Annotated in this window: 45 protein-coding genes (1 of these 45 cut by a window edge); 29 read left to right on the plus strand and 16 right to left on the minus strand. The window is 72.1% G+C overall.

Translation table 11 applies throughout. The features are described from left to right. From aroA to AMK27_RS26625, 7 genes are all read left to right on the plus strand, one after another. Positions 1–514: the 3' portion of a 3-phosphoshikimate 1-carboxyvinyltransferase gene (gene aroA, locus AMK27_RS26595; protein WP_073913043.1), read on the plus strand. Its footprint begins 737 nt before the window's first position; 514 of the gene's 1,251 nt are visible here — the last part of the coding sequence; its start codon lies off the left edge, out of view; its stop codon occupies positions 512–514. 34 nt (positions 515–548) lie between these two features. Next, complete coding sequence (gene dxr / locus AMK27_RS26600) at positions 549–1,799, plus strand: 1-deoxy-D-xylulose-5-phosphate reductoisomerase (RefSeq protein WP_073913046.1); 1,251 nt, start codon at positions 549–551, stop codon at positions 1,797–1,799. Further along, positions 1,796–3,103, plus strand: a complete 1,308-nt coding sequence (locus tag AMK27_RS26605; RefSeq protein ID WP_073913049.1) for a M50 family metallopeptidase — start codon at positions 1,796–1,798, stop codon at positions 3,101–3,103. The genes dxr and AMK27_RS26605 overlap by 4 nt, the downstream gene beginning before the upstream one ends. Positions 3,104–3,206: 103 nt before the next feature. Further along, positions 3,207–4,364, plus strand: coding sequence for a flavodoxin-dependent (E)-4-hydroxy-3-methylbut-2-enyl-diphosphate synthase (gene ispG, locus AMK27_RS26610; RefSeq protein ID WP_030322406.1), 1,158 nt, complete (start codon positions 3,207–3,209; stop codon positions 4,362–4,364). Between the two features lie 154 nt (positions 4,365–4,518). Then, on the plus strand, positions 4,519–5,364 hold the full coding sequence (locus AMK27_RS26615) for a GNAT family N-acetyltransferase (RefSeq protein ID WP_073913052.1): 846 nt from the start codon (positions 4,519–4,521) through the stop codon (positions 5,362–5,364). Between the two features lie 28 nt (positions 5,365–5,392). Beyond that, complete coding sequence (locus AMK27_RS26620; protein ID WP_073913055.1) at positions 5,393–5,938, plus strand: GNAT family N-acetyltransferase; 546 nt, start codon at positions 5,393–5,395, stop codon at positions 5,936–5,938. A gap of 69 nt (positions 5,939–6,007) precedes the next feature. Further along, positions 6,008–7,708: a proline--tRNA ligase gene (locus tag AMK27_RS26625; RefSeq protein ID WP_073913058.1), complete on the plus strand. Its 1,701-nt coding sequence runs from the start codon at positions 6,008–6,010 to the stop codon at positions 7,706–7,708. A gap of 88 nt (positions 7,709–7,796) precedes the next feature. Here AMK27_RS26625 and AMK27_RS26630 read toward each other — a convergent pair whose 3' ends face one another. From AMK27_RS26630 to AMK27_RS26645, 4 genes are read right to left on the minus strand one after another with little or no spacing between them, the layout of a single operon-like run. Beyond that, on the minus strand, positions 7,797–8,807 hold the full coding sequence (locus tag AMK27_RS26630; protein ID WP_073913060.1) for a slipin family protein: 1,011 nt from the start codon (positions 8,805–8,807) through the stop codon (positions 7,797–7,799). 45 nt (positions 8,808–8,852) lie between these two features. Next, on the minus strand, positions 8,853–9,752 hold the full coding sequence (locus tag AMK27_RS26635; protein ID WP_073913063.1) for an aminoglycoside phosphotransferase family protein: 900 nt from the start codon (positions 9,750–9,752) through the stop codon (positions 8,853–8,855). Positions 9,753–9,783: 31 nt separating this feature from the next. Further along, on the minus strand, positions 9,784–10,200 hold the full coding sequence (locus tag AMK27_RS26640; RefSeq protein WP_073913065.1) for a ferritin-like domain-containing protein: 417 nt from the start codon (positions 10,198–10,200) through the stop codon (positions 9,784–9,786). Further along, the gene (locus AMK27_RS26645) at positions 10,197–10,790 is read right to left on the minus strand and encodes a hypothetical protein (protein WP_073913067.1); all 594 of its coding nucleotides are present in this window, start codon (positions 10,788–10,790) and stop codon (positions 10,197–10,199) included. The genes AMK27_RS26640 and AMK27_RS26645 overlap by 4 nt, the downstream gene beginning before the upstream one ends. A 179-nt stretch (positions 10,791–10,969) precedes the next feature. On the opposite strand from AMK27_RS26645, the gene rimP reads away from it, so the two are divergent. The 9 genes from rimP to AMK27_RS26690 all read left to right on the plus strand — a co-directional run bounded on the left by rimP (position 10,970) and on the right by AMK27_RS26690 (position 22,763). Continuing rightward, entirely contained in the window at positions 10,970–11,476 is a 507-nt protein-coding gene (gene rimP / locus AMK27_RS26650) for a ribosome maturation factor RimP (protein WP_073913070.1), read from the plus strand. A gap of 2 nt (positions 11,477–11,478) precedes the next feature. Beyond that, positions 11,479–12,474, plus strand: a complete 996-nt coding sequence (gene nusA / locus AMK27_RS26655) for a transcription termination factor NusA (RefSeq protein ID WP_073913073.1) — start codon at positions 11,479–11,481, stop codon at positions 12,472–12,474. Positions 12,475–12,547: 73 nt separating this feature from the next. Continuing rightward, entirely contained in the window at positions 12,548–12,829 is a 282-nt protein-coding gene (locus AMK27_RS26660; protein WP_073913076.1) for a YlxR family protein, read from the plus strand. A gap of 146 nt (positions 12,830–12,975) precedes the next feature. Then, positions 12,976–16,089: a translation initiation factor IF-2 gene (gene infB, locus AMK27_RS26665; RefSeq protein ID WP_073913078.1), complete on the plus strand. Its 3,114-nt coding sequence runs from the start codon at positions 12,976–12,978 to the stop codon at positions 16,087–16,089. A gap of 148 nt (positions 16,090–16,237) precedes the next feature. Continuing rightward, positions 16,238–16,531 (plus strand): DUF503 domain-containing protein, encoded by a 294-nt coding sequence (locus AMK27_RS26670; RefSeq protein ID WP_073913081.1) that lies wholly within the window; start codon positions 16,238–16,240, stop codon positions 16,529–16,531. Between the two features lie 31 nt (positions 16,532–16,562). Beyond that, positions 16,563–17,003, plus strand: coding sequence for a 30S ribosome-binding factor RbfA (gene rbfA / locus AMK27_RS26675; protein WP_030322427.1), 441 nt, complete (start codon positions 16,563–16,565; stop codon positions 17,001–17,003). Beyond that, positions 17,000–17,899, plus strand: a complete 900-nt coding sequence (gene truB, locus AMK27_RS26680; protein WP_073913083.1) for a tRNA pseudouridine(55) synthase TruB — start codon at positions 17,000–17,002, stop codon at positions 17,897–17,899. The genes rbfA and truB overlap by 4 nt, the downstream gene beginning before the upstream one ends. A 225-nt stretch (positions 17,900–18,124) precedes the next feature. After that, complete coding sequence (locus tag AMK27_RS26685; RefSeq protein ID WP_073913086.1) at positions 18,125–21,763, plus strand: S1 family peptidase; 3,639 nt, start codon at positions 18,125–18,127, stop codon at positions 21,761–21,763. Between the two features lie 31 nt (positions 21,764–21,794). Then, positions 21,795–22,763 carry a bifunctional riboflavin kinase/FAD synthetase gene (locus AMK27_RS26690; protein ID WP_073913089.1) on the plus strand — a complete coding sequence of 323 codons (969 nt, stop codon included), beginning with the start codon at positions 21,795–21,797 and terminating at the stop codon, positions 22,761–22,763. Positions 22,764–22,918: 155 nt separating this feature from the next. Here the strand turns inward: AMK27_RS26690 and AMK27_RS26695 are convergent, their stop codons facing one another. The 8 genes from AMK27_RS26695 to eccE all read right to left on the minus strand — a co-directional run bounded on the left by AMK27_RS26695 (position 22,919) and on the right by eccE (position 34,734). Continuing rightward, complete coding sequence (locus AMK27_RS26695) at positions 22,919–23,929, minus strand: ABC transporter ATP-binding protein (RefSeq protein WP_073913092.1); 1,011 nt, start codon at positions 23,927–23,929, stop codon at positions 22,919–22,921. Continuing rightward, on the minus strand, positions 23,926–24,900 hold the full coding sequence (locus tag AMK27_RS26700; RefSeq protein WP_073913094.1) for an ABC transporter ATP-binding protein: 975 nt from the start codon (positions 24,898–24,900) through the stop codon (positions 23,926–23,928). Before AMK27_RS26700 ends, AMK27_RS26695 begins: the two co-directional genes overlap by 4 nt. Then, positions 24,897–25,811: an ABC transporter permease gene (locus tag AMK27_RS26705; protein WP_073913096.1), complete on the minus strand. Its 915-nt coding sequence runs from the start codon at positions 25,809–25,811 to the stop codon at positions 24,897–24,899. The genes AMK27_RS26700 and AMK27_RS26705 overlap by 4 nt, the downstream gene beginning before the upstream one ends. Beyond that, positions 25,808–26,869: an ABC transporter permease gene (locus AMK27_RS26710; RefSeq protein WP_073913098.1), complete on the minus strand. Its 1,062-nt coding sequence runs from the start codon at positions 26,867–26,869 to the stop codon at positions 25,808–25,810. Before AMK27_RS26710 ends, AMK27_RS26705 begins: the two co-directional genes overlap by 4 nt. A 3-nt stretch (positions 26,870–26,872) precedes the next feature. Next, entirely contained in the window at positions 26,873–28,708 is a 1,836-nt protein-coding gene (locus AMK27_RS26715) for an ABC transporter substrate-binding protein (RefSeq protein WP_073913270.1), read from the minus strand. A 192-nt stretch (positions 28,709–28,900) separates the two neighbouring features. Further along, on the minus strand, positions 28,901–32,368 hold the full coding sequence (locus tag AMK27_RS26720) for an SCO5717 family growth-regulating ATPase (RefSeq protein WP_073913101.1): 3,468 nt from the start codon (positions 32,366–32,368) through the stop codon (positions 28,901–28,903). A gap of 237 nt (positions 32,369–32,605) precedes the next feature. Next, positions 32,606–33,433: a hypothetical protein gene (locus AMK27_RS26725; RefSeq protein ID WP_073913103.1), complete on the minus strand. Its 828-nt coding sequence runs from the start codon at positions 33,431–33,433 to the stop codon at positions 32,606–32,608. Next, the gene (gene eccE / locus AMK27_RS26730; RefSeq protein WP_073913105.1) at positions 33,433–34,734 is read right to left on the minus strand and encodes a type VII secretion protein EccE; all 1,302 of its coding nucleotides are present in this window, start codon (positions 34,732–34,734) and stop codon (positions 33,433–33,435) included. The genes AMK27_RS26725 and eccE overlap by 1 nt, the downstream gene beginning before the upstream one ends. Positions 34,735–34,924: 190 nt before the next feature. Here eccE and eccB point away from each other — a divergent pair, with 190 nt between their 5' ends. From eccB to AMK27_RS26750, 4 genes are all read left to right on the plus strand, one after another. Beyond that, a complete protein-coding gene (gene eccB, locus AMK27_RS26735; protein WP_073913108.1) occupies positions 34,925–36,481 on the plus strand; it encodes a type VII secretion protein EccB in 1,557 nt (518 codons plus the stop codon). 12 nt (positions 36,482–36,493) lie between these two features. After that, the gene (mycP, locus tag AMK27_RS26740) at positions 36,494–37,774 is read left to right on the plus strand and encodes a type VII secretion-associated serine protease mycosin (RefSeq protein ID WP_073913110.1); all 1,281 of its coding nucleotides are present in this window, start codon (positions 36,494–36,496) and stop codon (positions 37,772–37,774) included. A gap of 190 nt (positions 37,775–37,964) precedes the next feature. Further along, positions 37,965–38,315 carry a WXG100 family type VII secretion target gene (locus AMK27_RS26745; protein ID WP_073913112.1) on the plus strand — a complete coding sequence of 117 codons (351 nt, stop codon included), beginning with the start codon at positions 37,965–37,967 and terminating at the stop codon, positions 38,313–38,315. A 48-nt stretch (positions 38,316–38,363) separates the two neighbouring features. Then, positions 38,364–38,651, plus strand: a complete 288-nt coding sequence (locus tag AMK27_RS26750) for a WXG100 family type VII secretion target (protein ID WP_073913115.1) — start codon at positions 38,364–38,366, stop codon at positions 38,649–38,651. Positions 38,652–38,717: 66 nt separating this feature from the next. Here AMK27_RS26750 and AMK27_RS26755 read toward each other — a convergent pair whose 3' ends face one another. Further along, positions 38,718–39,011 carry a DUF397 domain-containing protein gene (locus AMK27_RS26755; RefSeq protein WP_079188599.1) on the minus strand — a complete coding sequence of 98 codons (294 nt, stop codon included), beginning with the start codon at positions 39,009–39,011 and terminating at the stop codon, positions 38,718–38,720. A gap of 99 nt (positions 39,012–39,110) precedes the next feature. Next, positions 39,111–43,079, minus strand: coding sequence for a type VII secretion protein EccCa (gene eccCa, locus AMK27_RS26760; protein WP_073913117.1), 3,969 nt, complete (start codon positions 43,077–43,079; stop codon positions 39,111–39,113). A gap of 183 nt (positions 43,080–43,262) precedes the next feature. Between eccCa and eccD the strand changes: the two genes are divergently transcribed. The 6 genes from eccD (at position 43,263) to AMK27_RS26790 (ending at position 50,340) form a co-directional block, all read left to right on the plus strand. After that, positions 43,263–44,741: a type VII secretion integral membrane protein EccD gene (eccD, locus tag AMK27_RS26765; RefSeq protein ID WP_073913119.1), complete on the plus strand. Its 1,479-nt coding sequence runs from the start codon at positions 43,263–43,265 to the stop codon at positions 44,739–44,741. Positions 44,742–44,924: 183 nt separating this feature from the next. Continuing rightward, complete coding sequence (gene rpsO, locus AMK27_RS26770; protein ID WP_030206644.1) at positions 44,925–45,215, plus strand: 30S ribosomal protein S15; 291 nt, start codon at positions 44,925–44,927, stop codon at positions 45,213–45,215. 284 nt (positions 45,216–45,499) lie between these two features. After that, the gene (locus tag AMK27_RS26775; protein ID WP_073913121.1) at positions 45,500–47,728 is read left to right on the plus strand and encodes a polyribonucleotide nucleotidyltransferase; all 2,229 of its coding nucleotides are present in this window, start codon (positions 45,500–45,502) and stop codon (positions 47,726–47,728) included. Next, entirely contained in the window at positions 47,725–49,104 is a 1,380-nt protein-coding gene (locus tag AMK27_RS26780; protein WP_073913123.1) for a M16 family metallopeptidase, read from the plus strand. Before AMK27_RS26775 ends, AMK27_RS26780 begins: the two co-directional genes overlap by 4 nt. A gap of 25 nt (positions 49,105–49,129) precedes the next feature. Continuing rightward, positions 49,130–49,882 (plus strand): 4-hydroxy-tetrahydrodipicolinate reductase, encoded by a 753-nt coding sequence (gene dapB / locus AMK27_RS26785; RefSeq protein ID WP_073913125.1) that lies wholly within the window; start codon positions 49,130–49,132, stop codon positions 49,880–49,882. A gap of 5 nt (positions 49,883–49,887) precedes the next feature. After that, the gene (locus tag AMK27_RS26790) at positions 49,888–50,340 is read left to right on the plus strand and encodes a tetratricopeptide repeat protein (protein WP_073913141.1); all 453 of its coding nucleotides are present in this window, start codon (positions 49,888–49,890) and stop codon (positions 50,338–50,340) included. Here the strand turns inward: AMK27_RS26790 and AMK27_RS26795 are convergent. Together AMK27_RS26795 and AMK27_RS26800 are read right to left on the minus strand one after the other, a co-directional pair. Then, positions 50,330–50,890, minus strand: coding sequence for a hypothetical protein (locus AMK27_RS26795; protein ID WP_073913144.1), 561 nt, complete (start codon positions 50,888–50,890; stop codon positions 50,330–50,332). The genes AMK27_RS26790 and AMK27_RS26795 overlap by 11 nt on opposite strands. A gap of 54 nt (positions 50,891–50,944) precedes the next feature. Then, positions 50,945–51,184, minus strand: a complete 240-nt coding sequence (locus tag AMK27_RS26800) for a hypothetical protein (RefSeq protein ID WP_073913147.1) — start codon at positions 51,182–51,184, stop codon at positions 50,945–50,947. Between the two features lie 153 nt (positions 51,185–51,337). Between AMK27_RS26800 and thyX the strand changes: the two genes are divergently transcribed. The 3 genes from thyX to AMK27_RS26815 all read left to right on the plus strand — a co-directional run bounded on the left by thyX (position 51,338) and on the right by AMK27_RS26815 (position 54,941). Then, entirely contained in the window at positions 51,338–52,078 is a 741-nt protein-coding gene (gene thyX, locus AMK27_RS26805) for an FAD-dependent thymidylate synthase (RefSeq protein WP_073913148.1), read from the plus strand. Between the two features lie 178 nt (positions 52,079–52,256). Continuing rightward, positions 52,257–53,156 carry a 4-hydroxy-tetrahydrodipicolinate synthase gene (gene dapA / locus AMK27_RS26810; RefSeq protein WP_073913151.1) on the plus strand — a complete coding sequence of 300 codons (900 nt, stop codon included), beginning with the start codon at positions 52,257–52,259 and terminating at the stop codon, positions 53,154–53,156. Between the two features lie 99 nt (positions 53,157–53,255). Then, entirely contained in the window at positions 53,256–54,941 is a 1,686-nt protein-coding gene (locus AMK27_RS26815) for a ribonuclease J (RefSeq protein ID WP_073913153.1), read from the plus strand. The last annotated feature ends 350 nt before the right edge of the window (positions 54,942–55,291 follow it).

Consider the following 55,291-nt stretch of genomic DNA (forward strand, 5'->3'; position numbering starts at 1 on the left):
CTCCGTCACCGTTCCGGGTCTCGGCACCGGCGCCCTCCAGGGAGACCTCGGTTTCGTCGAGGTGCTGGGCCGCATGGGCGCCGACGTCGAGATCACCGCCACGGGCACGACCGTCCGCTCCACCGGCGTCCTGCGCGGGCTCACCGTCAACATGCGGGACATCTCCGACACCATGCCGACCCTCGCCGCCCTCGCGCCGTTCGCCGAAGGACCGGTCCGCATCGAGGACGTGGCCAACACCCGGGTCAAGGAGTGCGACCGCCTCGACGCCTGCGCCGAGAACCTGCGCCGCCTCGGCATCACGGTCCGCACCGGCCCCGACTGGATCGAGATCCAGCCCGGCACGCCCTCCGGCCCCGTCGAGATCGCCACCCACGGCGACCACCGGATCGTCATGTCGTTCGCGGTCACCGCCCTGCGCACACCCGGCATCACCTTCGACGACCCGGGCTGTGTGAAGAAGACGTTCCCCGACTTCCACCGGGTCTTCGACACGTTCGTCCGCACCCCGTGAAGACCGCACGGCGTTTGCGGCAAGAATGGGGGGCATGAGCGACCGCCCCTCTCCTCTCGCCGACCCCCATATCGCCTTCGACGTCTCCGAAGGACGCCGGGACATCGTCGTCCTCGGCTCGACCGGGTCCATCGGCACGCAGGCCATCGACCTGGTGCTGCGCAACCCCGACCGCTTCCGGGTCACCGCCCTGGCCGCCTCGGGCGGCCGGGTCGCGCTGCTCGCCGAGCAGGCGCACCGGCTGAAGGTCGCCGCGGTCGCCGTGGCCCGCGAGGACGTGGTCGAGGAGCTCCGTACGGCCCTGAAGGCGCTGTACGGCTCCGAGCCGCTGCCCGAGGTCCTCGCCGGCCCCGACGCGGCCACCCAGCTCGCCGCCTCGCCGTGCCACACCGTCCTCAACGGCATCACCGGCTCCATCGGCCTCGCGCCGACCCTCGCCGCCCTCGAAGCCGGCCGTACCCTCGCCCTCGCCAACAAGGAGTCGCTGATCGTCGGCGGCCCCCTGGTGAAGGCACTCGCGAAGCCCGGCCAGATCATCCCGGTCGACTCCGAGCACGCGGCCCTCTTCCAGGCGCTCGCCGCGGGCACCCGCGCCGATGTCCGCAAGCTGGTCGTCACCGCCTCGGGCGGCCCGTTCCGCGGCCGTACGCGGGCCCAGCTCGCCGGCGTCACCCGCGAGGACGCGCTCGCCCACCCGACCTGGGCGATGGGCCCGGTGATCACGGTGAACAGCGCCACCCTGGTCAACAAGGGCCTGGAGGTCATCGAGGCGCACCTCCTCTACGACATCCCCTTCGACCGCATCGAGGTCGTCGTCCACCCGCAGTCGTACGTGCACTCGATGGTCGAGTTCACCGACGGTTCCACGCTCGCCCAGGCCACCCCGCCCGACATGGGCGGCCCGATCGCCATCGGCATCGGCTGGCCCGAGCGGGTCCCGGACGCGGCCCCGGCCTTCGACTGGAGCAAGGCCTCCACCTGGGAGTTCTTCCCGCTCGACACGGAGGCGTTCCCGTCGGTCGGTCTGGCCCGGCACGTCGGCGAGCTGGGCGGCACGGCCCCCGCCGTCTTCAACGCGGCCAACGAGGAGTGCGTCGAGGCGTTTCTCGCCGGACGGCTGCCGTTCAACGGAATCATGGATACGGTCACAGCGGTCGTCGCGGAGCACGGCGTTCCCGTCGCGGGAACCTCCCTCACCGTGCCGGACGTCCTCGAAGCGGAGACCTGGGCGCGCGCCCGGGCCCGAGAGCTCGCAGCGAAGGCAACAGCGGAGGCCCGCGCATGACCGAAATGCTCCTGTACGTCCTGGGCCTCGTGCTGTTCGCCTTCGGCCTTCTCGTCTCCATCGCCTGGCACGAGCTGGGCCACCTCTCCACGGCCAAGCTCTTCGGCATCCGCGTGCCGCAGTACATGGTCGGCTTCGGCCCCACGATCTGGTCGAAGAAGCGCGGCGAGACCGAGTACGGCATCAAGGCCATCCCCGCCGGCGGCTACATCCGCATGATCGGCATGTTCCCGCCGGGCGAGGACGGCAAGATCGAGGCCCGCTCCACCTCGCCCTGGCGCTCGATGATCGAGGACGCCCGGGAGGCCTCGTACGAGGAGCTCAAGCCCGGCGACGAGACCCGGCTCTTCTACACGCGCAAGCCGTGGAAGCGCGTGATCGTGATGTTCGCAGGACCGTTCATGAACCTGGTCCTCGCGGTGGCGCTGTTCTTCGGCTCGATGATGACGCTGGGCATCGAGGGTCAGACGACGCAGGTCGCGGGCGTCCAGAAGTGCGTGATCGAGCAGGACGAGAAGCGCGACAAGTGCGCCGCCGGCGACCCCGTCTCCCCGGCCTTCAAGGCCGGCCTGAAGGACGGCGACAAGATCGTCGCGTTCAACGGGGCCCCCGTGGGCGACTGGGACACCCTCTCCGACCGCATCCGCGACACCATCGGTCCCGCGACGATCACCGTCGAGCGGGCCGGGCAGCGGCTCGAACTGCACCCCGACCTCGTCGCCAACAAGGTGCTGGCGAAGGACGAGGACGGCAAGGTCGTCCAGCCGGTCCGGTACGTCGACGCCGGCTACCTCGGCTTCGCCTCCAAGACCGAGGTCGCGCCGCTCAGCTTCGGCGAGACCACCGACCGCATGGGCGACCTCCTGGAGAACGGCGTCCACTCGGTCATCGCCCTCCCCGGCAAGATCCCCGGCCTGTGGGACGCCACCTTCGGCGACGGGGAGCGCGCCGACGACTCGCCGGTCGGCGTGGTCGGCGCGGCCCGCATCACCGGTGAGCTGATGACCGTCGAGGCCCCGCCGACGACGATCCTCGTGATGTTCATGAACCTGCTCGTCGGGTTCAACGTGTCGCTGTTCCTGTTCAACATGCTCCCGCTGCTGCCGCTCGACGGCGGTCACATCGCGGGCGCCCTGTGGGAGTCCGTACGCCGCCACACGGCCCGGATCTTCAAGCGCCCCGACCCGGGCCCCTTCGACGTGGCGAAGCTGATGCCCGCCGCGTACGTGGTGGCCGGCGTCTTCGTCTGTTTCACGCTGCTCGTCCTCGCCGCCGACCTCGTCAACCCGGTGAAGATCACGTAGCCCGCAGGGGGGCCGGACCCGGTGGTGTCCGGCCCCCCGCCCCCGGGGCGGTAACCTCGGAGACCTGAGCCCGCCGACGCACAACCTTGAGGTTGCACAAAAGATGACCGCGATTTCTCTCGGTATCCCGACCGTCCCGACCCGGCTCGCCGAGCGGCGCAAGAGCCGCCAGATCCAGGTCGGCAGCGTGGCCGTCGGCGGTGACGCTCCCGTCTCCGTGCAGTCGATGACCACGACCCGCACGTCCGACATCGGCGCCACGCTGCAGCAGATCGCCGAGCTGACGGCCTCCGGCTGCCAGATCGTGCGCGTGGCCTGCCCCACCCAGGACGACGCCGACGCCCTCGCGGTCATCGCGCGGAAGTCGCAGATCCCGGTGATCGCCGACATCCACTTCCAGCCGAAGTACGTCTTCGCGGCGATCGACGCCGGCTGCGCGGCCGTCCGCGTCAACCCCGGCAACATCAAGCAGTTCGACGACAAGGTCAAGGAGATCGCCAAGGCGGCCTCCGACGCCCGCACCCCGATCCGCATCGGCGTCAACGCCGGCTCGCTCGACGCGCGCCTGCTCAAGAAGTACGGCCGTGCCACCCCCGAGGCGCTCGTCGAGTCCGCCCTGTGGGAGGCGTCCCTCTTCGAGGAGCACGGCTTCCGCGACATCAAGATCTCGGTCAAGCACAACGACCCGGTGATCATGGTCGAGGCCTACCGCCAGCTCGCCGCCCAGTGCGACTACCCGCTGCACCTCGGCGTCACCGAGGCGGGCCCCGCCTTCCAGGGCACCATCAAGTCGGCCGTCGCCTTCGGCGCGCTGCTCTCGCAGGGCATCGGCGACACCATCCGCGTCTCCCTCTCCGCCCCGCCGGCCGAGGAGATCAAGGTCGGCATGCAGATCCTGGAGTCGCTGAACCTGCGCCAGCGCCGCCTGGAGATCGTCTCCTGCCCGTCCTGCGGCCGCGCCCAGGTCGACGTCTACAAGCTCGCGGAGGAGGTCACCGCCGGCCTCGACGGCATGACCGTCCCGCTGCGCGTCGCCGTCATGGGCTGCGTCGTGAACGGCCCGGGCGAGGCCCGCGAGGCCGACCTCGGCGTCGCCTCCGGCAACGGCAAGGGCCAGATCTTCGTGAAGGGCGAGGTCATCAAGACCGTCCCCGAGTCGAAGATCGTCGAGACCCTCATCGAAGAGGCGCTGAAGATCGCCGAGCAGATGGAGAAGGACGGCGTCGCCAGCGGCGAGCCGTCGGTCGCCGTCGCGGGCTGAGCCTTCCGGCTCCTCACGGGACCGGCTCCCGTCTCCCGTCGAAGCCCCCTCCTCCCTCCGGGGAGGAGGGGGCTTCGTGTGCGGGAAGGGCCCCGCCACAGGCGAGGGGGGTAAAGTGCGGAGACCACGTAGAACCGTACGGTGAGGCCCCCTCGTGCTGACACACCCCGCCACCCGGGTCCTCGAACCCGCCGACCTCGGCGCCGCACTCGCCGTTCTGGAGAGCGCCCCCGTCGAGAACGCCTTCGTGACCGCCCGCGTCCAGGTCGCCGGACTCGATCCCTGGCGGCTCGGCGGCGAGATGTGGGGCTGGTACAGCGAGGGGCGGCTGCGGTCGCTCTGCTACTCCGGTGCCAACCTCGTCCCGCTCTGCGCGACGCCCGAGGCGGTGCGCGCCTTCGCCGACCGTGCGCGCAGGACCGGCCGCCGCTGTTCCTCGATCGTCGGCCCCGCCGAACCCACCACCGAGCTGTGGCGGCTCCTGGAGCCCAGCTGGGGCCCCGCGCGGGACGTCCGCGCCCGGCAGCCGCTGATGGTCGCGGAGGAGCCCTCCACGGCCGTCGCGCCCGACCCGCTCGTGCGCCGCGTCCGCAAGGACGAGATGGAAGTGATCATGCCCGCGTGCGTGGCCATGTTCACCGAGGAGGTCGGCATCTCCCCGCTCGCCAACGACGGCGGACTGCTCTACCAGGCCCGGGTCGCCGAGCTCGTCGGCTCCGGCCGCTCCTTCGCCCGCATCGAGGACGGCAAGGTGGTCTTCAAGGCGGAGATCGGCGCCGCCACCCGCCAGGCCTGCCAGATCCAGGGCGTCTGGGTCGCCCCCGAGCACCGCGGCAAGGGCCTCTCCGAGTCGGGCATGGCAGCCGTCCTCCAGTACGCCCTGGCGGACGTCGCACCCGTCGTCAGCCTGTACGTGAACGACTACAACACCCCGGCGAGGGCCTCGTACCGCCGTGTCGGCTTCCAGGAGACCGGTGCCTTCATGAGCGTGCTGTTCTGAGGCCCCGGCCGCTTGTAGGGTGCGCCGCATGGATGACGCAGAGGTCATGATCGGACCGGTCAATCTCGCCGCCCGGGTGGACGAGGCACTCGCCGTGCAGGCGCTCGCCTTCGGCCTGGACGCGGACGAGGTCGCCGTACGCCGCCACATCGTGCTGCGCCACCTGCTCAGCCCCGGCGCCCGCGCCTACGGGGCCACCACCCCCGAGGGGAGACTCGTCGGATTCGTGTACGGGATGCCCAACGACCGGGGCCACTGGTGGTCCACCGTCGTCGAGGCGTACCTGCGCGCCACCGGCACCGTCGACTGGCTCGACGACTCCTTCGTGATCACCGAACTCCACGTCCACCCCGGCTACCAGGGGCGCGGCGTCGGCCGCGAGCTGATCACCACCATCACCGACGAGTCCGCCCAGCCGCGCTCGATCCTCTCCGCCATCGACACCGACAGCCCGGCCCGCGGCCTCTACCGCTCCCTCGGCTACCAGGACCTCGCCCGCCAGGTGCACTTCCCGAGCGCGGTCCGCCCGTACGCCGTCATGGGCGCGTCGCTGCCGCTCAAGCGCCGGAACTGATTTCTCCGACCCGGGGAGGCCCGGCTAATCTCGGGGCCATCATCCTTACCCGGCAGGAGTACGAGAACCATGGCCAACGCACCGGTCCAGCGCATGTCCCAGTTGATGGCGAAGACGCTGCGCGACGACCCGGCCGACGCCGAGGTCCTCAGCCACAAGCTCCTCGTCCGCGCCGGCTACGTGCGCCGCACCGCCGCCGGCATCTGGAGCTGGCTGCCCCTGGGCAAGAAGGTCCTCACCAACATCGAGCGCATCGTCCGCGAGGAGATGGACGCGATCGGCGCGCAGGAGGTCACCCTCCCCGCGCTGCTGCCGCGTGAGCCGTACGAGGCGACGGGCCGCTGGGACGAGTACGGCGCCGAGCTCTTCCGCCTCCAGGACCGCAAGGGCGGCGACTACCTCCTCGGCCCGACGCACGAGGAGATCTTCACGCTCCTGGTCAAGGACCAGTGCTCCTCGTACAAGGACCTGCCGGTCATCCTGTACCAGATCCAGAACAAGTTCCGTGACGAGGCCCGCCCCCGCGCCGGCATCCTGCGCGGCCGCGAGTTCCTGATGAAGGACTCGTACTCCTTCGACACCGAGGACGAGGGCCTCGCCCGGTCCTACGCCCTGCACCGCCAGGCCTACCAGCGGGTCTTCGAGCGCCTCGGCCTCGACTACCGCATCGTCGCGGCCACCGCCGGCGCCATGGGCGGCTCGAAGTCCGAGGAGTTCCTGGCCCCGGCCGAGGCCGGCGAGGACACCTTCGCCGACTGCCCCAACTGCGACTTCGCGGCGAACACCGAGGCCGTCTCGTACGTGCTCGCGCCGGTCGACGGCTCGGCCGTCGCGGCCGCCGAGGAGATCCCCACCCCGGACACCCCCACGATCGAGACCCTGGCCGCCTCCCTCGGCGTCCCGGCCTCCGCCACGCTGAAGAACCTCCTCGTGAAGGTCGACGGCGAGATCGTCGCCGTGGGCGTCCCGGGCGACCGCGAGGTCGACATGGGCAAGGTCGAGGACCACTTCGCGCCGGCCGTCGTCGAGATGGTCACCGAGACGGACTTCGCCGAGCGCGCCGACCTCGTACGGGGCTACGTCGGCCCGCAGGGCCTGGAGAAGGTCACGTACATCGCCGACCCGCGCGTGGCGCCGGGCACCGCGTGGATCACCGGCGCCAACAAGGACGGCATGCACACGAAGAACGTCGTCGCGGGCCGTGACTTCGAGGTCGAGGAGTACGTCGACGTCGTCGTGGTCGAGGAGGGCGACCCGTGCCCCAAGTGCGGCACCGGCCTCACGCTGGACCGCGCCATCGAGATCGGCCACATCTTCCAGCTGGGCCGCAAGTACGCCGACGCCCTCAAGCTCGACGTCCTCGGCCAGAACGGCAAGCCCGTCCGCGTGACCATGGGCTCGTACGGCATCGGCGTCTCGCGCGCCGTCGCCGCGCTGGCGGAGCAGACCGCCGACGAGAAGGGCCTGTGCTGGCCGGCCGAGGTCGCCCCGGCCGACGTCCACGTCGTCGCCGCGGGCAAGGCCCTCCAGACCGAGCTGGCCCTGGAGGTCTCCGACAAGCTGTCCGCCGCGGGCCTCCGGGTCCTGGTCGACGACCGCGCGGGCGTCTCGCCCGGCGTCAAGTTCACCGACGCGGAGCTCATGGGCGTCCCGAAGATCCTGGTCGCCGGCCGCCGCGCGGCCGAGGGCGTCGTGGAGCTGAAGGACCGCCGGACGGGCGACCGCGAGGAACTGACGGTCGACGAGGCGCTCGCCCGCCTGACCGCCTGAGAGCGGGAGACATGAGGGAGGGGCGGGGGCCGGAAGGCTCCCGCCCCTCCTGTCGTGCCGACGGGCTGTCGTGCCGGCGTGGGGACGCTCAGGCGCCGTCCTCCGGCGGTGCCGGGTCGACCGACGCCCCCGTCAGGTCGCCCACCGGCTCCACACCCTCCGCCGCGTGGGCCGCGCCCTTCAGGTACGCGTCACTGACCGGCGGCTTCGGCGTGGCCGGCGACGTGCCCGGCGGCATGGCAGGCGCCGCGGGCGCCTCGCTCACGGCGGTCGGGGGCGCCTCGACCGCGGCCGCCGGGGCGGGCTCCGCGGGCGCCTCGCTCCCGGCCGCCTGGGGCCCCGCCGTCGACCGTTCCAGGAACCGCAGCAGTTCCACCGGGAAGGGCAGCACCAGCGTCGAGTTCTTCTCCGCCGCGACGGCCACCACCGTCTGCAGCAGCCGCAGCTGCAGCGCCGCCGGCTGGTCGGACATCACCGCCGCCGCCTCCGCCAGCTTCTTCGAGGCCTGCAGCTCCGCGTCCGCGTTGATCACCCGCGCCCGGCGCTCCCGGTCCGCCTCCGCCTGCCGGGCCATCGACCGCTTCATCGTCTCCGGCAGGGAGACGTCCTTGATCTCGACGCGGTCGATCTGCACGCCCCAGCCGATCGCGGGGGAGTCCAGCATCAGCTCCAGGCCCTGGTTGAGCTTCTCCCGGTTCGACAGCAGGTCGTCGAGATCGCTCTTGCCGATGATCGACCGCAGGGACGTCTGCGCCATCTGCGAGACCGCGAACTTGTAGTCCTCGACCCGGATCAGCGCCTCCGCCGCGTCGACGACCTTGAAGTAGACGACGGCGTCGACCCGCACGGTCACGTTGTCCCGGGTGATGCCCTCCTGCGCGGGCACGGGCATCGTGACGATCTGCATGTTCACCTTGTGCAGGCGGTCCACAACCGGAACGATCATCGTGAAACCGGGTGCCCGCACGTCGTCGCGCAGCCGCCCGAAGCGGAAGACGACCCCTCGCTCGTACTGCTTCACGACCCGCGCGGCCGCACCCGCGTACACGGCCGTCGCCGCCGCCGCGCCGGCCACGGCCACCAGCAGCTCTTCGATCATCACGGCCCCCTGGATTGAGCCGAACGGTACAGAAAGGGTATTCCCCTACAGCCAGCTCGCGAACTCCAGAAGCAGCTCGGCATCCTGCCGCCGCCCCGCCGTCAGCGCCCGCGTGCCCGACTCGACCGCGCGGAACAGCGTCCAGCCGCGCAGCCGCTCCCGGTCGAGGTCCAGGGAGTCGGCCAGCTTGTTGACCCGCCGCCGGGCCGCAGAGGCGCCCGAGGACGCGGCCACCAGGTCCTCGACCCGGTCCCGTACGAGCCGGGCGAGGTCGTACGCCCGCTCACCGACCAGCGGCTCGGGTCCCACGGCCAGCCAGGGAGCCCGGTCGCCGCCGAGGACCTTGCCCTGCCGGAAGTTCCCGTGCAGCAGCACCGTCTCCGAGGAGCCGGCCAGCAGCTCCTCGCGCGCCGCGAGCGCCGCCGTCGTCAGCTCGGCGGTCGCCGCCCCGGTCAGGTGGGGGGCCATCGCCGCCGCCTGCCGGGCGGTCCGCTCGGCGACCGTCTCGAAGCCGTGCTCCGCCGCCGGCTCGACCCACAGCTTGCGTACGGTCCCGGCCGCCTCCAGGAGCGCCTTCGCCTCCGGGAGCGAGCGCAGCGAGACCTCGGGGTGCAGCCGTTCGAGGACGAGCGCGCCCTCCGCGGCCTCGTCGAGGAGCTGGACCGCGCCCCAGCCGTTCCAGTGCGCGAGCGCGTCCCGCTCCAGGTCCGGCCGGGCGAACGCGGGCGCGATCTTGAGCGCGGCGGGGGAGCCGTCGGGCCGCCGGACGAGCACGACCAGGCTGCTGCGTCCGCCGGGCGCCATCACCCGTTCGCTGTCCAGGGAGGCGCGGTCGAGCACCTGACCGGCGAGCTCGGGCAGTGTCCCGAGCCACTCGGCCGCCGCGGCGTCCCCGTACGTCTCACCGAGCGTCCTGATCAGTCGCTGCGGCGGTTCGAAACCCATGCGTACGTTGTTCCTTCGGTCGGGGCGGGGCTCACACCCGCTCGGCGAGCCCAGGAAAGGTTACGTCGCTGCCGCGCCAGCGGACCGCGCGTACCGCCGCCTCCCGCAGCGCGGCGGCCGCCTCGCGGCGCCGGGCGCCCTCGGTGGCCCGGACGAGGTCGGAGTAGACCCCGGCCACCCGGTCCTCCAGGACGGCCGCGAGCCGTACGGCGCCGGCCGGGTCCGCGACCCGGAAGGGCAGCTCGTACGCGGCGGCCGCCACCACCGGAGTGCCGCCGAGGTCGCGCACGCTGCGGCGCAGCGTGTCCCTGCGGGCCCGGTGCGCCTCGTACGCGGCGGTGGCCTCGGCCCGCCGTTCCGTACCGATCCGGCCGCCGACGACCCCGTAGCCGTACACCGCGGCGTGTTCGGCGGCCAGTGCGGCCTGGGCCGCGTCGAGGGCGCTCATGCCCGGGCTCCTTCGGTCAGCAGGTAGGAGTGGGCGGCGCCCGCGGCTGCCACGGAGGCCAGGAGCCTGGCGTACTCGGGCGGGGCGGTGACCAGGGCGGCGGTGTGGGTGTCGGAGGTGGTGCGTTCGGCCGCCGCGAGCTCGTTCAGCGCGGTCCGGGGGTCGGCAGCCACGGGCGCGGGGGACGGCGCGGGCCGCGCGGAGGCGGAAGCGGAAGCGGAGGCGGAGGCGGAAGCGGTGGTGGTGGTGGCCGTGGGCGACGGGGCGGCCGTCGCCGGGCGCACCGTCGTACCGCCCTCGCCGAGCGCCTTCACGTGCGCCGCCACGGAGCGTCGCAGCGGGGTCAGCCGGGGGGCGAGGGCCGGATGGGCGGCGAGTGCGGCGTCGTAACGTTCCAGCAGGCTCCTGGAGGCGGTCACGGAGCGCAGCCGCAGGGCGGCCTCGGCGCGCGCCACCCGTTCGGCCTCGACCTCGGCCGCGCCGGGCTTCCGGGGGCCGGGTTCCTCGGCGGCGGTGCAGCCCGGGAGCGCCGTCGCGGCGGCGGCCGCGATGCCCGCCGTCAGGAGTGCGCGCCTGCCCGTCGTCGTCACGCTCTCTCCCTCAGCCGTGGTACGTCGTCGAAGATCGTCGGGATCACCGCAGGCGAGCGTACCCGCGGGCCCCGGGGCGGTGGACGGCAACACCCTCCCGGACCGGATACCCTTTGGTCTGACACGCGAGGAAGACGCGACGAACCCACAACAGCACACGCGGCCGAGGAGTCACCCGGATGAGCACCACCCAGAGCGACAGGCTGCGCGGACTCGTGGAGCCGCTCGTCCAGGCGAAGGACCTGGACCTCGAGGAGATCGAGGTGTCCCGGGCCGGCCGCCGCGGACTGCTGAGGATCGTCGTCGACTCGGACGAGGGCGTGGAACTGGACGCCTGCGCCGAGCTGAGCCGCGCGATCTCCGAGAAGCTCGACGAGACCGACGCGATGGGCGAGGGCGAGTACGTCCTCGAAGTCAGCTCCCCCGGCGCCGACCGCCCGCTGAGCGAGCACCGCCACTACGTGCGGGCCACCGGCCGCCTCGCCAAGCTCCAGCTGAGCACCGACGGCGCCGCCGAGGAACTGGTCGCGCGGATCCTGGCCGTGGACGAGGACGGCCTCGACCTCGAAGTGCCGGGCGTGAAGGGGCGCAAGCCCACCGCCCGCCGGGTCGCGTTCGCCGACATCGTCAAGGCGCGTGTCGAGATCGAGTTCAACCGCAAGGACAAGAAGGAAGAGGAGGCGTAGCCGTGGACATCGACGTGAAGCTGCTCAAGGGCTTGGCGCATGAGAAGGAGATCTCCTTCGACCTGCTGGTCGAGGCGATCGAGTCGGCCCTCCTCATCGCCTACCACCGCACCCCCGACGCCCGCCGCCACGCGCGTGTGGAGCTGGACCGGCTCACCGGTCACGTGACGGTGTGGGCGAAGGAAGACCCCTCCGATCTGGAGGAGGGCCAGGAGCCCAAGGACTTCGACGACACCCCGTCGGACTTCGGCCGGATCGCGGCGAGCACCGCCCGCCAGGTGATCCAGCAGCGTCTGCGGGACGCCGAGAACGACGTGACGTTCGGCGAGTACGCGCGCCGCGAGGGCGACGTCGTCGCCGGTGTGGTGCAGCAGGGCAAGGACCCGAAGAACGTCCTGGTCCGGCTGGACGACAAGCTGGAGGCCATCCTCCCGGTGCAGGAGCAGGTGCCGGGCGAGGACTACACGCACGGTCTGCGGCTGCGGACGTACGTCGTCCGGGTGGCGAAGGGTGTCCGCGGTCCGTCCGTCACCCTGTCGCGCACCCACCCCAATCTGGTGAAGAAGCTCTTCGCCCTCGAGGTGCCCGAGATCGCCGACGGCTCGGTCGAGATCGCGGCCATCGCCCGTGAGGCCGGTCACCGCACCAAGATCGCCGTCCGTTCCACCCGTTCGGGCCTGAACCCGAAGGGCGCCTGCATCGGCCCGATGGGCAGCCGCGTCCGCAACGTGATGGCGGAGCTGCTCGGCGAGAAGATCGACATCGTCGACTGGTCGGACGACCCGGCGGAGATGGTGGCGAACGCGCTCTCCCCGGCGCGGGTGTCCCGGGTCGAGGTCGTCGACATGGCGGCCCGTTCCGCCCGGGTGACGGTGCCGGACTACCAGCTGTCGCTGGCGATCGGCAAGGAGGGCCAGAACGCCCGCCTCGCCGCCCGTCTCACCGGCTGGCGGATCGACATCCGTCCCGACACGGAGCCGAGCGGTCCGGAGGACTGAGACCGTTTTTGGCCAACAACTGTTCGATTCTTGCCCCAAACAGGTGAGGTCGGTACGGGGAGGTAGACTTATCGTGTCTGGCCGGACGCATGCCCGTGCGTGCCCTGAGCGAACCTGTGTGGGATGCCGGGTGCGAGCGGCCAAGAGCGATCTGCTGCGGATCGTGGTGAGCAAGGACGAATGCGTTCCTGATCATCGCGGTACGCTGCCCGGCCGGGGTGCGTACGTGCACCCCGCCGTGGCTTGTCTCGACCTGGCGGTCCGCCGCCGAGCGTTTCCCAGGGCCTTCAGGGTCCAGGGCCCGCTCGACACGGCGGAACTACGTCACCACGTCGAACGGCCGGCACCGCAGTGAAGAAGTACGGCACGGAACACCGTGCGGTCAGGTACCTCGCGAGTTGGAAGTAGGTCGAGATTGCGATGAGCACTCGATGAGTACGCGATGAGTACGCCCATGAAGTAGCGACGGTCCGGCGGTAACCCGGACCTCAAAGGAGCGAAGTGGCTAAGGTCCGGGTATACGAACTCGCCAAGGAGTTCGGCGTGGAGAGCAAGGTCGTCATGGCCAAGCTCCAAGAACTCGGTGAATTCGTCCGTTCGGCGTCCTCGACGATCGAGGCGCCGGTCGTGCGCAAGTTGACTGACGCTTTGCAGGGTCCCGGCGGCAACGCCGGCAAGACCGCTGCCAAGCCCGGGGCGCCTCGCAAGGCCGCCCCCTCCAAGCCCGCGGCGCCTTCTCCGGCCGCCGCGGCACGTCCCGCTGCCCCCAAGCCCGGCGCACCGGCCCCCAAGCCGGCCCCCGCCGCGCCCGCGGCGCCGGCTCCGGTCACTCCGGCCGCGCCCGCGAGCAGCACCCCCTCTCCGGCTCCGGCCGCCTCGGGCCCCCGCCCGGGCCCGAAGCCCGCGCCCAAGCCGGTCACCCCGGCTCCGGCCGCGCCCGAGTTCACCGCGCCGCCGGCGGCTCCCGCCGCCGGTCAGCGCCCCGGTGGCGCCGCCCAGGGACCCCGTCCCACCGGCGACCGCCCCGAGCGTCCGGCCCGTCCGGGTCAGGGCGCACCGCGTCCGCAGGGCCAGGGTGCCCCGCGTCCGCAGGGCCAGGGCGCTCCCCGTCCGGGCGGTGCCCGTCCGGCCGGCCCGCGTCCGGGCAACAACCCCTTCACCTCGGGTGGCTCCACCGGCATGGCGCGTCCGCAGACGCCCCGTCCCGGTGGCGGCGCTCCCCGTCCCGGCGGCCCCGGTGCCCCGCAGGGCGGCGCCCCGCGTCCGCAGGGCGGCCCCGGCGGCGCCCCGCGCCCGCAGGGTCAGGGCGGCGCCCGTCCCACCCCCGGTGGGATGCCCCGTCCGCAGGCTCCCCGTCCGGGCGGCGCGCCCGGCGGTAACCGTCCGAACCCGGGCATGATGCCGCAGCGTCCCGCTGCCGGCCCGCGTCCCGGTCCCGGCGGCGGTGGCCGTGGTCCCGGCGGCCCCGGCGGCCGTCCGGGTGGTCCCGGCGGTGGCGGCGGCGGTCGACCCGGCTTCGCCGGTCGTCCGGCCGGTCCCGGCGGTGGCGGCGGCGGCTTCGCCGGCCGTCCCGGTGGTCCCGGTGGCGGCGGCGGTCGTCCGGGTGGTCCCGGCGGCGGTGGCGGCGGCTTCGGCGGTCGTCCCGGTGGCTTCGGCGGCCGTCCCGGCGGTCCGGGTGGCCGTGGTGGCACGCAGGGCGCCTTCGGTCGTCCCGGCGGTCCCGCGCGTCGCGGTCGCAAGTCGAAGCGTCAGAGGCGCCAGGAGTACGAGGCCATGCAGGCCCCGTCCGTGGGCGGCGTGATGCTCCCGCGCGGTGCCGGCGAGGTCATCCGCCTGTCGCGCGGTGCCTCCCTCACCGACTTCGCCGAGAAGATCGGCGCCAACCCGGCGTCGCTCGTCGCGGTGATGATGAACCTCGGTGAGATGGTCACGGCCACGCAGTCCGTCTCCGACGACACGCTGACGATGCTCGGCGAGGAGATGAACTACACCGTTCAGATCGTCTCGCCGGAGGAGGAGGACCGCGAGCTCCTCGAGTCCTTCGACATCGAGTTCGGCGAGGACGAGGGCGGCGAAGAGGCTCTGGTCTCCCGTCCGCCGGTCGTCACCGTCATGGGTCACGTCGACCACGGTAAGACCCGACTGCTCGACGCGATCCGCAAGACGAACGTCGTCGCGGGCGAGGCCGGTGGCATCACGCAGGGCATCGGTGCCTACCAGGTGGGCACCGAGGTCAACGGCGAGGACCGCAAGATCACCTTCATCGACACCCCGGGTCACGAGGCGTTCACCGCCATGCGTGCCCGTGGTGCGAAGTCGACCGACATCGCGATCCTCGTGGTCGCGGCCAACGACGGCGTCATGCCGCAGACGATCGAGGCGCTCAACCACGCCAAGGCCGCCGGCGTCCCGATCGTCGTCGCGGTCAACAAGATCGACGTCGAGGGTGCGGACCCGACCAAGGTCCGTGGTCAGCTGACCGAGTTCGGTCTGGTGGCCGAGGAGTACGGCGGCGACACGATGTTCGTCGACATCTCCGCCAAGCAGGGTCTGCACATCGACTCCCTGCTGGAGGCCGTCGTCCTCACCGCCGACGCCTCGCTCGACCTGCGGGCCAACCCGAACCAGGACGCGCAGGGTATTGCGATCGAGTCGCACCTCGACCGTGGTCGCGGTGCCGTCTCGACCGTCCTGGTCCAGCGCGGAACGCTGCGCATCGGCGACACCGTGGTGGTCGGCGACGCGTACGGCCGTGTCCGGGCGATGCTCGACGACAAGGGCAACAACGTCGAGGAGGCGACCCCGTCGACTCCCGTCCTGGTCCTGGGTCTCACCAACGTCCCGGGTGCCGGCGACAACCTCCTGGTTGTCGACGAGGACCGTACGGCCCGTCAGATCGCCGAGAAGCGCGCTGCGCGTGAGCGCAACGCCGCCTTCGCCAAGCGCGTCCGCCGGGTGTCCCTCGAGGACCTCGACAAGGTGCTCAAGGCCGGTCTCGTCCAGGAACTCAACCTCATCATCAAGGGCGACGCGTCCGGTGCGGTCGAGGCCCTGGAGGCTTCGCTGCTCCAGCTCGACGTCGGCGAAGAGGTCGACATCCGTGTCCTGCACCGCGGTGTGGGTGCGGTCACCGAGTCGGACATCGACCTGGCCATGGGCTCCGACGCCATCGTCATCGGCTACAACGTCCGTGCGGCCGGCCGTGCCGCGCAGATGGCGGAGCGCGAGGGCGTCGACGTCCGGTACTACTCGGTCATCTACCAGGCGATCGAGGAGATCGAGGCGGCGCTCAAGGGCCTCCTCAAGCCGGAGTACGAAGAGGTCGAGCTCGGTACGGCGGAGATCCGCGAGGTCTTCCGCTCGTCCAAGCTGGGCAACATCGCCGGTGTCCTCATCCGCTCCGGCGAGGTCAAGCGCAACACCAAGGCGCGCCTCGTCCGCGACGGCAAGGTCATCGCCGAGGACCTCACGATCCACGGTCTGCGCCGCTTCAAGGACGACGTCACCGAGATCCGCGAAGGCTTCGAGGGCGGTATCAACCTCGGAAACTTCAACGACATCAAGATCGACGACGTCATCGCGACGTACGAGATGCGCGAGAAGCCGCGCGCCTGATCGCGTCCGATCGCAGCAGTGAGCCGGGGCCGGTCGGCGGAAACTATTCCGTCGATCGGCCCCGGCCGTTGCGTGTACGGTTTCGGATGTCCCCGCCGAGTGGTCGGCGGGCACACCGAACCCGAACCGGCGGGACATCCGGACATACATGTACGTGGGGACACTGTCCTTCGATCTGCTCCTCGGCGACGTTCGTTCGTTGAAGGAGAAACGCTCCGTCGTCAAGCCGATCGTCGCCGAGCTCCAGCGGAAGTTCGCGGTGAGCGTGGCGGAGGTCAGCGGCCAGGACCTCCATCGACGGGCCGAGATCGGCGTCGCGATGGTGTCGGGGGACCCGGGACACCTCAGCGACGTACTGGACCGGTGCGAGCGGCTCGTCGCCGCCCGCCCCGAGGTGGAGCTGCTGTCGGTGCGCCGCAGGCTCCACACTGATGAAGACTGATGTTGAGCAAGGCAAAGAAGGAGAAGGACCAGTGGCCGACAACGCGCGGGCGAAGAAGCTGGCAGACCTCATCCGGGAGGTGGTCGCCGAGAAGCTGCAGCGCGGCATCAAGGACCCCCGCCTGGGCACGCACGTGACCATCACGGACACCCGTGTCACCGGCGACCTGCGGGAGGCCACGGTCTTCTACACGGTCTACGGCGACGACGAGGAGCGGGCGAGCGCAGCCGCCGGGCTGGAGAGCGCCAAGGGCATCCTCCGTTCGGCCGTGGGCCGCGCGGCCGGGACCAAGTTCACCCCGACCCTGGCCTTCGTGGCCGACGCCCTCCCGGAGAACGCCAAGACCATCGAGGACCTCCTCGACAAGGCGCGGGCCTCGGACGCCCAGGTGAGGGAGGCGTCCTCGGGCGCCCACTTCGCCGGCGACGCCGACCCCTACAAGAAGCCGGGCGAGGACGAAGCCGCCGAATGAGCAACGCAGCAAAGACTCCCGACGGACTTGTCATCGTCGACAAGCCGTCGGGATTCACCTCGCACGACGTCGTGGCCAAGATGCGCGGGATCGCCAGGACCCGCCGGGTCGGCCACGCCGGCACGCTCGACCCCATGGCCACCGGCGTCCTCGTCCTCGGCGTGGAGCGGGCGACCAAGCTCCTCGGTCACCTCGCGCTGACCGAGAAGGAGTACCTGGGCACCATCCGCCTGGGCCAGACGACGATCACCGACGACGCCGAGGGCGAGATCACGGCCTCCGTCGACGCCTCCAAGGTGACCCGCGAGGGCATCGACGCGGGCGTCGCCGAGCTGACCGGCGCCATCATGCAGGTGCCGTCGAAGGTCTCCGCGATCAAGATCGACGGCAAGCGGTCGTACGCCCGCGTGCGCGGCGGCGAGGAGTTCGAGATCCCGGCCCGCCCGGTCACCGTCTCGTCCTTCCGGGTGTACGACGTCCGTGAGGCGACCGCCGAGGACGGCACCCCCGTCGTCGACCTGGTCGTCTCCGTCGTCTGCTCCTCCGGTACGTACATCCGGGCGCTCGCCCGGGACCTCGGCGCCGGCCTCGGCGTGGGCGGCCATCTCACCGCACTGCGCCGCACCCGGGTCGGCCCGTACAAGCTGGACTCGGCGAAGACGCTCGACCAGCTCCAGGAGGAGCTGACGGTCATGCCGGTCGCCGACGCGGCCGCGGCGGCGTTCCCCCGGTGGGACGTCGACGAGAAGCGGGCCAAGCTGCTGCTCAACGGCGTCCGCCTGGAGATGCCGGAGTACCCGGCGGGACCCGTCGCGGTCTACGGGCCCGGGGGGACGCTCCTCGCGCTCGTGGAGGACCAGCGGGGCAAGGCCAAGAGCCTCGCCGTCTTCGGCTGATCCGAGCCGGTTCCGAGCCCGTCGTCGGCTCACCGTGAGGGCGGGCACGCACGCGTGCCCGCCCTCACGTGTTTCCCCCTTGCTTCCCCCTGCGAGAGCTTGTCCTACGGAATGCCGAAGAACCACCCGATCAGGGAGGCGCTCGGAGTGAAGGGGGGAGCGCCAGGGGGCGCGTTCCCCTCTCGTGGTCCTTCGTGTGATCACCGGCGACCTACCGTCGACACCATGGGACGCGGGGACCTGGCGACGCTGGTGCGGATCTGCGATCTGGCGGGCCGGCCACGCGGCACCGGATTCCTCGCCGACCACCACGGAACGGTCGTCACCAGTCACGAAGCCGTCGACGGGCTCAGCCGTGTCGTCCTGCACGCCCCCGGCGACCGGACCTGGCTCGCCGAGGCCGAGGCCGTCACCCCGGTGCCGGAGAGCGGCCTCGCCCTCGTACGGACCGAAGGCCTCGGCGTCCGGCCGCTGCCGCTCGCGACCCGCACCGGCATCGAACCCGGCACCTACGTACGGATCGCCGCCCACGGCTGGCGCGAGGCGCGCGTGCTCGGCCCCGCCGCCGTCACGTACACCGCCACGGACCGCCTCCACGCACTCGCCGACGCCCTCGAACTCGCCATCGGCACCGAGGGCGCCGAGGCCCTCCGCCTCGGCGGACAGGCCGCCGGCGGCCCCGTCCTCGACACCGCCACCGGTACCGTCCTCGCCGTCCTCGGCACCGCCCTGCGCGGCGACCGCCCGGCCGCCGGATACGCGGTACGGCTCCGCCCCGGAGGCCCCCTCACCGCGCTCCTCCGGCGCAACGCGGCCACCGTCCCCGCCTACGGCCCCGATCTCAACCTCGCCGGAATCCTGGAACTCACCGCCACCTCCACCGGCCCCGTCCGGGACCCCGGCCCCTGGCCCGAACCCGTCGAACGCCCGGAGTGCGTCCGCGAGTTCACCCGCTTCACCGCGGGCGACCCGCCGGTCCTCGCCCTCGTCGGCGCCCCCGGCAGCGGCCGCACCACCGCCCTCGCCGCCCTCTGCGCCCGCCGCGCCCGGGGCGTCGCACCCGCCCCCACCGTCCGGCTGCGCGGGGCCGACCTGCGCGCCGGGGACCGCTCGCTCGCCGAGGCCGTCGGCCGGGCACTCCGGCAGGCCGGCCGGATCGTCGCCGCCTCAGGGGCGCTCGGCGACACCACCACGGCCACCCCCGAACGGGCCGCCGCCCTCTCCCACGAGGCGGGCCGCCCGCTCCTCGTCGTCCTCGACGGCCCCGAGGAGATGCCCCCGCACCTCGCCCACCGGCTCGCCGACTGGACGGCCGCCACCGAGGACTGGCTCCGCGCCCACCACGTCCGCCTGGTCACCGCCTGCCGCCCCGAGCACTGGGAACGCGCGGGCGCCCTCTACCGGCCGGACGCGCTGCACCGGCCGACGACGGGGCCCCGGGACGGAGCGCCCGGCGGACTGCCGGCCGCCCTCGTCCTCGGGCCGTACTCCGCGGCCGAGGCGCAGGCCGTACGCGAGGGGTACGGGCTCGTGGAGACGGACCTGGCCGAGGCCGACGCCCGCCACCCGCTGGCCCTGCGGCTGCTCGCCGAGGTGCGGGCCGCGCTGCCGGCGGACGTCCCCGGGCGGCCGGGGCGCGAGGAGATCTTCACCGCGTACCTCGACCTGATGTGCCTGCGGATCGCCGTCCGGGTCGCCGCGGGCTCCCGGCCCCTGCCCTCGGGAAGCGCCGTACGCCGCCTCGCCGCCCGCGTCACCGGCCAGGTCCACGAGGCGGCCCGCCGCTGCCTCGGCCCCGGGCACGGCGTCCTGGACCGGGCCTCCTTCGAGGAGCTCTTCCCCTGGCGGGAGGGCTGGGCCTCGGCGGTCCTGACCGAAGGGCTGCTCGTCCCGGCGGGCTCCGGCTACCGCTTCGCCCACGAGGAGCTGGCGGACTGGGTGCAGGCGGCCCACCTGGACCTGGACGGCGCCCTGGGGGCGCTGCTCTCCCCGGGGCCCGGCTCCCTCGCAGGCCCCGGGGCCGCGGCCGGTCCCGCCGCCCTCGCCGACCCCCTCGAGCCGCCCGCCGTCCCCCGGCAGCGGACTCCCGGCGAGGCGCCCCCGCCGGTCCCGCGCCACCGCATCGGCCCCGTCCTCCAGGCGCTCCTGCTGCTCCACCGGGAGCGGGGCCCTAGTGGTCTGGCCCCCCGGCTCGCCGTGCTCGCCGAGGCCCTCGGGCGGTACGCCGACGAGGCGGACGGAGCCTCCGGGGACGGCCCCTGGTGGGCCGCCCGGCTGTTCGGCGAGAGCGTGCGGAGGCTGCCGGACCCCCGTCCGTACCTCCCCGTCCTGCGGCTGCTCGCCGACCGGATCGGGGCGGGCACCGGCCGGATCGGGGCCCCCGGCGGGCGGCACGCGGTGTTCGCCGCGTTCGGGCCCGGCTTCTGGCTGGGGCTGCCGCTCGGGGAGGACGAGCGGATCGACCTGCTGAGGCGGCTCGTCCCCGCCGACCCGCCGCCGGCCGACCCGCCCTCAGCCGACCCGCCGCCCGCCGGCCCGCCCTCCGGCGAGGACCGCGGCCACGACCCGGGCGAGGACCTGGGGGAGTACCCGGGCGACGGTCCCGGCGGCGGGCGGGCCCTCGCGGCCGTCGCCGCCCTGCTCGCCGCGGACCCCCGCGGCGTGCAGCCGCTGCTCTGCCGCTGGTTCGGCGACGACCGCGCACTCCCCGCCGCCGGCGGCGCGACCGTCGCCACCGCCGCCCAGGCCCTGCTGCACACCCATCGGGCGCTCGCCGTCGACGACCTGTGCGAGGCGCTCGTCGCCACCGCCCACCCGCTCGCCGACGGCCTGCTCGCCGCCCTCGCCGCGGACGAGCCCTCCGCCGTCTGCCGGGCCGTCGACCGCTGGGCCCACGACGACGGGCGGCCGGAGCGGCGCGTCGCGGCCGCCACGTACGGGCAGCTGGTCGCCGGTCACGCCACCCGCCCCGCCGACCGCGAGCTCCTCCGCTTCGCCGCTCTGGCCCTGCTCGCGCGGCCCGGCGACCAGCCCCTCCACGGCGCAGCCCTCGGCCTGCTCATCCGTGACCCGCACACCCGGGACCGCCATCTGCCCCGCGCCCTCGCCGAGCCCCGGGTGCCCGCGAGCGCCCTCGTCGCAGCCCTCGCCGCCGACCCGGGGCCGGTCCTCGCCGCCTTCGGGGCCCGGCTCGACGGCGCGGGCGAGGCCCCCGCCGCCGCCCTGCGGGCCCTCGCCGACGTCGACACGCCCGCGCTCGCCCGCCGGGTGGCCGGCCTCGTGCGCGGCTACGCCGCCCGCCACCCCGAGGGCGCCGGGCACGTGGCCGACTTCGTCGACCGGCGCTTCGAGTACGGCCCGGCCGCCCGAGCCGTCCTCCACCCCCTGGTCTCCTGTCTGATCAGGGGCCGTCCCGCGCGGGTGCGCAGCGCCCTCGCCCCCGTCCTCGCCGCGCCCGGCACCGGCGCCTCCCGGCATCTGCGGGCCGAACTCCTCGACGTACTCCTGGAGCACGAGCGGTACGAGGCGGAGACGGGGGAGTTCACCGTCCTGGCCGCCCTCCTGGAGGCCGCCGCGGCGGGCTCGGAGCGGCGCAGCGAGCCGCGTACCCGTGCGCTCACCCTCCGGGTCGGCGCCCTGTGGGTGCGTACCCCCGAGGGCGCGAGACTGCTCGACCCGGCCCTCGCGGGACACCTCGGCGCGTGGCCCGCGTTCGCCACGCTGCTCGCCCACTGGGTGGTCGGCGACCCCGCCGCATGGGCGCCGCTGCTCGGTCCCGAGACCCTCCGGGCGCTGCGGAGCCACGGCACTTCCATGCCGATGCGGACCGAGGGCCGCGGGCATGGCAGTCTTAGACCTGCGTAATCGGCGAACAGGCGGACGAGGAGCGGTCACAGTGCAGCGCTGGCGTGGCTTGGAGGACATCCCCCAGGACTGGGGGCGCAGCGTCGTCACCATCGGCTCCTACGACGGTGTGCACCGCGGGCACCAGCTGATCATCGGGCGGGCCGTCGAGCGCGCCCGGGAACTCGGCGTCCCCTCCGTGGTCGTCACCTTCGACCCGCACCCCTCCGAGGTCGTGCGGCCCGGCAGCCACCCGCCGCTGCTCGCCCCGCACCACCGGCGCGCCGAGCTGATGGCCGGCCTCGGTGTGGACGCGGTGCTCGTCCTGCCGTTCACCGCCGAGTTCTCCCAGCTGTCCCCGGCCGACTTCATCGTCAAGGTGCTCGTCGACAAGCTGCACGCGCGGGCCGTCATCGAGGGCCCCAACTTCCGCTTCGGACACCGGGCCGCCGGAAACGTCGCCTTCCTGTCCGAGCTCGGCGCCACCTACGACTACGAGGTCGAGGTCATCGACCTGTACGTGAGCGGCACGGCGGGCGGCGGCGACCCCTTCTCCTCCACCCTCACCCGCCGGCTCGTCGCCGAGGGCGACATGGCCGGGGCCGGCGAGATCCTCGGCCGCCCGCACCGCGTCGAGGGCATCGTGGTCCGCGGCGCGCAGCGCGGCCGCGAACTGGGCTTCCCGACGGCCAACGTCGAGACCCTCCCGCACACCGCCATCCCGGCCGACGGCGTCTACGCCGGCTGGCTGACGGCCGACGGGGAGCGGATGCCGGCGGCCATCTCGGTCGGTACGAACCCGCAGTTCGACGGCACGGAGCGGACGGTGGAGGCCTACGCCATCGACCGCGAGGGCCTTGACCTGTACGGGCTGCACGTGGCCGTGGACTTCCTCGCGTACGTCCGCGGGATGCTGAAGTTCGACACGCTGGACGACCTGCTCGAAGCGATGGCCGGCGACGTGAAGCGCTGCCGGGAGCTGACCGAGGTGTACGACCTGGAGCACCCCCAGGCCGGCTAGTCCGCCGCCGTACGACCAGGAGCACCGCCAGGCGGCCGACCCGCCGCCGTACGCCCAGCCCGGTCCCGATCCGGTCCCGACCGGCCGCGAGGCGGGAGGCCCGCACCGCCTCCCGCCTCGCGGGCCCGTCGCCCCCGGCGCCTCGGACCACCGCCTCAGACCACCGCCTCCCGCGCCACCCAGTGGCAGGCCACCTCCTGCTCCCCGCCGCCGCCCAGGACCGGCAGGCTCTCGCCCCGGCAGCGGTCCGCGACCGCCGCCGCCTCGCCCGAGGCCAGGATCTGGCAGCGGGCGTGGAAGCGGCAGCCGGACGGGACGCGGGACGGGTCCGGCGGTTCGCCGGTCAGCACCACCGGAGCGTCCCCGGACTCCGGGAGCACCGACAACAGCGCCTGGGTGTAAGGATGCCGAGGCCGGGTCAGGACGGACTCCACCGTGCCGGTCTCCACGACCCGGCCCAGGTACATCACCGCGACCCGGTCCGCGATGTTCCACGCGAGACCCAGGTCGTGCGTCACCACCAGGGCGGAGAGCCCGAGTTCGTCCCGCAGGCGGAGCAGCAGCGCCAGGATCTCGCCCCGTACGGAGGCGTCCAGCGAGGCCACCGGCTCGTCGGCGACGATGAGTTCGGGTTCCAGGACCAGGGCGCCCGCGATGACGACGCGCTGCCGCTGTCCGCCGGACAGCTCGTGCGGGTAGCGCAGGAAGAAGCGCTCCGGCGGGCGCAGCCCGGCCCGCGCGAGGGCCCCGGCGACCGCCTCCCGCTCGTCGCCCGCGTAGCCGTGGATCCGCAGCCCCTCCGCCACCGCGTCGTACACCGTGTGCCGGGGGTTCAGCGAGCCGCTCGGGTCCTGGAGGACCAGCTGGGCCCGCTTCCGGTACGCCTTGAGGGCGGCGGCGCCGTACCCGAGCGGCTTCCCGTCGAAGGAGACCGTCCCCGACGTGGGCCGGACCAGGCCGAGGAGCGAGCGGGCCAGGGTCGTCTTGCCGCAGCCCGACTCCCCGACGAGGGCCACGATCTCGCCCGCGCCGATGTCCAGGTCCACCCCGTCGACCGCCCGTGCGGGCGGCGCGCCCCGCCGCCCGGGGAAGGTGACGTGCAGCCCGCGCGCCGACAGCAGTGCCGCCGCCTTCGCCTCCGTCCGCACGGCCGTCTCCGTACTCATGACGCGCTCCCCACATGGACGCAGGCGGCCCGGTGGTCCGTGCCCGCCTCCCGTAGCTCCAGATCGAGTTCTCCGCAGGCGTCCACCGCCACCGGACAGCGCGGGTGGAAGGTGCAGCCGCCCGGCAGGTCCGCCGGGTCCGGCGGGTCGCCCGGCAGGCCGCGCGGCGCCCGCCGGGACGCGAGGTCCCCGACGCGCGGGAACGCCGACGACAGCGCCCGGCCGTAGGGGTGCCGAGCGGCCTCGTACACGGCCCTGGCCGGGCCCTCCTCGACGACCCGGCCCGCGTACATCACGGCCAGCCGGTCGCAGGTGTCGGCGAGGACCGCGAGGTCGTGGCTGATCATCAGGAGGCTGATGGACTGCTCGGCCACGAGACGCTCGATCAGCCGCAGGATCTGCGCCTGGATCATCACGTCGAGCGCGGTCGTCGGCTCGTCCGCGACGATCAGCCGCGGATCGCAGGCCAGCGCCATCGCGATCATCACGCGCTGCCGCTGCCCGCCGGACAGCTCGTGCGGGTAGGCGGCCGCGCGCGCGGCGGGCAGACCGACGTGTTCGAGCAGCTCGCCGGCCTTTCTGCGGGCCGCCGCCGGGGTCGCCCGGCCGTGTACGAGCAGCGGTTCGGCGATCTGGTCCCCGATCCGGTGCACGGCGTTGAGCGAGTGCATCGCGCCCTGGAAGACGATCGACGCCCCCGCCCACCGCACGGCCCGGAGCCGGCCCCACTTCATGGCGAGGACGTCGTCGCCGTCGAGCAGGATCCGCCCCTCGATCCGCGCCGACGCGGGGAGCAGGCGCAGCAGCGCCAGGGCGAGCGTGGACTTGCCGCAGCCGGACTCGCCGGCCACGCCGAGTTTGCGGCCCGGCTCCAGGGTCAGGTCGACCCCGCGCACGGCGGGCACGGCGGCCGCGCCCGACCCGTAGGTCACCCTGAGGTCCCGTACCTCCAGGAGGCTCTGCGTGGTCATCGACTCACCCCCAGCTTCGGATTGAGCACCGACTCGACGGCCCGGCCACACAGGGTGAACGCCAGCGCGACCAGGGCGATGGCGATGCCGGGCGGGGCCAGGTACCACCAGTGACCGGAGGAGACCGCGCCGGCCTCGCGGGCGTCCTGGAGCATGCCGCCCCAGGAGACGACCGTCGGGTCGCCGAGCCCGAGGAAGGCGAGGGTCGCCTCGGTGAGGATGGCGGTCGAGATGCCGAGCGTGGTCTGCGCGAGCACCAGCGGCATCACGTTCGGCAGGACGTGCCTGGTCATGACGTGCCCGTGGCCGCCGCCGAGCGCGGTCGCCCGTTCGATGTACGGGCGGGACTCGACGGCGATCGTCTGGGCCCGCACCAGGCGGGCCGTGGTCGGCCAGGAGGTCACGCCGATGGCGATGACGACCGTCCACATCGACCGGGACATGACGGTGGCGAGCACGATCGCGAGGACCAGGGTCGGCATCACCAGGAACCAGTCGGTGATCCGCATGACGACGGTCGAGAACCAGCCGCCGTAGTGCCCGGCGATGATCCCCACGAGGGTGCCGATGGCGACCGAGAGGGCCGCCGCGAGGAGTCCGACGAGCAGCGAGATCCGCGCGCCCCAGATCAGCAGGCCCAGCAGCGAGCGGCCGAACTGGTCGGTGCCCAGCGGGAACTCGGCGCTCGGCGGCTCCAGGGCGGTGCCCGGGGCCTGCGTCACGGACTGCACGTCGGCGCCCACGGTCCACGGGGCGGTCAGCGCGAGCAGCGCGATGAGGGCGAGCCCGGCGAGGCCGAGGAGCCCGGCGCGGTGGGTGCGGTACGCCTTCCAGAAGCGGGACACCGAGCTGCGGCGGCGTTCCCACCGCAGGGAGGTCGCCGACGGCAGCGTCGGCTCGGTCGAGGTCATCGGCCCACCCTGGGGTCGAGCAGCGGATACAGCAGGTCGGCGATCAGGTTCATCAGGATCATCGCTCCGGCGAAGACCACGAAGAGGCCCTGGACGAGGGGCAGATCGGGCACGCTGAGGGCCTGGTAGAACAGCCCGCCGAGTCCCGGCCAGGAGAACACCGTCTCCACCAGGATCGAGCCGGCCGCCACATGGCCCAGATTGATGAAGATCATCGTCACGGTGGGCAGGAGCGCGTTCGGCACGGCGTGCCGGCGCCGCACGTCGTCGTCGCGGAGCCCCTTCGCCCGTGCCGTCGTCAGGTAGTCGCCGCCCATCTCGTCGAGGAGCGAGGAGCGCATCACGAGCAGGGTCTGCGCGTACCCGACGGCCACGAGCGTGACGACCGGCAGGACGAGGTGGTGGGCGACGTCGAGCACGTACGCGAAGCCGGTCTCGCCCGTGCCCGACTCCATGCCGCCGGTCGGGAAGAGCCCCGGGACCGGGCCGATGCCGACCGAGAACACGATGATGAGCAGCAGCCCGAGCCAGAAGGAGGGCACCGACCACAGGGTGAGCGCGATCCCGGTGTTCAGCTTGTCGCCGAGCCCGCCGTGGCGCCAGGCCGAGCGGGTGCCGAGCCAGAGCCCGAGCGCCGAGTAGACGACCACGGCGACGCCGGTGAGCAGCAGCGTCGCGGGCAGCTTCTCCGCGATCAGGTCGCCGACCGGGGCGCGGAACTGGAACGAGGTGCCGAGGTCGCCGGTCAGGGCCTTGGCGCAGTAGTCGGTGAACTGCTGCCACAGTGGCAGATCGAGTCCGAACTGACGTCGCAGCGTGGCCAGTTGCTCGGCGGAGGTGGGCACGCCGTGGGTCATCGCCTTCACCGGGTCGCCGGGGATGATCCGGAACAGGAAGAAGCTGGTGACGAGGACGGCGAAGAGGGAGACGAGCGCGCCGCCCAGCTTGCCCGCCGCGTGGCGGAGATAGCCGAGGGAGGAACCGGTGCGGTGTGCGCCGTCCGTGGTGCGGGCCTCTTCGGCCCGCACCACGTCGGCGGGGGTGCTCGCGGTCGTCACGGACTACTCGCGGTCGTCGGCGGTGGTGCGACGGCGACGGGCGGTCCAGACGCCCACGGCGACGAGGACGAGCGCGACCGGGCCGAGGACCAGCCAGAGGGTCGTGCCGGAGCCGGAGCTGTCGCCGCCCGACGCGGAGGCCGTGGGCGTGGCCGACCACCAGCTCCAGTAGCCGTCCTGCCCCCACAGGTTCCCGGCGGCCTCGGGCATGGTCGTGATGGACGCGATCTGGTCCGTGCGGTACGCCTCCAGGGCGTTCGGATAGGCCATGATGTTCATGTACCCCGTGTCGTACAGCCGGGACTGCATCCGCTTCACCAGATCCGCCCGCTTGGCGGTGTCGTACTCCACCGCCTGCTGCGCGTAGAGCCCGTCGAACTCCTTGTCGCAGATGAAGTTGTCGGTGGCCCCGGAGTCCTTCACCGTCGCCGGGAGCGTGCCGCAGGTGTGGATCGACAGGACGTAGTCCGGGTCGGGGTTGACCGACCAGCCGTCGAACGCGAGGTCGTAGTCACCCTTGACCCACGGGTCCGAGACGCTGTCCAGGCACTCGACCTTCAGGCCGATGCCCAGCGCGCCCCACCACTCCTGGAGGTACTTGCCGACCGCCTTGTCGTTCGGGTCGGTGGCGTGGCAGAGGATCCGGAACTCCAGCGGCTTGCCGTCCTTGCCGATCCGCTTGCCCTCGGCGTTCTTCCGGTAGCCGGCCGCGACCAGGGCCTTCTCCGCGGCGACGGGGTCGTACGACCGCTTCTGGGCGTCCTCGGGCTTCCAGAAGTACGAGCCGAAGCGCGGCGGGATGTAGCCCTCGCCCTCGACCGCGTGCCCCTGGAAGACCTTGTCGACGAGGGTGGTGCGGTCGACCGCGAGGAAGAGCGCCTTGCGGACGGCCGGGTCGAGCAGCGCCTTGTGGCCGTTGCCGAAGGTCTTGCCGTCCTGGGCCCGCGCGCCGGGGTTGGTGGCGATGGCGTAGAAGCGGCGGCCGGGGGCGTCGTTGACCTTGACGTTCTGCTGGGTCTTCAGCGCGGCGGCCTGGGCGGGCGTCAGGTTCGGTACGAAGGACACCTCGCCCTTCTGGAGGGCGGCGACGGCGGCGTCCCCGTCCTTGTAGTACTTGAAGACCAGCTCGTCGAACTTCGGCGCGCCCCGCCAGAACGTCTTGTTCGGCTTGAGCTTGATGTACTGGTCGACCTTGAAGTCCGTGATGACGAACGGCCCGTTGCCCACGATGGGGAACTGCTTGTCGTTGTTGAACTTCGAGAAGTCGCCGACCTTCTCCCAGACGTGCTTCGGCACGATCGGCACGTCGAGCGCGGTCATCGTGGCCTGCGGCTTCTTCAGGCGGATGACGAGCGTCTTCGGGTCGGGCGCGGTGACCTGGGCGAAGTTGGCCGTGAAGCTGCCGTTGGCGGTGGCGGCGTTCGGGTCGGTCATCATCTTGTTGAAGGTCCAGGCCGCGTCCTCGGCGGTGGCCGGCTGCCCGTCGGACCACTTCGAGTTCTCGCGGATCGTGTACGTCCACGTCAGCTTGTCCGCCGACGGCGTCCACGCGGTCGCCAGGCCCGGGACGGTACGGGCGTCCTTCGCGTCGTAGTTGGTGAGGTACTCGTACGCCAGCCGGTGGATGCTGGTCGAGGTGAGCTTCTGGGCGAGGAACGGGCTCAGCGAGTCGATGCTCTGCGAGACGGCGACGGTGAGCGTGGTGCCCGCGGACTTGTCGTCCTCCGCCGCGGCGGTACCGGGGACGGCCACGAGCGAGACGGCGGTGACACCGCCGGCGAGCAGCAGGCGGAGCGCTCGGTGAGCGGGGGCGTGACGGGGTGGAACCTTCGTGACCATGACCATGGGACGTGACCTCGCGTCGGGGGATCTGTCGTGGATCTTGGGCTGACGGTGAGTGAAGCGAAGGTTTATCAGCGGTGGTCTGCCGTCGTCAACGATCCCTCAAACCCCTTGTGGGCTGCGGGAATGCCAAGAGGCCCCGTACCGGTGAACCGGTACGGGGCCTCATTGGTCTACTCCTGTGAAGCCCTACTGCTGAGGGGCTGGCGGAGCCTGCGGAGGCTGCTCCTGGGACCAGTCGGGCGGCGGGACCTGTCCCTGTCCCTGGTCATGGCCCTGCCCCTGTCCCTGCGGCTGCCCGTGACCGTGATCCTGCGGATCGGCCTGCGGCGGCAGCGGCTGACCCGGCTGCGGCTGCTGCCACCCCTGCGGCATCCCGGGCGGGCCTGCGGGCGCGCCGTACGGCTGTCCGGGCGCGGGCTGTGCTCCGTACGGCTGACCCGGCGCGGGCTGCTGGCCGTACGGCTGCTGCGGCGGTACGGGCTGTGCCCCGTAGGGCTGTCCGGGCGCGGGCTGTGCTCCGTACGGCTGCCCCGGCGCCGGCTGCTGACCGTACGGCTGCTGCGGCGGGTAGGGCTGGCCGGGCGGCTGCTGACCGGGCATCGGCTGCCCCGGTACGGGCTGTCCGGGCGGGAACTGGCCCGGCATCGGCTGACCGGGTCCGGGCTGGGCACCGTAAGGCTGCCCCGGCACGGGCTGTCCGGGCGCGAACTGCCCCGGCACGGGCTGCCCCGGCATCGGCTGGCCGGGCATCGGCTGCCCCGGCATCTGGTGGCCCGGCATCGGCGGGGCCATGTGGGGCGGCAGCGCGCCCTGGCCGTCGCCGGTCCACAGGCCCTGCGCCTGCTGCGCCCGTACGAAGTCCTCGGCCACCATCGCCGAGAGGTGGAAGTACGCCTCCCGGGTCTTGGGCCGCATCATGTCGAGGTCCACCTCGGCGCCGGCCGACAGGTGCTCGTCGAAGGGCACGACCACGACACCGCGGCAGCGGGTCTGGAAGTGCTGCACGATGTCCTCGACCTTGATCATCTTGCCGGTCTCGCGGACCCCGGAGATGACCGTGATCGAGCGCTGCACCAGGTCCGCGTAGCCGTGCGCGGAGAGCCAGTCCAGCGTCGTCGACGCGCTGGACGCGCCGTCCACGGAGGGCGTGGAGATGATGATCAGCTGATCGGCGAGGTCGAGCACTCCGCGCATCGCGCTGTACAGCAGACCCGTACCCGAGTCCGTGAGGATGATCGGGTACTGCTTGCCCAGGACGTCGATCGCCCGCCGGTAGTCCTCGTCGTTGAACGTCGTCGAGACGGCCGGGTCCACGTCGTTGGCGAGGATCTCCAGACCGGACGGCGCCTGCGAGGTGAACCGGCGGATGTCCATGTACGAGTGCAGGTACGGGATCGCCTGCACCAGGTCGCGGATGGTCGCCCCGGTCTCGCGCCGCACCCGGCGGCCCAGGGTTCCGGCGTCCGGGTTGGCGTCGATCGCCAGGATCTTGTCCTGCCGCTCGGTCGCGAGCGTGGCGCCGAGCGCGGTGGTCGTCGTGGTCTTGCCGACACCGCCCTTGAGCGAGATGACCGCGATCCGGTAGCAGGACAGGACGGGGGTGCGGATCAGCTCCAGCTTCCGCTGCCGCTCCGCCTCCTCCTTCTTGCCGCCGAGCTTGAAGCGCGCGGCGGCGCCGCCGGGCGTCCGGCTGGACTTGGGCTTCTGCTTGTTGTTCCGCAGCAGCCGGTCGGAGGACAGCTCGACGGCCGCGTTGTAGCCGAGCGGGGCGCCCGGCACGGACCGCTCCCGCTGATCGTGCGTCACGGGCGAGGGCCAGGCGGCCCCCGTCCGCGGGTCGACGGGCTGTCCGTCGTGCGGGGGCTGGGGGGCCGGGGCCTGCGGGGGTACGGCGGCGGGGTGCGGATAGCCGTAACCGCCTTGGGCCTGCGGCGGCACACCGCCGGGGACCCCGGGCTGTCCCGCCGGGTCCTGCGGCCCGGGAGCCGCACCCGGCGGGTAGCCGTAACCGGTCTGCTGCGGAGGCGTGCCGGGGTGCGGGAAACCGTAGCCGCCCTGGGGGGCGGCCGGGGGCTGGGGCTGCGACGCCTGGGGAGCCTGGGGGTAGCCGTAACCGGCCGGAGCCTGGGGCTGCTCGTACGGAGCCTGCTGGGCGCGCGGCGGCTGCGGGGCCTGCGGCGCCTGCGGGTAGCCGTAGGCGCCGGGCGCCTGGGGCTGCGGCTGGGCCTGCGGGGGTACGGGACCGGGCGCGCCGGGAGTGGTGGGCGGCGGCCACGCGGCGGCCGGCGGCAGCGGCGCGGCCTGGGGCTGCGGCTGGGCGCCCGGCTGCGCGGGCCACTGCTGGGCGGGCCCGGGAGCGGCCGGCTGGAACGACGGAGGCAGCGGCGGCAGTCCGGCGCCGGCCTGCGGCCCGGCGGCCGGGAAGGGCTGCCCGGGCGCGGGAAGCGGCGCGGCACCGGGGAACGGGCCGGGAGCCGCGTCGGGTCCGAAGCCCTGCGGCGCGGCGTCGGCGGGCGGCTGGGGGACGGCCGCCATCGGCTCGGTCAGTGCCTCGGGAGGGGTCGGGGCGGCGTCCGGAAGCGCGGCGTCGCCGGAGGCGTCCGCGGGTACGGAGTCGTCGACCGGGGCGGAGCCCGCGTCGGGGGCCGTCCCGGATTCCGTGCCGGGGCTCGCCGAGGCGTCGGCGGCCCGGCCGGACACGGCCTCGTCCTGAGGCTCCGGCGCCTCGGGCGCCTCGGAGTCCGCGGCGGCGTCGGCGGGGAGCGCGTCGCCCGTGCTGGAATCCGTGCCGGAATCCGTGCTGGAATCCGCGCCGGACTCCGTCACGTCCACCGCGTCCGTCGCCTCGGAGTCGGCCGCCTCCGCTGCTTCGGCCGCTTCTGCCACGGCCGGTGCGCCGGCGTCGGTGGTCGCGGCGGGCTCCTCGGTGCCGGCTCCCGGCGCGGCCGGGGTGGCGGGCGTCGCCGAGGCGGCGGGTGCGGCCGCGGTGCCCTCCGCCGCGCGCTCCGCGATCTCGCGCTGGAGGGCGGCGGGGGAGAAGCGCATGGTCGAGCCGCTCTCGACGTCCCCGCCTCCGAACGGCGCCGCGGGAGCGGGCGCCGGAGAGCCGGGCAGCGGGGCGGGCGGCGGGAAGGAGCCCGGCACCGAGGCGTCGGAAGACGCGACGACGGGAGGTGCGACGACCGGAGGCGCGACGACGGGAGGCGCGGTGAACGGGGGAGCGGCGACCGGAGGCGTCACCGCGTGAGGCATCCCGACCGGAGGCGTACCCGTCGCGGGTCCACCCACCACCGGCGGGCCCGCCACAGGAGCGCCGGGGACGGGAGTGCCGGTCACAGGAGTACCGGGGACAGGAGTGCCGGTCACGGGGGTCCCGCCGGCCGGCGTGCCCGCCGCCGGAGCGCCCGCGTTCCAGCTCGGCTCGAAGCCGCTGCCCGCCGGGAGGCCCGGGACCGGGACCGGAACAGGTGCTCCGCTCGGGGGCGGGGGAGTGGCACCGCCGGCCCCCGCACCGCCCGACGCGTTCTGCGTGTACCAGGCCGGCGGGGTGTAGTCGATGGTGAACTCACCCGTCATCTCGGCGGGATCCGCGTCGGACTGATCGTCGGCGGGCGGACTCCAACCCCCGTGGATCTCGTCGCGATCGCCGTTCACTTTGCCTCCTGGTGTGGTCGAGCACCCTTGTGCCGTGGTGGGCGGGGCTCTTCCACCCTAATCGGCGCGGGCAACCCCCGGGCAGGCCCGACGGCCCCTCCGCGCCTGTCCCCGTGACCCGGTCCGGTCGTCAAGTGACCTGACCACGTCGCAGAGTGAGAACCCCGACCGTTCGAAACGATGCAAAACCGGACGTACTTGAACGAGTTCATGCCGTCTGGTGTCGCTCGGTGCCGGTCAGTCCATCCTGCGGGCGGCGCCCAACAATCCGGTCTCGGCGTCGGTGCCCTGCGTCATGACGAACTGGCGGTCGCTCGGCGTGCACCAGAGCGTCACTCCGTCCGCGAGCGTGGAGAGCGCCTCGTACTCATGGCGCGGCAGGCTCATGATGCGGCCGATCTGCGCGGCCTCGTCGGGGGAGACCCGCTGGACGCCGACCAGCGAGGACTTCTCCAGGAGCCGGGGCGCGACCGGGCTCAGATAGGGCAGCAGCGTGACCACCGACTGCCAGGGCGCCGACACGACGCGGCCGCGCGGCGGACGCATGCCGCAGTCGCGGATCACGACCACGGGACTGCCCGCGGACGCGCCCTGCGGCGGTACGCGCCCCACGTCGTGCAGGGCGATGCACGGCTGGCCGCCGCCGGCGGCCTGCGCGAGCGCCGTCCAGGCCTGCGCGCGGCCGGTCTCGACCGCCACCCGGGCGCCGGTGGCGGCCGCCCGGAGGGCCAGTACCTGGGCGGTCCACAGACCGCCGATGAGCGTGATGTCGTACGGCACGGGCCGGTTGATGCCGAGCACGGCGGGCCGGCTCTCGGCGTCGACGCCGATCACCATGCCGTCGTCGCCCACCGGCAGGGCCAGCGCCTCGAGTTGGTCGAGGGGGACGGAGTGCCGGTCGCGGCGCGGCCCGACGAGCCCGAAGCCGAAGCGGGGCTTCCCGGCCCGGCCCGTACCCCGGGTGCCGGTGCCCCGGGAGGCGGCCCGGCCGGAGCCGCCGGCGCCCGGACGGGCCGACGGGCCGAAGGCGGGAGAAGGAGAGGGAGAGGAGGCGGCGTGGGACATCAGCGCGCACCCCCCAGCGGCAGCGTCGCGAGGATGCCCGGCACCTGTTCACGGTCGAGTCGCACGAGTCCCGTCCTCACCCCGCGCGCCGCGCGCTCCAGTTCGTGCCGCGCGGCCACGAGTTCCTCGTCGCTGCGCCCGGTGATCCGTACGTGTCCGGTCACCGTCACCTCCTGCCGGTCCCCGCCGCTCAGCGTCAGGCTGAACGTCGTCGCGAGCGCGGGCAGCGAGGTCAGCAGGGCCACCAGCTGCGGCATCGAGGCCCCCGAGCCGCCCTGCCCGCCGAGCTGGGGCCAGCGACCCACCCAGTACGTGGTGTGCCGCCGGTCGTCCACCCGCCAGGTCCGCGCGGTCTCCTGGGTCCGTCGTGCCTGCGTCTGGCCCCGGCCCGCCTGCGCTATCGCCATCGGACTGGCGCAGGTCGAGGTGGCGAGCGCCGAGACGAGTTCCTGCTCGGTCAGCACGCTCGCCGCGAAACCGGCGCCCGCGAGCCGGCTCGCCAGCTGGTCCGCCGCCCGCACCACGCACTTCTGCGCGCCCTTGAGGCCGCCGCCGCGCGCGGCGACCGCCTCGGGGCAGAGCTCCGGGTCGAGTTTGAGCGCGATCCAGGTGATCCGTACGGCGGGCGAACCCGTCTGCGCCTGGAGCGGCCCGTAGTTGCGCGCGGCCATCGACTGCGCGGGCAGGTGCGGCGCGGGAGCGGGCTGCGTGTGCTGCACGACCTGGGCCGACTCCAGGCGGATGCCGTCGACGCTCAGGACGTCCCGGACGAGCCCGACGGGCAGCGGCGCGGACGCCCGGTCCGGGCGCAGGGCGGTGCCGTCCGCCTCGACCCGCAGGACGGCGGTCAGGAAGGTGCCGTCGCCGATCATGCCGACCGGCCGCCGGTCACGGTCGCTGTACGCGTACGTCCGCAGGGCCGGGTCGCACTCCACGACTGGCGCGAGCCCCGGCTCGGTGCCCTCGGGCACCGTGAAGGAGGACGCCTTGCGGGTACGCGTCCGCAGCGCGAGGAACGTTCCGAGCCACTCGGGAAGCGAGCGGCGGTGCCGGCGGACGACCGCCATCAGCACGAGCACGACGGCGACCACGCCCGCGGGAACCATCAGCATCGGCTCGACGACCCAGGCGACGAGCAGCAGAGCCGCCGCCACCTCGATCAGTACGAGCTGTTGCAATTGGAACGAACCGAAGTGTCCTGGGCGCGCCTGGAGCTTCGGCGAGACCGAGGAAACAGGCCCCGTGGACGGGGGTGCGGAGGCGGTGGCCGCGGCGGGCCGCGTCCGCGTCGCGGAAACCATGATGGAGAATCCCCCTCAATTCATCCCGATCACCCTGGCCCGCCAGGGCATTGGCGGCCGGATCACCCTACCCGCCCCACGAACCCCACGGGACAGCAGGCATAGTAGGGGGCCGGTCCGACAGCCGGGGCCCGGGTGTCACCTCCCCCGGCTCCCGCGCGAAGATCGCGCCTGACGAGAATGGGGACTCATGGCATCGCGGCGGGACGAGCTCAACGCGTACACCTTTGCGAAGAAGCGCACGGTGGCGGCATTCCTCCAACCCTCGCCCTCCGGCACGGAGGAGGGGGCGCCGAAGCCGCTGCGCGCGATCCTTCCCGGGCTGATCGTCGCCGCGCTCGTGGTGGCCGGCTTCGGCGCCTGGGGCATGTTCAAGCCGCAGGCCCCCAAGGGCTGGGACACCCCCGGCACCCGGGTGATCGTCGGCAAGCAGTCGACGACCCGGTACGTGGTCCTGGAGACCGGCACGGGCAAGGACAAGAAGACCCTGCTCCACCCCGTGCTCAACCTCGCCTCCGCGCGGCTCCTCCTCGACCCCGAGCAGTTCCAGGTCGTCCAGGTCGCCGACAAGACGCTCGACGAGGGCAAGAACACGCCCCCGCGCGGCCCGATCCTCGGCATTCCGTACGCCCCCGACCGGCTGCCCACCGCCGAGGAGGCGGGCAAGGCCAAGCGCTGGGCGGTCTGCGAGCAGCCCGGCGGCGGCACGGGCGCCAGTGTCCAGAAGGCGACCTTCCTCTTCGCCGAGCGGGACCTGAAGCTCACCGAGAACGGCAACCGGCTCAAGGACGGAGAGGTCCTCTACGTCAAGGGCCAGACCGGCGCGGCCCAGTTCGTCGTCGACCACACCGGCACCAAGTACCCGCTGAAGGCGGAGAACACCGGACTGGTCACCGCACTCTTCACTCTCAACGCGCAGCCGCAGGCGGTCACCGACGACTGGCTCGCCACCCTGAAGACCGGCGACCCGATCGACTTCCCGCGCATCGAGAGCAACGAGGTCGGCCGCTCCACCGAGATCCCCGGGTCCAGCCTGACCGCGACCGAGAGCAGGATCGGGAACGTCCTCGTCGCGCCGACCGGTTCCGGGCCGCAGAGCTATGTCGTCCTCCCCGGCAAGGTGCAGCCGGTCACGCCGTTCACCGCCTGGCTGCTCATCAACTCCCCGCAGACCCGGTCCCTCGACATGGACGGCGACGCCACCCAGGTCGACGCCTCCTCCTTCGTGCCGGACCCGACCGTCTTCCACGGTGAGGTGAACTGGCCGAAGTCGAGGGCCAAGAGGGTCAACTCCGTCACCGGCCCGGACGCCCGCGACACCGTCTGCAGTGTCCTCACCGACGTCGGCGAGCAGGGCCGGACGACCCTCGCGACCTGGGCCGGTCCCCAGTACCCCGCCGACATCACCGCGGGCGGCAGCAGCACGTACGTCACGCCCGGCACCGGCCTGCTGTACACCCAGACCCAGGGCACGCGGGAGACGGCCGGCGGTTCGCTGTTCCTCGTCACCGACACGGGACTCCGCTACGCGGTGCAGGCCAACGGCGACAGCGACTCCGCCCCCTCCGAGATCGGCGCCGGCGACAAGGAGGAGACGGCCGACCGCCGCCCGCAACCCAGCGACGCCCAGAAGCGTCTCGGCTACGACAAGGTCGTGCCGGCCCGCGTCCCGATCGAATGGTCCGAGTTCCTTTCGAAGGGTCCCCGGCTCGACGCCAACAGCGCGGCCCAGCCGCAGGGTTCCTAGGGGGTGGCACCGATGACGACGACCACCCGCGCCGCGGCACTCCTCGCCGCCGGCACCCTCACCGCGCTCCTCGCGGCCCCCGGCGCGGCCTCGGCCGCGCCCGCCGCCCCGGAACCCCGTGACGGCGCCGGCGCCGCCCCCGTCCTCGACGGCAGCGGCGAGTGCACCTTCCCCATGAAGAAGCAGATCGCGGACACCCCCTGGCCGCTCCAGCGGGTCCTCCTCGACGAGCTGTGGCAGGACACCAAGGGCAAGGGCGTCAGGGTCGCCGTCATCGACACGGGCGTCGACGACGTCAACCCGCAGCTGAAGAAGGCCGTCGACGCCAAGGCGGGCAAGGACTACCTCAAGCCCGACAAGGAGAACCGCGGCTTCGGCGACGAGCAGCGCGGCAAGACCGACGGCACCGTCGACCTGGTCGGCCACGGCACCAAGGTCGCGGGGATCATCGCCGCCCGTCCCGCCGACGGCACCGGATTCGTCGGGCTCGCGCCCGAGGCGACGATCATCCCGATCCGGCAGAACGACGAGAAGAACAGCGGCAAGGCCGACACGATGGCGGAGGCCATCACCTGGGCCGTCGCCAAGGGCGCCCACGTCATCAACATCTCGCAGGACACCACCCAGCGACTCGGCCCCGAGACGAAGATGGCCAAGGCGGTGGCCGCGGCCATCAAGAACGACGTCGTCGTCGTGGCCTCCGCAGGGAACGACGGCATGGACGGCGGGTCCAAGCTGACCTACCCGGCCGCCTTCCCCGGGGTCCTCGCCGTCGCCTCCTCCGACCGGAACAACGAGCGCGCAGCGTTCTCCCAGTCGGGCCCCATGGTGGGCGTCGCCGCCCCCGGCGTCGACATCGTCTCCACGGTCCCCGGCGGCGGCCAGTGTGTCGACAACGGCACCAGCTTCTCCGCTCCGTACGTCGCCGGTGTCGCCGCCCTGCTCCGCGCCGAGCACAAGGACTGGAGCGCGGCCCAGATCGTCGCCCGGATCCAGCAGACCGCCGTCCGCTCGGTGAACGGACGCGACAACTACGTCGGTTGGGGTGTGGTCGACCCGGTGCGGGCGCTCGCCGACACCCCGGGGACGCCACCCACGGCGCCCACGCCCGACCCCCGCCCGCCCAAGCCGCCGACTCCCGAGCCGGCCCGACTGGCGCTGTCGGAGACGCCTCAGGAGCGCTCCGAACGGCTCGCCACCTACACGTTGGGGATCGGTGTCGTCCTGGTGGCCGTGGTCGCCGGGACCGCCACCGTGATCCGCGACAGCCGACGTGGAAGGGGGGTCCGTTGACCGGCGTGTCGGTCAAGTATCCCGACCCTCCTTTGCAGTTGGAACTGCCGCCGTCAATGGCTAAAGTGACCGCGGGGCGTACGGCAGTGCGATCCCAGCACGGGGGCGGCATCAGAAGATTCCCGTCCGCATCACGACCGGATGGCCCGACGGCCCAGCCGTCGACGCCACCGAAGGAAGAAGGGGCAAGATGTCGAAAGACCTGAACGTAACCAGTGCCGAACAAGTCAAGCTCGCCGGCCGGATCCAGGACTTCTCCGACGAGCTGCAGTCCCGCATCACCTCGCTCAACAGCGTGGTGGACCGCGTTCAGGCGGGCTGGCAGGGCGCTGCGAGCAAGGAGTACGACCGGGTCCAGAACGACCTGAACCAGCGCCTGCGCAGCATGCGCCAGGAGCTCTCCAACCTCGAAGAGATGATGCGCATGAGCGCCGACGGGTTCTCGCGCGAGGAGGAGGACCGTCTGCGGTCCTTCCGTTCGATGGACACCGGCGGCGGCGCCGGCGGTGGCGGCAACTCCAGCGCCATCCTCGGCGTCTGAGCCACTCGACCAGTCCACCGGGCCACTCTCACTCCAGGAGTCAACACCATGACCACTGCGGTCAATTACGACACCGTGACGCAGGCGGCGGCCGACACCCGTCTGACCTCCACCACCCTCACCCAGAAGCTGGACGACCTCATGGCCGAGGTCAACCGCGTCGCCAGCAACTGGGAGGGTGAGGCCAAGATCGCGTACCGCGAGACGCAGGACCGCCTGACCCGCGACATGGCCGGCATGAACCAGGACCTGGCGCGCATCGCCCAGCTCCTCGACGAGTCGGTCGTCGGCTACCAGGACACCGACCGCGGCAACGCCGCCCGGTTCCGTATGTGAGCTCGGTCGAGCACGCGTGAGGGGGTGGCCCGTACGACGGGCCACCCCCTCACGCATGTCCGCGGGTCACCGCAGGTCGAACTCGCCGTCCCTGGCCCCGAGGACGAACGCGTCCCACTCGGCCTTCGTGTACCGCAGCACCGTCCCCTTGTCGAGGGACGAACGCATCGCCACCGCCCCCTCGGGGAGCCGGGCGATCTCCACCCGCTCCTCGTCCGGGCTCGTCCCGGGAGCGCCCTCCCACGCGACGCCCGAGATGTCGAGCGCGTACAGCTCGTCCTTCTGGCGCTGCTTCTCGGCGGCCAGAGCGGCGTCGGCGGCGCTGTCGGCGCTGGTCGTGCTCGTGTCTGCGTCGGTCATCGGCGCGTTCCCTTCGCGGTGGTACGGCGGTCCCTCCCACAGTAGTGGGACCGCCGTACCCGGTCGGCGGGAATGCCCCCGCCCGTCCGGACCGCCGCGTCAGTGCTGTTCCGGCAGCCAGCCCAGCTGCACCAGCGGCGCGCCCCGCTTCCGCGACACGAACGTGCCCCGGCCCGGAGGCATCGGCCGCGCCCGGACGCTGCCGAGGATGTCGCCCTCCTGCGGATCGCCGGAGAGGATCACGCCCTGCGCGCCCAGCTCCTTCACGCGCTGCATGAACGGCTCGTACATCGCCCGGGAGGCGCCGCCGGAGCTGCGCGCCACGATGAACCGGATGCCGACGTCCCGCGCGAACGGCAGGTTCTCCACCAGCAGCGCCAGCGGGTTCCCCGAGTTGGTGGCCACCAGCTCGAAGTCGTCGACCAGCACGTACAGTTGCGGGCCCGTCCACCAGCTGCGGTCGCGCAGCTGCTGCGGTGTGATGTCGGGCTTGGGCGCCCGCTTCGTCATCACCGTGTTGATGGCCTCCATGTGCATCTGCATCGCGGAGGCCATCGGCGCGTACTCCAGGAGGTGCGAGGGCGCGACCGCCTCCAGCATCGTCCGCCGGTAGTCGCCGACCACGATCCGCGCCTGCTCCGGCGTGTACCGCTCGCACAGCTGCTTGGCGATGAGCCGCAGCAGGGCCGTCTTGCCCGACTCGCTCTCACCGAAGATCAGGAAGAACGGGTCCGACTCGAAGTCGACGAACACCGGCTCCAGGTTCGTCTCGTCGATGCCGATCGCGACGCCGTGCTGCGGGTACTCGAAGCCCTTCGGCAGCCGCTCCGCCGGCAGCTTGCGCGGCAGCAGCCGCACCGCAGGGGCCGGAGCGCCGGTCCAGGACGCCTGCACCGACCGTACGAACGCCGCCGTGCCGTCCGACAGGTCGGCGGCCGAGCTCGATCCGTCGATCCGCGGCAGCGCGCCCATGAAGTGCAGCTTCTCGGGCACCTGGCCGCGACCCGGCACACCGGCCGGCACGTTCGCCGCGACCTTGCGGTCGAACTCGGAGTCCATGACGTCACCGAGCCGCAGTTCGAGCCGGCCCAGCATCTGGTCCTTCAGCGCCGCCCGCACCTCCATGTACCGGGAGGCGGTGATCACCACGTGGATGCCGTAGCCGAGACCGCGCGCGGCGATGTCGGAGACGATCGGCTCCAGCATGTCGTAGTCGTTGCGGAAACCGCCCCAGCCGTCCACGATCAGGAAGACGTCGCCCCAGGCCTCGCCCGGCAGTTCGCCCGCGGCCCGCTTGCGCCGGTAGGTCGCGATCGAGTCGATGGAGTGCGAGCGGAAGAACTCCTCGCGCCGGTTCAGGACGCCCAGCACCTCGGCGACCGTACGCCGCACCCGCTCCGGGTCAAGCCGGGACGCCACCCCGCCGACGTGCGGCAGATCCGCGAGCGACACCATGCCGCCGCCACCGAAGTCCAGGCAGTAGAACTGCACCTCGGCCGGGGTGTGGGTGAGCGCGAACGACGAGACGAGCGTGCGCATCATCGTCGACTTCCCGGACTGCGGACCGCCGACCACCATCATGTGGCCGGCCGCGCCCGAGAAGTCCCGGTACAGCACCTCGCGCCGCTGCTCGAACGGCTTGTCGATGAGTCCGAGCGGCACCGTGAGCCCGCCCTGGCGGGTGTACTCGGTCGCCGTGAGCCCCCGGTCCGCGGTCTGCGCGAGACCCGGGAGCAGCTGGTCGAGCGACGGCGCCTGGTCGAGCGGCGGCAGCCACACCTGGTGCGCGGGCACGCCCTGGCCCTCCAGGCGGCGGACGATCACGTCGAGGACGGTGTCCGCGAGCGCGTCGTCCTCCTCCGCCCGCTGCTGCGCGAGGTACGCCGGGTCCGGCGCCGCGTACACGACGGGCACCGGCGCCGCCGTGAACAGCGCGGGGCGCCGCTCCACCGGCATGTGCCCGATCTCCAGCCGAGGCCCGCCCGTCCGGTACGTGCCCGAGACGTACGCCGCCTTGAAGCGGGTCATCTCGTCCGTACCGAACTTCAGATAGCCCGAGCCCGGCACCGACGGCAGGTGGTACGCGTCCGGCACACCGATCGCCGTCCGCGACTCCGCGGCCGAGAAGGTCCGCAGACCGATCCGGTACGAGAGGTACGTGTCCAGACCGCGCAGCTTGCCCTCCTCCAGGCGCTGCGAGGCGAGCAGCAGATGCACGCCCAGCGAGCGGCCGATGCGGCCGATCTGGATGAACATGTCGATGAAGTCGGGCTTGGCGGTGAGGAGTTCGGAGAACTCGTCGATCACGAGGACCAGCGAGGCGAGCGGTTCGAGCGGGGCGCCCGCCGCCCGCGCCTTCTCGTAGTCGTGGATGTTGGCGTAGTTGCCGGCCGAACGCAGCAGCTCCTGACGCCGCTGCAGTTCACCGCGGATCGCGTCGCCCATGCGGTCGACGAGCGTCAGGTCGTCCGACAGGTTGGTGATGACCGCCGCCACGTGCGGCATCTGGGACATGCCCGCGAACGTCGCGCCGCCCTTGAAGTCCGCGAGGACGAAGTTCAGCGTCTCCGAGGAGTGCGTCACCGCGAGGCCGAGGACCAGCGTCCGCAGCAGCTCCGACTTTCCGGAACCCGTGGCGCCCACGCACAGGCCGTGCGGGCCCATGCCCTCCTGCGCGGCCTCCTTGAGGTCGAGCATGACCGGCTGGCCGTCCTCGCCGACACCGATCGGCACCCGGAGACGCTCGGCGACCGAACGGGGCCGCCAGGTCCGCGCCACGTCCACCGAGGCCGCGTCGCCCAGGTTCAGCAGATCCGTGAAGTCCAGATTGGCGAGCAGCGGCTCGTCGTCGTCCCCGCCGCCCATCCGCAGCGGCGCCAGCTGGCGCGCCAGCGCCTCCGCCGCGGGCAGCGAGATGCCGTCCGGCAGACCCTCGTACGCGAAACCGCCCCCCGACTCCAGCCGCAGCCGGCCCGGCCGCACGACCACCGAGAGACCACCGCGCGGCTCGTCGATGTCGCCGGAGACGACCTCCACGATCGTCACGCCCTGCAGGCCCTCGGCCGCCGCGAGCAGCGAGTCCGGCGGCACCAGGCCGCCACGGGTGGAGTCGGAGTCCAGGACCACGACCACGTGCGGCTGGTCGAGCACCGGCTGGTTCTCCCGGGAGAACCGCGGCCGGCCGTCCAGCTTCGAGCGGACCAACTGCTCCAGCTCGCTCAGGTCGTCGCCGAACAGGCGCTTCGTGCCCGCGCCGTCGACCTGCCCCGGCACCTGGGTGTGCGGCAGCCACTTCGTCCAGTCCCAGCGCTCCTGCGCCGACCGGGCCGCGACCACCGCGACCATCAGGTCCTCGGGGGAGTGCAGGGTCACCAGCTGCGCCACCAGGGCACGCGCCGCCGCCTGCGCCGACTCCGGCTCACCCGACACCGTCACGTGGTAGAACGCCCGCATCGAGACCGCCATCGGCAGCCCGTCCAACGTGCCGTGCACCGCCAGGAACTGCTGCATCGCACCGGCGGACAGCGGCTCCAGCTCGTCCACCGGAGCCGTGTCCGGCGCCACGAGGGGCGTCGCCAACTGCTGCGCCCCCAGCCCTATCCGCGCCTGCCCGAAGTCGTGGTCGCCGACCCGGCGCTCCCACACCCGTGAGCCCTCGGCCACGACCGACCACAACTGCTCGGGGGACGGGTGCAGATAGAGCTGAGCGTCCCGCTGCTTGTGCGCGGTGCGCCGGACCGTACGCCGGGTCTGCGCGAGGTATTTGAGGTAGTCACGGCGGACATCGGACATTTGCCCCTGCGTACCGCGACGGAATCTCACGAACTGGGCGACGGCCATCGCGACCGTCGAGGCGAGCATCAGCGTGCCCATGATCCGCATGATCGGCGACGGCGTCATGAAGAAGAACACCACCGAAGAACCCATGCCGAGCATCGGCAGGAGCTGCATCAACGCCGACTCCTGCTGTCCCCGCGGGAGTTCCGGCGGAGACTCCAGGACCAGTTCCCCACCGGGCACTTCCGGCGGAAGAGACCTCGGCGGGCGTTTGACGACGATCTGGCTCACCGGCGCATCAATCCCTCGTTGGAGGCGGGCTCGTGGCGGGAGCATCCGCCCGGCACCCCTGTCGGCAGCCGGGCACACGGACTTCCCCCATGGGACGGCGATCCTACTTGCAGCCCTCACCCGCCGTCCCCGGTAGGGTGGCGCGCGCATCGTGCGCAACCGCGAATCAGGGGGTCCAGACACGTGAGTACGACCGCAGCGACCGGTTTCTGCCGCGTCACCGTCGTGGCGCCGGACAGCCGCATCGACGTCGCGCTCCCCGAGGACATCGCCGTCGCCGACGTCTACCCGGAGATCCTGCGCCTCACCGGACAGACACAGGCCGCCGGAACGCCCACGGGCTACCACCTGGTCCGCCGCGACGGATCCGTCCTCGACGGGGCCCGCACGCTCGCGGCCCAGCAGGTCCTCGACGGCGAGGTGCTCTCCCTGCGCCCGTTCGCCCAGTCCCTGCCGCCGGCCGTCTACGACGACGTGTCCGACGCCGTCGCCTCCGCCGTCACCCGCGACCGGCACCTGTGGAGCGACGAGCTGCTGCGCGGCGCCGGGCTCCTCGGCGGCGTGCTCCTCCTCGTCCTGATGGGCTTCGTGCTCTGGTTCGCCGACCCGGTCCGGCACGACATGCACAGCCTGCCCGGGATCATCGCGGGCGCCGCCGGCTTCCTCCTCACCGCCTTCGCCGGAGTGCGCGCCCGCGTCTACAACGACCGGGTCACCGCGGTGGCCCTCGGCCTGGGCGCCCTGCCGCTGCTGCTCATCGCCGGCTCCGGCATCGTCGGCCCCGACGCCGGCCAGGGCCCCGGCCGCCTGCAGTTCCTGCTCGGCTGCGTCACCGTCCTCGTCGCCTCTGTGGCACTCGTCGCGCTCACCCCCAGCGGCGACGCGCCCTTCGTCGCCGCCACCTTCCTCGCCACCGTCGGCACCCTCGCGACCTTCACGGCGATCCTCACCGAGTCGACCGCCACCGAGACGGCCGCCGCCTGCGCCCCCGTCGCCATCGGCCTCGTCGCCTTCCTGCCCGGCCTCTCCGCCCGCTTCGCCCGCCTCCCCATCGGCTACGCCGCCCCGCGCAGCGCCGCCGACGACGAGTTCCACGGCGACCCGCAGCAGCCGGCCGGCGACGACCACCAGCCCGTCGACGGCGAGCGCATCGCGCTCCAGGCCCGCCGCGGCCACGAGATGCTCCTCGGCCTGGTCGGCGGCTGCGCCGCGGTCGTCGTCGGCTCCGCCGCCGTCCTCGGCTTCGCCGGGAACGTCTGGGGCCAGCTCCTCGCCCTCGGCGCCGGCCTGGCGATGCTGCTGCGCGCCCGCCTCTTCCGCTACACCTCGCAGGTCGTCTGCGTCCTGGTCGCCGGCATCGCCGCCATCGCGCTGCTCGTCCTGGGCCTCTCGCTCAACCCGCCGGCGGACCTGGTCAAGGACCTCCTCATGTACGGCGACCGGGGCGGCCTCGACATCCGTACGATCTGGCTCACCGCGTCCGTCGCCGCCGGAGCGGCGCTGATCACCGCGATCGGCCTGATCATCCCGAGGAAGGGCCTCTCCCCGTTCTGGGGCCGCCTCCTCGACCTGGCCGAGGGCTTCGTCCTGCTCTCCCTCGTCCCGCTCTGCCTCGCCGTCCTCGACGTCTTCTCCACGGTCCGGTCCTTGACCAGCAAGTAGAGGTCTGCTTCGGGGGCGCTCCGGCGAGCTGGTACGCTGTGTGACGGCCGTTTGTGTACGCGCTCCCGGAAATCTCTGGAAGCTGCGCCCATCGGACCTTCGCCCGCCGAGTCACGGAAGCTTCCCCTGAGACCTAGACCAGGGGCACTCGCGGGCGCACGAACACCTCAAGAGGAGATCCGCGTGGCTCTCGACGCCGCTGTCAAGAAGCAGATCATGACCGAGTTCGGCACCAAGGAGGGCGACACCGGCTCCCCCGAGGTCCAGGTCGCCATGCTGTCCCGTCGCATCTCGGACCTGACCGAGCACCTCAAGCAGCACAAGCACGACCACCACTCCCGTCGTGGCCTGCTGATCCTGGTCGGCCAGCGCCGCCGCCTGCTGCAGTACCTGGCCAAGAAGGACATCCAGCGCTTCCGTACGCTGGTCGACCGGCTCGGCATCCGCCGCGGTGCGGCCGGCGGCGCCAAGTAAGTCGCCGTCGAGGGAGCGGTTCCCCCTTTCAGGGGGCCGCTCCCTTTGCTGTACGTGCACAAAGTACGCATCGGCCCGTAGGCTGGTCGCACAACCCCCATAACGACGAGCGAGGAGCCGCCGGCTCGCCGCCGGTCCTCGGTAGTGGCCCCCGGAAACGAATCCCCGGGTGCTTCGATCGAAGACCGGCCAGCACCCGAGGCGTGCTTCTCCGCCACCGTCGCACACCGTCCCCGGCCACACGGGCCCCGGACGCAAAGACGAACACGTAGGAGAAACCGCTAGTGGAGAACGAGACCCACTACGCCGAGGCCGTCATCGACAACGGCACCTTCGGCACCCGCACCATCCGCTTCGAGACCGGCCGCCTCGCCAAGCAGGCCGCCGGTTCCGCCGTCGCCTACCTCGACGACGACACCATGGTCCTCTCCGCGACGACCGCCTCGAAGCGCCCCAAGGACCAGCTCGACTTCTTCCCCCTCACGGTGGACGTCGAGGAGCGGCAGTACGCGGCCGGCAAGATCCCCGGCTCCTTCTTCCGCCGGGAGGGCCGCCCCTCCGAGGACGCCGTCCTCACCTGCCGTCTGATCGACCGGCCGCTGCGCCCCTCCTTCAAGAAGGGCCTGCGCAACGAGATCCAGATCGTCGAGACGATCATGGCGCTCAACCCCGACCACCTGTACGACGTGGTCGCGATCAACGCCGCCTCCGCCTCCACGATCCTGGCGGGCCTGCCCTTCTCCGGCCCGATCGGCGCCACCCGCGTCGCCCTGATCAAGGGCCAGTGGGTCGCCTTCCCGACGCACACCGAACTCGAGGACGCCGTCTTCGACATGGTCGTCGCCGGACGCGTCCTGGAGGACGGCGACGTCGCGATCATGATGGTCGAGGCCGAGGCCACCGACAAGACCATCACCCTCGTCAAGGGCGGCGCCGAGGCGCCGACCGAGGAGGTCGTCGCCGCCGGTCTCGAGGCCGCGAAGCCCTTCATCAAGGTCCTCTGCAAGGCCCAGTCGGACCTCGCCGCCAAGGCCGCCAAGCCCACCGGCGAGTTCCCGGTCTTCCTCGACTACCAGGACGACGTCCTGGAGGCGCTCTCCGCCGCCGTCAAGGGCGACCTCGCCAAGGCGCTCACCATCGCCGGCAAGCAGGAGCGCGAGACCGAGCTCGACCGCATCAAGGAGCTCGCCGCCGAGAAGCTCCTCCCGGCCTTCGAAGGCCGCGAGAAGGAGATCTCGGGCGCCTACCGCGCGCTGACCAAGAAGCTGGTCCGCGAGCGGATCATCAAGGACAAGGTCCGCATCGACGGCCGCGGCATCACGGACATCCGTACGCTCGCCGCCGAGGTCGAGGCCATCCCGCGCGTGCACGGCTCGGCGCTGTTCGAGCGTGGCGAGACCCAGATCCTGGGCGTCACCACCCTCAACATGCTCCGCATGGAGCAGCAGCTGGACACCCTCTCCCCGGTGACCCGCAAGCGCTACATGCACAACTACAACTTCCCGCCGTACTCCGTCGGCGAGACCGGCCGCGTGGGCTCGCCCAAGCGCCGCGAGATCGGCCACGGCGCCCTCGCCGAGCGCGCCCTCGTGCCGGTGCTGCCGACCCGCGAGGAGTTCCCCTACGCGATCCGTCAGGTGTCCGAGGCCCTCGGCTCCAACGGCTCGACGTCGATGGGCTCGGTCTGCGCCTCCACCATGTCGCTGCTGAACGCCGGTGTGCCGCTGAAGGCCCCCGTCGCCGGTATCGCCATGGGTCTGATCTCCGAGGAGATCGACGGCCAGACGCACTACGTCGCCCTCACCGACATCCTCGGTGCGGAGGACGCCTTCGGCGACATGGACTTCAAGGTCGCCGGCACCAAGGAGTTCGTCACCGCCCTCCAGCTCGACACCAAGCTGGACGGCATCCCGGCCTCCGTCCTGGCCGCGGCCCTCAAGCAGGCCCGCGACGCCCGCCTCCACATCCTCGACGTGATGATGGAAGCGATCGACACGCCGGACGAGATGTCCCCGAACGCCCCGCGGATCATCACCGTCAAGATCCCGGTGGACAAGATCGGTGAGGTCATCGGCCCCAAGGGCAAGATGATCAACCAGATCCAGGAGGACACCGGCGCCGAGATCACGATCGAGGACGACGGCACCATCTACATCGGTGCCGCCGACGGCCCGGCCGCCGAGGCCGCCCGCGCCACGATCAACGGCATCGCGAACCCGACCATGCCGGAGGTCGGCGAGCGCTACCTGGGTACGGTCGTCAAGACCACCACCTTCGGTGCCTTCGTCTCCCTGCTCCCGGGCAAGGACGGCCTGCTGCACATCTCGCAGATCCGCAAGCTCGCCGGTGGCAAGCGCGTGGAGAACGTCGAGGACGTGCTCGCGATCGGCTCCAAGGTCCAGGTCGAGATCGCGGAGATCGACCAGCGCGGCAAGCTCTCGCTGATCCCGGTGATCGCAGACGCCGAGAACGCCGACGGCGCCGCCGACGACAAGGGCGACACCGACCAGTGACGTCCCGTAGTCCCCGCGCGACGGCCCGCCCCTCTTCGGAGGGGCGGGCCGTCGCCCGTACCCAAACGCTTCTCCCGGGCAAGGACGGCATCGGCACGGTCCGCCGCACGACCCTCCCCGGCGGCCTCCGGATCGTCACCGAGACCCTCCCCTCCGTACGCTCCGCCACCTTCGGCATCTGGGCGCACGTCGGATCCCGCGACGAGACCCCGGCGCTCAACGGCGCCACCCACTACCTGGAGCACCTCCTCTTCAAGGGCACCCGCAAGCGGTCCGCCCTCGACATCTCCGCCGCGATCGACGCGGTCGGCGGCGAGATGAACGCCTTCACGGCGAAGGAGTACACCTGCTACTACGCCCGGGTCCTCGACACCGACCTGCCGCTGGCGATCGACGTCGTCTGCGACATGCTCACGGGCTCGTTCATCCTCGAGGAGGACGTCGACGCCGAGCGCGGTGTCATCCTCGAAGAGATCGCGATGACCGAGGACGACCCCGGTGACGTCGTACACGAGCTGTTCGCGAAGACCATGTTCGGCGACACCCCGCTGGGCCGCCCGGTCCTCGGCACCGTCGACACGGTCAACGGCCTCAGCCGCGGCCAGATCGCCCGCTTCTACAAGAAGCACTACGACCCGACCCACCTGGTCGTGGCCGCCGCGGGCAACGTCGACCACGCCACGGTGGTACGCCAGGTCCGCCGCGCCTTCGAGAAGGCCGGCGCCCTCAGCCGCACCGACGCCGTCCCCGTCGCCCCGCGCGACGGCCTGCGCCCCCTGCGCGCCGCCGGCCGCGTCGAGCTCCTGAACCGCAAGACCGAGCAGGCCCACGTGGTCCTCGGCATGCCCGGTCTGGCCCGTACCGACGAGCGCCGCTGGGCCCTCGGCGTACTGAACACCGCCCTCGGCGGCGGCATGTCCTCCCGCCTCTTCCAGGAGGTCCGCGAGAAGCGCGGCCTGGCCTACAGCGTGTACTCGTACACCTCGGGCTTCGCCGACTGCGGCCTCTTCGGGGTGTACGCGGGCTGCCGCCCCGGCCAGGTCCACGACGTCCTGAAGATCTGCCGCGACGAGCTCCACAAGGTCGCGTCCGACGGCCTCACGGACGACGAGATCGCCCGCGCCGTGGGCCAGCTCTCCGGCTCGACCGTGCTCGGCCTCGAGGACACCGGCGCGCTGATGAACCGCATCGGCAAGAGCGAGCTGTGCTGGGGCACCCAGATGTCGGTCGACGACATGCTGGACCGCATCGCCGCCGTCACCCCGGACGAGGTCCGGGAGGTCGCACGCGATGTACTGGACCAGCGGCCCTCGCTCTCGGTGATCGGCCCGCTGAAGGACAAGCAGGCGGACCGCCTCCACCAAGCGGTCTCCTGACCCACAAGTCCCCTAAGGAAGAGCAATGAGCAAGCTGCGCGTGGCGGTCCTCGGTGCACAGGGCCGCATCGGCTCCGAGGCCGTGAGGGCCGTCGAGGCTGCCGAGGACATGGAACTGGTCGCGGCCCTCGGCCGCGGCGACAAGCTGGAGCGCCTCGTCGAGGCGGACGCCCAGGTCGTCGTCGAGCTGACCACCCCGGCCTCGGTCATGGAGAACCTCGACTTCTGCGTGCGCCACGGTATGCACGCGGTCGTCGGCACCACCGGCTGGACCGAGGAGCGCCTCGCGCAGCTCCGCACCTGGCTCGCCGCCTCCCCGGAGACCGGCGTCCTCATCGCGCCGAACTTCTCCATCGGCGCGGTCCTCACCATGAAGTTCGCCCAGCTCGCGGCTCCGTACTTCGAGTCCGTCGAGGTGGTCGAGCTGCATCACCCGCACAAGGTGGACGCCCCCTCCGGCACCGCCACCCGGACGGCCCAGCTGATCGCCGCCGCCCGTGCCGGCGCCGGCCTGGGCGCCCAGCCGGACTCCACCGCGACCGCCCTGGACGGGGCCCGCGGCGCCGACGTCGACGGCGTCCGCGTCCACTCCGTACGCCTGTCGGGCCTGCTGGCCCACCAGGAGGTGCTGCTGGGCGGAGAGGGCGAGACCCTGACGGTCCGCCACGACTCGCTGCACCACTCCAGCTTCATGCCGGGCATCCTCCTGGGCGCCCGCCGCGTCCCCAGCACTCCGGGCCTCACCTTCGGCCTGGAGCACTTCCTGGACCTGGGCTGACGGCCATGGGCGGAAAGATCACGTACGTCTTCCTCTCCACCGTGCTGGTCCTCGTCTTCGGCGTGGTGGCGATGGAGGGCGTCCTGCTCCTCCTCACCGGCGAGCCGGCCGCCATGGGCATGGGCGCGGTGGCGTTCCTGCTGCCCGGGGTCGGCGGCTGGTTCCTCTGGAAGAACACCCGGTTCGCCCGCCGGGCGGGCCGCCTCGCCACCGAACTGGAGGCGGAGGGCGGCCTGCCCGTCGACGAGCTGAAGCGCACCGAGGGCGGCCGGATCGACCGCGACTCGGCCGACGAGGTCTTCGCCCGGCGCAAGGCCGAGACCGAGGACACTCCGGACGACTGGCGCTGCTGGTTCCGGCTCGCGGTCGCCTACCACGACGCCCGCGACACCCCGCGGGCCCGCAAGGCGATGCAGCGGGCCATCGCCCTCCACGAGGGGCGTCCGGTCAGCGTGTAGCGGCCGGGGCCACGCCGTACTCGGCGTTCCACGCCTCGACCGTGTCGGCCGCCCGGTCGAAGGCCTCGACACGGGAGAGGAAGTCGGCGTTGTGGTCGGTGAGCAGCATCAGCTGCTCACCACCCTGCCGGCCGAGCACCAGGGCCTGGCCCTGGACCGTACGGGGGAGACCCAGCCAGCGCACCGGCTGCTGGACGGTGCGCACGGAGGTCACCTTGGCCCAGGGCACGGTCACGGTCGAGAAGAAGGCCACGCGGCGGATGCCGGCGCGGCTCACCCAGGTGCCCATGCGCAGCATCCGCAGGGCGGCCAGGATGACGAGTACGGCGGTGGCCAGGGTGGCGGCCCCACCGCTGAATCCTCCGGCCGCGGTGATGATCACCGCGGCGAGGAGGACGAACGAGGCCAGCAGCAGCGCGAGCGCCGCCGCTCCGACCCGCCAGGACCCGGGCCGGTACGGACGGCGCCACTGGTCGTGGTCGTCGAACGGCAGGGCGACGTGGTCGGTCGTGTCAAAAGCACGGTCGGCCGTCAGAAAGGGCAGGGGCACGACAGGTCCTCACTCACAAGCACGCTCGAAGGGGCGATGCCCGGTGAGGCTACCTCAGCGGTTGTCGGAGGCTTCGGACTGCTGCTGATGAGCGGCGGAGTCGCCCGACTGGAGGGACGGCATCCCGAAGACCAACGAGCCCACGAGACCGGCCGCGACGGTCAGCCCCAGCAGGGTACGGCCCACGATCTGCGAGGCGCCGAGGCGCTCCCGGGGTGGTGGAGTGACGTTACTGCGGAAGTGGTCGGCCTCCGCGACGAACGCGAACGGTACGGCCTCATTCCGGCGGAACATCAGAGCCACTCTCCTCGGGTCGTTGTCATGCGTCACAAGGAGAGACGACAGAACCGAGGTTTTGGTGCCCTATTTCACCAAAGCAGCCGAATCTCATCCTCCGGTAGGACGTCGTTAGAGTGGGCGACTGCACCCCGACTGGAAGGACCGCTGGTGAGCGACAGCCCCACCGAGAACGTGAAGATCGACTTCCGGAGCGACGTCACCGTCGACCTGGTCAAGAGCGCGGCGTCCGACTCCGACGTCCTCTGGGCCGCGCGGGTCTCCACTGCGGGCGAACAGTCCCTCGAAGAGCTCCAGAAGGACCCGGAGCGCTCGAAGGGCCTCATCAACTACCTGATGCGGGACCGCCACGGCAGCCCCTTCGAGCACAACTCGATGACGTTCTTCATCAGCGCCCCGATCTTCGTGTTCCGCGAGTTCATGCGCCACCGCGTGGGCTGGTCCTACAACGAGGAGTCGGGCCGCTACAGGGAGCTTCAGCCGGTCTTCTACGTCCCGGACACCTCGCGCAAGCTCGTCCAGGAGGGGCGCCCCGGCAAGTACGTCTTCGTCGACGGCACGCAGGAGCAGCACGACCTGGTCAGCCGCACGATGGAGGACTCGTACCGGCAGGCGTACGCCACCTACCAGGAGATGCTCGCCGCCGGCGTCGCCCGCGAGGTCGCCCGATCGGTCCTCCCCGTCGGACTCTTCTCCTCGATGTACGCCACCTGCAACGCGCGCTCGCTGATGCACTTCCTCGGTCTGCGCACCCAGCACGAGCTGGCCGCGGTCCCGTCCTTCCCGCAGCGGGAGATCGAGATGGTCGGCGAGAAGATGGAGGAGCACTGGGCCCGGCTGATGCCGCTGACCCATGGAGCTTTCAACAAGAACGGCCGTGTGGCCCCATAGGGCACAGATGTCCGAACACCCGAGTGAAGTGTCCGTATTGCGACGTTTCACGAAGTTCATCTAGGCTGATCAAACGGACCCGGCGCTGCCTGAACCCCCGAGCAGGCAGCGCCGGGCTCCCTTTCTCCTGTCCCCCCAGGGGGACACCCGGCGCTGAGCAGCGAGTAGCGTGTTACCCATGGCTCCGATCTCCACTCCGCAGACCCCCTTCGGGCGGGTCCTCACCGCCATGGTCACGCCCTTCACGGCGGACGGCGCACTCGACCTCGACGGTGCCCAGCGACTGGCCACCCACCTGGTGGACGCAGGCAACGACGGCCTCGTCATCAACGGCACCACCGGCGAGTCCCCCACCACCAGCGACGCGGAGAAATCGGAGCTGGTACGAGCGGTACTGGAGGCGGTCGGCGACCGCGCCCACGTCGTGGCCGGCATCGGCACCAACGACACCCACCACTCCCTCGAACTCGCCCGCACCGCCGAGCGCGACGGCGCACACGGCCTGCTCGCCGTCACGCCGTACTACAACAAGCCCCCGCAGGAGGGCCTGTACCGGCACTTCTCGGCCATCGCCGACGCCACCGAGCTCCCGGTGATGCTCTACGACATCCCCGGCCGCAGCGGCGTCCCCATCGACACCGAGACGCTCGTCCGGCTCGCCGAGCACCCGCGCATCGTCGCCAACAAGGACGCCAAGGGCGACCTCGGCCGCGCCAGCTGGGCCATCGCCCGCTCCGGCCTCGCCTGGTACTCCGGCGACGACATGCTCAACCTGCCCCTGCTCTCCGTCGGAGCCTGCGGCTTCGTCTCCGTCGTGGGCCACGTCGTCACCCCGGAGCTCCGCGCCCTCCTCGAAGCCCACCTGGGCGGCGAGATCCAGAAGGCCACCGAGATCCACCAGAAGCTGCTCCCGGTCTACACCGGGATGTTCCGCACCCAGGGCGTCATGACCACCAAGGCCGCCCTCGCCCTCCAGGGCCTCCCGGCCGGCCCCCTGCGACTGCCCCTCGTGGAGCTGTCCGCCGGAGAGACCGAGCAGCTCAAGATCGACCTGGCCGCCGGCGGGGTAGAGCTCTGACAACGGACTTCACAACTGAACACTGACAACAGCAAGTGCACGAATGTCATGCGCGCCACGTGCCGAGGGGTACGTGGCGTGCGTGGTGAGGAGAGTCTTTTGAGTCATCCGCATCCCGAACTCGGTGCCCCGCCGAAGCTGCCGAAGGGCGCCCTGCGCGTCATCCCGCTCGGCGGGCTCGGCGAAATCGGCCGGAACATGACGGTCTTCGAATTCGACGGCCGTCTGCTCATCGTCGACTGCGGCGTCCTCTTCCCCGAAGAGGAGCAGCCCGGCATCGACCTGATCCTCCCGGACTTCACCATCATCCGGGACCGTCTCGACGACATCGAAGGCATCGTGCTCACGCACGGCCACGAGGACCACATCGGTGCCGTCCCCTACCTGCTCCGGCTCAAGCCGGACATCCCGCTGATCGGCTCCAAGCTGACCCTCGCCCTGATCGAGGCCAAGCTCCAGGAGCACCGCATCCGCCCCTACACCCTCGAGGTGAAGGAGGGCGACCGGGAGGTCCTGGGTTCGTTCGACTGCGAGTTCATCGCGGTCAACCACTCCATCCCGGACGCGCTCGCGGTCGCCATCCGCACCCCCGCGGGCATGGCCGTCGCCACCGGCGACTTCAAGATGGACCAGCTCCCGCTGGACGGTCGCCTCACCGACCTCCACGCGTTCGCGCGGCTGAGCGAGGAAGGCATCGACCTCCTTCTCTCGGACTCCACGAACGCCGAGGTCCCGGGCTTCGTCCCGCCGGAGAAGGACATCTCCAACGTCCTGCGCACGGTCTTCGCGAACGCCCAGAAGCGCATCATCGTGGCCAGCTTCGCCAGCCACGTGCACCGCATCCAGCAGATCCTCGACGCCGCCCACGAGTACGGCCGCAGGGTCGCCTTCGTCGGCCGCTCGATGGTCCGCAACATGGGCATCGCCCGCGACCTCGGCTACCTGCGGGTCCCGGCCGGCCTCGTCGTCGACGTGAAGACCCTCGACGACCTGCCGGACGACGAAGTCGTGCTGGTCTGCACGGGTTCCCAGGGCGAGCCGATGGCGGCCCTGTCCCGCATGGCCAACCGCGACCACCAGATCCGGATCGTCCCGGGCGACACCGTGATCCTGGCGTCGTCCCTGATCCCGGGCAACGAGAACGCGGTCTACCGCGTGATCAACGGCCTGACCCGCTGGGGCGCGAACGTCGTCCACAAGGGCAACGCCAAGGTCCACGTCTCGGGCCACGCCTCGGCCGGCGAGCTGCTGTACTTCTACAACATCTGCCGCCCGAAGAACCTCATGCCGGTCCACGGCGAATGGCGCCACCTCCGGGCCAACGCCGAGCTCGGCGCGATGACGGGCATCCCCAAGGACCACATCGTCATCGCCGAGGACGGCGTCGTCGTCGACCTGGTCGACGGCCGCGCCCGGATCACCGGCAAGGTCCAGGCGGGTTACGTGTACGTCGACGGCCTCTCGGTCGGCGACGTCACCGAGACGTCCCTCAAGGACCGCCGGATCCTCGGCGAGGAGGGCATCATCTCGGTCTTCGTCGTGGTCGACTCCTCCACGGGCAAGATCGTGGGCGGCCCGCACGTCCACGCCCGCGGCTCGGGCATCGACGACTCGGCGTTCGACGCGGTGCTCCCGAAGATCGACCAGGCACTGAACAAGTCGTTCCAGGACGGCGTCGTGGAACCCCACCAGCTCCAGCAGCTGATCCGCCGCAGCGTCGGCAAGTGGGTCTCCGACACCTACCGCCGACGCCCGATGATCCTTCCGGTCGTCGTCGAGGTCTGACCGGTCTGACGACCTGACCAGCGCGGTACCGGAGCGGGGCCCCTCGATTTGCATCGGGGCGCCCCGCTCCAGTACGTTTACGGCTCCGCCAGAACGGGAAGCCCCGGCGCCGACGTGCGCCAGAACGCTTCACCGGGAGGCGGGAAAACCGACTCAGATCTTCTGATAAAGTCGGAAACGCCGAAAGGCCCCCGGAGTAAAAACAAAAGGGACCGGAAAGCACCGAGGAAATCGGATCGAAAAGATCTGATAGAGTCGGAAACGCAAGACCGAAGGGAAGCCCGGAGGAAAGCCCGAGAGGGTGAGTACAAAGGAAGCGTCCGTTCCTTGAGAACTCAACAGCGTGCCAA

The sequence above is a fragment of the Streptomyces sp. CB02009 genome, assembly GCF_001905825.1.
In the GTDB taxonomy this organism is placed as follows: Bacteria; Actinomycetota; Actinomycetes; order Streptomycetales; family Streptomycetaceae; genus Streptomyces.

Bases quoted from the DNA above. Each gene is read 5' to 3' on its own strand.
- ispG (WP_030322406.1), top strand. From the start codon at position 3,207: ATGACCGCGATTTCTCTCGGTATCCCGACCGTCCCGACCCGGCTCGCC.
- AMK27_RS26790 (WP_073913141.1), top strand. From the start codon at position 49,888: ATGGGCGGAAAGATCACGTACGTCTTCCTCTCCACCGTGCTGGTCCTC.
- AMK27_RS26635 (WP_073913063.1), bottom strand. From the start codon at position 9,752: ATGGGTTTCGAACCGCCGCAGCGACTGATCAGGACGCTCGGTGAGACG.
- AMK27_RS26695 (WP_073913092.1), bottom strand. From the start codon at position 23,929: ATGAGTACGGAGACGGCCGTGCGGACGGAGGCGAAGGCGGCGGCACTG.
- AMK27_RS26715 (WP_073913270.1), bottom strand. From the start codon at position 28,708: ATGGTCACGAAGGTTCCACCCCGTCACGCCCCCGCTCACCGAGCGCTC.
- dapB (WP_073913125.1), top strand. From the start codon at position 49,130: ATGAGCAAGCTGCGCGTGGCGGTCCTCGGTGCACAGGGCCGCATCGGC.
- AMK27_RS26800 (WP_073913147.1), bottom strand. From the start codon at position 51,184: ATGTTCCGCCGGAATGAGGCCGTACCGTTCGCGTTCGTCGCGGAGGCC.
- AMK27_RS26685 (WP_073913086.1), top strand. From the start codon at position 18,125: ATGGGACGCGGGGACCTGGCGACGCTGGTGCGGATCTGCGATCTGGCG.
- dapA (WP_073913151.1), top strand. From the start codon at position 52,257: ATGGCTCCGATCTCCACTCCGCAGACCCCCTTCGGGCGGGTCCTCACC.
- AMK27_RS26630 (WP_073913060.1), bottom strand. From the start codon at position 8,807: ATGATCGAAGAGCTGCTGGTGGCCGTGGCCGGCGCGGCGGCGGCGACG.
- rimP (WP_073913070.1), top strand. From the start codon at position 10,970: ATGAGCACCACCCAGAGCGACAGGCTGCGCGGACTCGTGGAGCCGCTC.
- AMK27_RS26625 (WP_073913058.1), top strand. From the start codon at position 6,008: ATGGCCAACGCACCGGTCCAGCGCATGTCCCAGTTGATGGCGAAGACG.
- eccE (WP_073913105.1), bottom strand. From the start codon at position 34,734: ATGGTTTCCGCGACGCGGACGCGGCCCGCCGCGGCCACCGCCTCCGCA.
- mycP (WP_073913110.1), top strand. From the start codon at position 36,494: ATGACGACGACCACCCGCGCCGCGGCACTCCTCGCCGCCGGCACCCTC.
- AMK27_RS26705 (WP_073913096.1), bottom strand. From the start codon at position 25,811: ATGACCTCGACCGAGCCGACGCTGCCGTCGGCGACCTCCCTGCGGTGG.
- AMK27_RS26640 (WP_073913065.1), bottom strand. From the start codon at position 10,200: ATGAGCGCCCTCGACGCGGCCCAGGCCGCACTGGCCGCCGAACACGCC.
- truB (WP_073913083.1), top strand. From the start codon at position 17,000: ATGAGCAACGCAGCAAAGACTCCCGACGGACTTGTCATCGTCGACAAG.
- AMK27_RS26605 (WP_073913049.1), top strand. From the start codon at position 1,796: ATGACCGAAATGCTCCTGTACGTCCTGGGCCTCGTGCTGTTCGCCTTC.
- AMK27_RS26750 (WP_073913115.1), top strand. From the start codon at position 38,364: ATGACCACTGCGGTCAATTACGACACCGTGACGCAGGCGGCGGCCGAC.
- AMK27_RS26620 (WP_073913055.1), top strand. From the start codon at position 5,393: ATGGATGACGCAGAGGTCATGATCGGACCGGTCAATCTCGCCGCCCGG.
- AMK27_RS26745 (WP_073913112.1), top strand. From the start codon at position 37,965: ATGTCGAAAGACCTGAACGTAACCAGTGCCGAACAAGTCAAGCTCGCC.
- AMK27_RS26755 (WP_079188599.1), bottom strand. From the start codon at position 39,011: ATGACCGACGCAGACACGAGCACGACCAGCGCCGACAGCGCCGCCGAC.
- AMK27_RS26725 (WP_073913103.1), bottom strand. From the start codon at position 33,433: ATGTCCCACGCCGCCTCCTCTCCCTCTCCTTCTCCCGCCTTCGGCCCG.
- AMK27_RS26700 (WP_073913094.1), bottom strand. From the start codon at position 24,900: ATGACCACGCAGAGCCTCCTGGAGGTACGGGACCTCAGGGTGACCTAC.
- AMK27_RS26670 (WP_073913081.1), top strand. From the start codon at position 16,238: ATGTACGTGGGGACACTGTCCTTCGATCTGCTCCTCGGCGACGTTCGT.
- eccB (WP_073913108.1), top strand. From the start codon at position 34,925: ATGGCATCGCGGCGGGACGAGCTCAACGCGTACACCTTTGCGAAGAAG.
- dxr (WP_073913046.1), top strand. From the start codon at position 549: ATGAGCGACCGCCCCTCTCCTCTCGCCGACCCCCATATCGCCTTCGAC.